Here is a 44,577-nt window from a genome sequence, read left to right as displayed (position 1 = left end):
CTTTACGGGGTCACTTCACTCAGTGCTGGCTTTTTGTTGTCTCGTAAGGTGATTAACTAGTTAGGAATCATTGTTCCGCTGACACCAGTTACCCGAAAGTATTTCTTTATTAGCTGTTAGATCAAGCTGATACAAATATACCCATGCTAATCCAAATATAGTCTCTATTTGCTCGCGACGATACTCAACAGGAACATCTTCTAGCCGATCGAGCGACTCTAAAATTTCGTCGTTAATGATATAGACCTCACCAGCGACACTTTTCTTTCCCAAAATCATCGCCGGATAGGCACCTAAATCAAAAAGTGCGTATTCCTTAGGTGTATCAAACTGCCCTAATAAATCGCAGCCCTGCAAATAATGGTGATTGGACTGACCTTGCCTCAAGGTTCCATAGACAAAAACAAGATGCTGCATATGCCCTCCCATACGGCTCTACTCGAACTCAAATTGATAGAGAAGATCCACAGCACTGTCTAGGCCAGAAACAGCTTCAACATAGAGATCCTGCATCAATCTATAACGAACGGTAAACTCACCTAACGAGTTAAAGATACCCACACCATACTTCACCTGTAAGCCAGGCAGGATGTAACCACTTACCGTCACTTGAGAGTCATCGCCAGAGCCTGCAGTATCCAGTTGCAAGTCCTTTACACCAAAGGCTTCACCGATTTCACCAACAACCTTACCACTCTTCGCTAAACTCAAACCGATTAAAGTCGTTGTCATCGAACCGCTCGACTCACCGTCGATATCTTGGCCACGCAAAATATAAGACAGTGCGTTCGCTTGTGGCATCGCTGGGTCAGAATAAATCTCGATGGTAGGCTCTGTCGCAGGGCCAGTCACTCGAATACCAGCGGTCACGTCATCCTGAGTATTATCAGGATTACGAATCGCGTTGATGGCTACGTATGGCTGATCCGGTGGTCCATTCATTAGGATCTTACCCTCTTCGATCAAGAGGTCTTGCCCGAATGATTGATAAGTACCATCGACGATGTTCACTTCACCTGTAATAAATGGACCTTGGTCTTTTTGAGCCACGTTGAGCTTACCGACCAAATCACCTTCAAGACCGAAGGCAGACAGTTTAAAGTCATCACCAATGGAGATATTAATATTCGTCATCACATTGAATGGAATCGTATCTTCGTTTTCTGGCTCTAGATCTTTATTCAAAATAACCTGATCAGAAGAGACGCCAACCGCTGACGGTGGTAAATCTTCAACAACAATTCGTCCCCATGGTAATGCAATATCACCGGTGATTTTCGCCAGATCTGGTGTGACATCAATAGTCATATCAGGTACGACCTTCACCTTAACCATCGGTGGGATATCAACCATCAACTCATCAGCGAAAACTCTAACGTTCGAATGCCATGCTTTAAGATCTTGCCAATCTCCGGTTCCCTCAATATCAAGGTGACCATCAGGTGTTTCGACATTCGCATCCAGTTTTGCACTATAACCATCAAAGTCGAGGTCGATGCGGCCATCTTTCACATCAACAGGCGTAACATCGCCTTTGACTTGAATACCATCAACAGAGAATTGACCAAAGACTTGAGGGTGCATCAGAGAGCCTTTAACTTGAAGATCACTCTCAAGGTCGGCTTTCAATAAGCTGTATTCACCTAGAATTGGTTGTAAGAAATCAAGATGGAACGTGGTCAGCTTAATTGCCGCATCGACCATTTTGTCTTCGGCAAGAATATCCGGTAACGACACCGTGCCAGACAGGTCACCATTGTCGGAAACATCCAACTTAAAATCGGCATCCAGTTTGTTGTCTTTCAGTTGGGCATTCAATGCAACGCTTTCCCAACCCAGTGTGATTGGCTCACCCACTTGTTGAACAACCTGACCTTTCGGCATATCAACGCTTACCGTGACTTCAGGCTCATCTTGTTCAGACCACTTTGCATGAGCAGTCGCATTGACTAAGCCCTGTAATTGCGTCTCTTTAGGCGCAAAGGCTTTAATCTGCTCGAAATCGAATTGATTGATGGCCACTTTGGCCTCACCCGATTTTCCGACACGAACGTCTTCATCCAAACACACACTCGAACCCGATTGGTTCCAACAATGCGCTTGAACATCAGCAAACTGCTTATCGACATCCGCCTTTATCGCGACAGGTTGGTCTAATACCCAAGGACCTTGCTGAGTAGTGATTTTGACTCTGTCTAACGATCCATCCCAAATAAGAGAAGGCTTTTGAATCAACTCTCCGGAAATAGCTAAGCTTGTAGACACGATGTCGGATATCACATCAAGTGTCATTGTGTGTTTCTTCTCACCACCACTCACCGTGAGAGCAATGCTTTCTACGCTTTGATCTTGATAGGTTAAGTTCTTAGCTTTTAATTCAAGATCAGCTTGAGCTTCAGGCAATGGCAGAGGAATCACAGAGCCATTAAGCGACAAGGATTCTAGTGTTGCTTCGCTATTCCAATCTACCTTATCCACATTTAGAGCGAGATCGACTTCAGGCTCTTTCGTTAGACCGCTTAGCTGGATGTTACCAATCACTTTACCTTTCAAGTCAGGGACGCTTTTTACAAGCTCAGGGAAGTAAATCTCAACACCCATGTCCCATTTCTTATCAAGCTCACCCTGAGCCTTAATCGAGTTAACACCGTGAGCCAAACTCAAACCACTGGTTTTCAGTTTTGGTTCACCGCTCGCGCTGCGATCCGACGCTGACAACTGACCTTCGATATCCAGAGGGTATTCTCGCAAGATCCCTTCAATATCCAATTTAGGCAGTTCAATCGCCCAGCCGCCCGCTTCCGTCAACCCACCCGAGGTGACGATGCTTCCGCTAATGTTGCCCTCGGCTTCAGGCCACTGCAGACCCGGCTGAATATCTTTGAGTGTCACGTCAGCTTGCCAGTTAACGAGACTCTTCCAGTTCGCTTTAACGACACCGTTAAGCTCACCGCCTAGCGTGTTGAGCTTTAGACGCTCGAGCTCAATTTGTTCCGTCGTGCCTTTACCCTGTAGATCAATGGCTAATTCAGGGATTTCCTTACCATCGGCTTCACCTTTAAGAAGAACATTGAAACCATCTAGTGAGCCATCAGCTTTGAATTGCTCAATTGTCGCTTGGTAATCGCTTTTTCCGGTAAGGGGCCACTGTGCTTGTCCGCCCTCTAAAAGAAGGTCAAATGGCAGAGTCGGTTCTAAGGGTTGAATGTCCCCAGACAACTTTGCCTCAATCAGCTCAGAAAATTGGGAATCTAGGTTTAGCTTAGCCACGCTGCCTTGTGCTTTCAGAGACAACTTCTGACCAGCAAGGTCGGTTTCTTTCACTAACGCATCCAAAGAAAGTTCTAGCGGGTAACCGCCCTTGAGCTCAACCTTCGTGGTTAGATTGGCGCTTGCTTGTGGCATATCGAGTTCGAGAGTTGAAACATCAACCGTGTGTTTGCCCGCGCGAGCTTCTAGCCCAAGGTGGTTAACAACGATTGGTATTTCTTGTTCTAAGGTGAAACGGTTGAGGTCAAAACGCTCCAACACAACCTGCAGAGGAATCCAGACTTCCGGCAATTCGATAGCCGTTTTAACGGCAGCTTTTGGCTCAACCTTTTCTGCTTGCGGTTCTTCTGTCGACTCAGCGAGTTTAACCTTAAGATCATTGAATAAGGTTGGCGATACAGTTAGCTTTTCGCCCTGCATACTCAAAGCCGTAGAGAACAAGCTCCATTCAATTTCATGCCCTAAGATATTCAACTTGATATCAGACAAAGCGATACGGTTGATTACGATTGGCAACGGTGTTTTTACCGATGTTACGGGCGGAGTAGGTTCTGTTTCTTCTGTAGAGGCCGGAGGCAGTTCAGTAAATGCGAAGTCCAATCCTTGAATCGCTAAACGATCGACACACAACTTAGGGTCGAGCAGACAGCGAGGATTAATCGCCAAGTTCAGCTTTTGAACTTTGGTGTCTATATGCAGGCTGTCATCTTTAAACTGAACATTATTAAGCGTAAAGCTCGGGAACAGAGCCCCTTTAGTGCTTTCCACTTTAAGCTGTGGCAACGCTTTTTCAGCGCCCCACAACACAGTGTTCAACCCTGGATTGGTGAACAAAACAAAACCTAGCAAGGCTATCAACAACAGCAAAATAGACGTCAATGAGATCGACGTCCACTTGATGCACTTGCCCATCACTTTGATCATAATTCTGGCCCTAAACTAAAGTGTAACTGGAACTCATCACCTTTTGCTGCATCTAGACCCCAAGCAAAATCTAAGCTCACAGGGCCGACGGGCGACGCCCAACGAACCCCGACGCCGGTACCATGTTTCCATTCAGGTTTATCATTGAAGGCATCACCAATGTCGTAGAATGCTGCGCCCCACCAGTTTCCAACCAAGCGGTATTGGTATTCAAACGAGCTGGTTGCAATGAATTTGGCACCCGTTAGTGCGCCACTTTCATCTCGAGGAGAGATCGACTCATAACCATAACCACGAATGCTATTGTCACCACCAGCAAAGAATCTTAGGGAGGGAGATAGCTTATCAAACTCGTCGGCAAAGTTGCCGCCAAATTGAAGTCGAGTTAAGCCTCGGTGATTGTCGCCAATGCTTCGAATCCAAGCGGTTTGACCTTGAAAACGAACAACCTTAGTTTCAGATAACAAGGTATCATCACCCGCTTCAACCATAATGGTTTGTTTATCGCCCCACATCGGCATCGAACCGCCTCGCGTTCGAGTGCGTGAGAAAGAGATACCCGGCAGCACAAATTGCGCTAAATCATCCTGCAAACCTTGCTCATAGTTTTCGACCAAGTATCGAATGAAGACCGTGCGTTGCCAACCGTTATCCAGTCGCCAATATCTTTCTAGCGCTAAGTTTGACTCCAAACTCTTGGTATCACGATTATCCAAGTTTTTCATACCGTACTTAACTTGATAGTAGTCGTTCAGCACGTCATCCAGAGGGATTTTATAGGTAGCGGTAATCGTCTGTTCAGGTTTAGAAATCGACAGGCTACTATTGAAGCTATGGCCTTGTTCATTAACCCAAGGTTTTTTCCACTTCAGAGTGCCTTTTACGCCAAGGTCGGTGGATACACCGATACCCGTTTCGATTTGGTTACGAGCTTGCGGAGCAAGGCTAACCTTCATCGGGATCTCTCGGCCTTCGCCTAACTGGCTTAAATCTGGTTCAACAAATACCGAGGAGAACCAATCCGTATTGGACAGGTTTTGGTTGTACTCACCGACTTTGGTGATTGAGTAAGGTTCGCCATCCTCAAATGGTTTAAGTGACTGCACCTTATCTTCTTCTATCTGGCTACCAGTAACCTGAGTAGTACCAAAGTGATAGCGGATACCACTGTTATAATGAAGACGAACATAAGCGCGGTTCAATTCAGGAGCGACTTCTAGCTTACTAAGATCATAAGCACCATCGAAGTAGCCTTTCGCTAAGCCAAGGTTGCGGATCGACGATTTCAAAGAGTCATAATTACCATGATTCAGAGTCGAACCTTTAGACAAGCTACTCTTCGCTATCAAGGCTAAAAAGTCTGGGTCATCCTTGGCTTCACCAGTTAGAACGATATCTGAAGTATAAATAACAACAGGCTCTCCCGGCTCAACCGTAACGGTCATTTCGGTATCATCTTCGGAGTGAGTAAATGTGATTTTAAGGTGGTAGTAGCCTAACGCATTCAGGGCTTCTTTAATCATAGATTCCAAGCGGGATTGGAATCTTAGTGAAACCGAATACTCTTCTTCAGGGATCGCACTCAGATAAGCATCAACATTATCCTCAAGCGCTCCATCTAGCCCTTTGATTTCAAGGGAAACGTCAGCGAAAGCGAGCGTCGATGACAATAGAGTGCCAATCAGAACTGGTAAAGTTTTTCTTATCATGTTTAATTGGTGAAGAAGTTATCAATACGTTAATAAGTGAAAAGAAATAATACCGCTAAATAGGCATTGAGTCTGTAATAAATCCTGGAATAACACGGTCTAATTTAAAGACTTATTCAATATTGACCAACAGTTAATATGAACCCACGTTAAATAAAAGCCAGCGCGGTAAACGTATGCGAAAAGGAATATAACATGCTAAACAAACAACAACTGGTTTCTGCAGCAACCGCACTACCGGGAAATGCTGACCCAATTCGAATCACTGAGCGCCATTTCGTCAATCAAACCGACCTGCTCGATGCACCCACGGGCTCTCAACAAGAAGTCCTGTTTGGTATGGGGTGCTTCTGGGGAGCTGAGCGTTTGTTTTGGCAATTGGATGGCGTTATTTCAACATCCGTTGGTTACGCTGGCGGATACACAGTTAATCCCACTTATGAACAAGTATGTACTGGGCAAACCGGCCATACCGAGGTCGTTCGTGTCATATTTGATAGTGAACAAACCTCTCTAGCTCGAATACTTGAAACCTTTTGGGAGCGTCATGACCCAACTCAAGGGATGCGCCAAGGCAACGATTTAGGGACTCAGTACCGTTCTGCGATTTACACCTTCAGTGAAGAACAACAATCTATCGCTGAGCACTCTAAACGTGAATATCAACGAGCAATGACTGAATCTTTAGGCAACGAGATCACGACGGAAGTTCTGCCTGCTGGAAAATATTTTTTCGCAGAAACCTACCACCAGCAATACCTAGCTAAAAATCCGAATGGGTATTGCGGGTTGGGTGGAACAGGTGTGTGCTTCCCTCCACAATAAAGTGCCGTTCGACATACCATCGTGAACGACACGCATTAAAAAAGGGCTTCCATCAGGAAGCCCTTTTCATTGTTAATCTATTCGGTGCAAGACAAATCGATAAAGCTCAGTTACACCGGCAACGCTGCAATGGTGCCGTTAACTTCTTTAAAAATAGTGAGCTTTTGTTTGTCTGAAACTTCAGGAAGTAGCACCTTGCCTTGGTCGAAGCGAAACTCTCCAACACCTTCAATAGCAAATTGGCCTTTGAACAGGACTTTAACGAAACGCGCCACCTGACGTGGACGGTAAGTAGAAAATTTTCTTAACATAATACAACCTCAATTCCATTTGAGTACTACAGTCACATACCTGAACAGCGTCGCTGTTCAAAGCACATTTAATCGCTAATTCCTTTAGCAAACAGCAAGATAATCTATTGTTCATCTTGATATTGATGCATTATACCTTTTGGTAACAAGCCTGCAACTTCTTTCTACGTCGTACGATAAAAAAGTTAAAGAGGCATTTTTCAAATTTCATATTATACTTCCTGTGCAAACCAATAAGCGGAACAAAAATATAATGAAAAACAAAACTCTACTGGCTTTTCTAGCCGCAGCCTCTCCACTCTTCGCCAATGCTCACAACCTATCAGTAGGCGCTACCCTGCCTGCCGTCGATGTGAGTAACTATGGTGAGATTGTTCTAAACGACGGAAATACTGGATATCAAGCTTGGGCAACCAATGATCTTCTAGGTAAAGTTCGCGTCGTTCAAGCTATCGCTGGCCGCAGCAGCTCTAAAGAGCTCAACGCACCACTGATGGCAGCCATTACCGCATCGAAATTCTCAGAAGACAGCTACCAAACCACCACTATCATCAACCAAGATGATGCGATTTGGGGTACTGGGTCTTTTGTTAAGTCGTCTGCCGAAAGCAGCAAAGAAGAATTTCCATGGTCTTCTATGGTCCTAGATGAAGACGGCGCCGTTGCGTCAACATGGGCTCTAAAAGAAGAAAGCTCAGCGATTATCGTTCAAGACAATCAAGGTAAAATCTTGTTTGTAAAAGAAGGTGCATTAAACGAATCAGAAGTCACTCAAGTCATTGAGTTGATTAAAGCGAGCCTTTAATAAGATATTCGCGTCTTTTTCGAGACCTAACCAAAGGATATTGTTATATTATAACAGTATCCTTTTTTTAATTCTGTGGTTAATCATCCTGATGTGGCAAAACACACCCAACAATGTGAAACGCAAAACAGGCTTCTTGCTTGGGCTTATGCTCATGTTAAGCGTGTTAGCCGCAACACACATTGTGGATATCGCACCAGAGCACCACACCTCACACCATTGTGAGCTGTTTTCGCTTAATCAGTTCATCACAGCGCACTCACTACCACAGATTCCAGAGTTCCATTCGGAATTTACTGTCGCTATTACAGAGTCAGTAACTTCACTACAGCGGCTATATTTCGCTTATTTGGCACGCTCACCTCCTGTAAATATCGCTTAATTACCACTACTTTTTAATTAACCTTTATTCAGGAAAAAACATGAAACCTACTTTTTTAGCCGTTGTTATCGGCATGACTGTCTCTACAAATGTTCTAGCTAACGAAGAATTCCGCTCTCATGATGCACACGTACATGGCCAAGTTGAAGTAAACATCGCGCAAGATGGGCAAGAATTGCTTGTTGAAGTGACAGCTCCCGGCGCTGATGTGGTTGGGTTTGAACATGCTCCAGAAACTGCAGAACAGAAGAAAGTGTTTGAACAGGCTATCGCACAATTAAACAAGCCAGAAGAGCTGTTTAGTTTTAACAATGCGAGTTGTACTCTGAAGTTCAAGTCAGTAGCAAACACCTTAGAAGGCGGTCATGACGACCATGAAGGCCATGACCATGCGGAACACGGTCATGGCGACCACAAAGACCATGATCACGCTGAACACGATCATGACGACCACAAAGACCATGACCACGCTGAACACGATCATGATGACCACAAAGACCATGACCACGCTGAGCACGCTGAGCACGCTGAGCACGCTGAGCACGATCATGATGACCACGAAGGTCACGACCACCACGATCATGAAGGCCACGATCACTCAGAAGGTGGCCACGGTGAGTTCACTGTTGAGTACCACTATGAATGTTCAGATGTTGCTAAGCTAGACACAGTTAGCACTCAGTGGTTCTCTAAGTTCAGCAACACTGAAAAAATGACGGTGAACCTACTAACAGACACAGCTCAAGTACAAGAAGTGCTTAACGCAGAGCGTATTAGTTTCCGATTCTAATCACTCCTAGATCGGATTAAACGTAAAATAAACAGCCAGGTAAGTCATCGCTTACTTGGCTGTTCAAATCGGTGTGTTCCTGGGAATTTATGTTTCAAATTACTGTCCAGTAGATACACCGCTTTAATTATTGGAGCTAGCATGTCTTCTGACAGTTCATCACTTGTGGTCAAACTCGAAAATATCAGCTTTCGTTGGAAGCCTGAATTACCACCAACGCTAGAGATCCCCTCTCTTCACATCCAAGCCCAAGAGCACCTTTTTATTAAAGGGCCAAGTGGTTGTGGAAAATCAACTTTGTTAGGGCTACTGACCGGAATCAACCAAGCTGAGCAAGGAGAAGTCTCTATCCTTGATCAAGACCTCACTCAGCTTACACCTCGTCAAAGAGATAAATTCAGAGCCGATCATATTGGTTATATTTTCCAACAATTTAACCTGCTTCCTTATCTATCAGTTATCGATAACGTGACGCTTCCTTGCCAGTTTTCACAGATACGTAAACGGCAAGTCGCTGAAAGCCAGACAAGCTTACAAGAGACGGCTCGAGAGTTGTTACTCAGATTAAAACTACCTCAAGCTTTAATGGACAAGCCCGTTACCGAGTTAAGCATCGGTCAACAACAACGTGTTGCTGCCGCTCGTGCTTTGATCGGCCAACCCAAAATCATTATTGCCGACGAGCCAACCTCGGCTTTGGATCATGACAACCGAGAAGCTTTTATCGAACTGTTGTTAGAACAAGCCAACCAGGCAGGTTCTACTCTTATCTTTGTTAGCCATGATCCAACACTAGAAAAATTATTTACTCGAACCATAGATTTAAAAACCGTTAACCAAGCTAAGGTTGTCGTATGAAAGTAATTACTCACTTAGCCTTAAAAAGCGTACTCAACCGTAAAGCCACGGCTATTCTCACCATTCTCACGGTGGCGGTATCTGTCATTCTCTTGCTCGGCGTAGAACGCGTTAGAACCGAAGCTAAGAGCAGCTTCGCCAATACGATTTCAGGTACTGACCTTATCGTCGGTGGCCGCTCTGGTCAGGTAAACCTGCTGCTTTATTCCGTATTTAGAATCGGTAATGCGACCAACAACATCGACTGGAAAAGCTATGAAGAATTTAGCCAGCACAACGCTGTAAAGTGGGCGATCCCAATCTCATTGGGTGATTCACATAAAGGCTTCCGCGTAATGGGCACGAACCATAGCTACTTCGAGAATTATCGCTATGGAAGTAAGCAACCACTTACTTTTCAGCAAGGCAAAGAGTTTAATCAGCTATTTGACGTAGTGATTGGTGCCGACGTCGCGAAGAAGCTAGATTACAAAATAGGTGATCAAATCATTCTTGCGCACGGTATCAGTGATGTTGCGTTTAGCCGTCACGATAATCTGCCCTTCAAGATTGTGGGAATACTCGCGCCAACAGGAACACCAGTAGACAAAACCGTACACGTATCGCTAGAGGCAATCGAAGCAATTCATGTTGGCTGGGAATCAGGTGCCAACCTCGGGCACACACCGAATGCTGAAGCGCTAAAGCAACGTGACTTCCAACCGAAGCAGATTACCGCGATGATGGTTGGCCTTAAATCGAAGATCCAAACCTTCGCACTGCAACGAGAAATCAATAACTACCGCCAAGAACCTTTAAGCGCCATTATGCCGGGCATTGCGCTTCACGAATTGTGGGGAATGATGGCTGTAGCAGAACAAGCATTACTGATTGTTTCAGGGTTTGTTGTTGTCGCCGGTTTATTGGGCATGCTCAGTAGCCTACTCACTAGCTTGCAAGAAAGGCGTCGAGAGATGGCTATCCTACGTGCGATGGGCGCAAGACCTCGTCATGTGTTTGGTTTACTGATCAGTGAAGCCAGTGCGCTAACCTTCCTTGGCATTACATTAGGTGTTGCAGTGCTGTTTGCGCTGATCGCAGTGGTTGCTCCTATTGTGCAACAAAGTTATGGTATCAACATATCGATATCCGCAATCACACCGCATGAGTGGAAACTGCTTATGCTGGTACAAGTTGCCGGAATCATTATCGGCTTTATTCCCGCTTTCAGGGCTTACCGCCAGTCATTGTCTGATGGCATGACGATTCGAATCTAAAATAGGAACCTACGATGCAACGCAAATTCCTACTGATACTCGGGCTACTTCTGTTCCCATTTATCAGTACAGCTCACGCTGAAACCACTCAGAATGACGAATCGGTATTAACACTTGAATGGATTGATTTGATTCCGGAATCAGAGCGCGCTCAGCTAGATTCATTTGGTATGCCGATGGTTGACCACAATAGTATGGACAAACCTCAACAATCGACACTTGGTGCTGTTCGCCCAGAATTGAATGGCAGCACAGTGAAGATTCCTGGCTTTGTGATTCCATTGGAAGGTGATGAGAATATGATCACTGAGTTTCTGCTGGTACCGTACTTTGGCGCATGTATCCACGTGCCACCGCCGCCACCGAACCAAATCATCTACGTGAAGTTCCCGAAAGGTGCACCAATACAGCAGTTATGGGATGTGATCTATTTGGTCGGAACGCTGAAAACTGAGTCAATCAGCCATGACTTAGCGCAAACCGGTTATCTTATTGAAGGTACTGCGATTGAAGAATATGACGACATGTAGTCATTAGAAGGGTGGCTCAAGGATGAGCTGCCGTCACTGAACGAGTGTGATCATTCAATAACAGTTTAATAACGATAATTTTCTTCTGAATTACGCGATGTAATTAGATAAGTAAGCTAGAACAGCGACATAAGTCGCGAGTAATAACCCTATACTAAGCTGTTTCTTCAGCTTGTTATCATTGGCTTGATTCATAACTCCTCCTTGAGAATTACAACAAATTTAACATTTTATTATCATTAACAAAAGTAAAATTTTGTTGAAACCTTCAACTATGCTCGCAAAATCTAGCCACCAATAAGATAAAGAGTTACATTTTAGACAGTTATACCAATCACAATAAGTAAGTGTTCAGAAATAGCGTAGGAAAAAGCCTTGAGAACAAGGCGGAGCTTTTTGATAAGTAGTTATTCTACAATCAAAAATTGTAGCTCAGTTATCAAGCGTTTTAACAAGCTAGGCTGAGCAATTATTTACTACGATTGGTTTTGAGTCGTCTCCTAACGGTACTCTTATGTCAAAAACCAAACAGCCAGTGATCATTGAGCATGCTAGCGACACACAGCATAAGCATGAGAAAAAGCCTCATATTGCCGACAGTGCCAGCAGAATGCTGCACATCGCACAAAGCTTCGGCCTCGATTCCTTAATTAGTCATAGTGCCAAGCCAAAGGATAAAGCTGAGAGTACGCTTATCGAACGGGCACTATTGCGAGAGAAAAAACGTAGAGAGCTTCGCCAAAAGAACCTAGAACAGATTCTAAAGTTGGCGCACTCTTCATGTAAGGATGAAGCGGCTGGAGACCCGGATCAGGACTGGTTATACCGTTTCTTCGACATGGCACAAGAGATCCACAATACATCGATGCAGAGGCTATGGGCTCAAGTACTGAAACGAGAAGTCACCAACCCAGGCTCGACGTCGATGAAGGCACTGCAAATCTTAAAAGACATGACACCAAAAGAAGCGTTAACCCTACAAAGGGCAGCATCACTGGGTTGTAGCTTTGGTAGCGATAACAGCAGAAAGCTCTTACTCGGCTTTAAATCTCATGCTGGGCTATTCAACTTTGGCAAAAGGGACACCACCAACACCATCAACCTTGGTGGGCACAACCTGCCCTACTCCAGCTTGCTCCACTTGATAGAGCTCGGGATTATTCTGGGCACAGAATTAGAATCCGGAGAGATTGATTTCGATCCAGCCCTGCACCTAACCTATCAAGGCAAGAGCATGTCACTGGCACCATTATCAAAAGGCGTGAAGCTGGTTTACTACCGATTCAGCCCTACAGGCAATGAGCTTTGTACCTTGCTCGGTAACAAGCCAAACACGCAGTATTACGATCAACTGATTGCACTATTGAGCCAGAAATTCACAGTACAGACAGAAGTGAAAAGCAGCGTAAATTACACCGTCTAGACACTCGACGGAGCTAAAATTGACGGTGTAAAAAGTGAAGTATAGAGAGGAATAAAGAGAATCTAGAGGATAGGTTTCTTGTCTCGGTAAACTAAGGCTGCACTATTTATCGGTCGTGAATAAACAGATAAACAGCTGAGTAGCCTTAGTCATACCAACGATCTCAGTTGGCTAAGATATTTCGCTTCTCCAACGCATCAATACACAGTTCGACCAATTCATCGAGTGTCTTCTCACCTGCAGGTAGATCAATCTCAGGGTTCAGAGGCGCTTCGTACACTGAACTAATACCTGTGAAGTTCGGGATTTCTCCGGCACGTGCTTTCTTATACAGACCTTTAGGATCACGCTGTTCGCAAACCTCTAATGGCGTATTGACGAACACCTCAAGAAACTCACCTTCCGGCAATAAATCTCTCACGAGTTGCCTTTCAGCTTGATGCGGAGAAATAAAGGCTGACAACACGATCAAGCCTGCATCTGCCATCAATTTAGCAAGCTCACCAATACGACGGATGTTCTCTCGACGATCTTGCTCAGAGAAGCCAAGGTCACTACATAATCCATGACGCACATTGTCGCCATCCAATAAATAAGTATGGTAACCAAGCTGTGCCAAGCGATTTTCTAATGCTCCAGCGACTGTCGATTTACCAGAACCAGACAACCCCGTGAACCAGAGCACGGCTGGCTTTTGTGATTTCAGATCCGCGCGAAATGTTTTATCAATCGAGTGTTGATGCCACACAACATTCTCATCTTTGGATTTGAGTACTGCGGTCATAATTAGTCCTTTAAATAAACAGCATTAAAATGGGAAAAAATAAGGAATTAGGGTCAGCACCAAGCCCGAATATACAATCGAGATTGGAATGCCGATGCGCAGATAATCCGTTAAATGGTAATTACCTACGCTATAAACAAGTAAGTTGGTTTGGTAGCCGTATGGAGAGATAAAACTGGCACTGGCACCAAACAGTACCGCCATGATGAACGGCATAGGGTCAACGCCATAACCTACTGCCATACTGTAGCCAATCGGAAATGAGAGTGCTGCAGCCGCATTATTGGTCACCAGCTCTGTCAAAACCAAAGTCATAAAGTAGGTAGCAACTAACGCACCGAATACGCCCCAGCCATTAAACGCCTCCATAAACATCAGCCCCATCCGCTCAGATAAACCCGATGAAATCATCAGTTGAGCAATAGAAAGTGCAGAGCCCACGATCACCACAATATCAACTGGGAAACGGCGGCGGAGCTCACCCAGTTGCACCACGCCAAATGCCACCAGCAACAGTAGAAAACCAGCTAAGCCTTTGATAATAGGTACTGCATCGATAAGGGCTAAACCAATCACGCTAGCAAAGCCGAGCAACACGAACGTCGATTTGTCGGCATCAAGCTTGGCACTCGAATCTAAGTCATTCATCAACACAAACTCTTTGTTGTGTTGTTGGCGCTGTTCTTCAAAGCGTTTACCTGGAACCAAAATCAAGGTATCACCAGCGGTCAATGTGATATTCCCTAGCCCACCTTCTAGGCGTTCATGGCCACGACGAATAGCAACCACAACCGCATCGAAACGATCTCTAAACTGGCTAGTTTTCAGGGTTTTGTTACAAAAACTTGCTGATGAACTCACCACCACTTCAACAAAGCTCTGGCCATTCAAATGATGCTGACCAAACAGAGTCAGTCCTTGAATTTCTTGCAGTGTCGCCACGCTCTCAACATCACCACAAAACAGCAATCGGTCACGAGCTTGAAGAATAAAATCAGGGTCAATCGACGCGGTGGTTTTACCGTCTCGAATCACTTCGGCTAAGAACAGTTTTCTAAGAGCTCTAAGATTATTTTCACTGACGCTACGGCCAACTAATGGAGAACCTGGCTCAACTCGCGCCTCGAGAAAGTAAGGCAGATCATCTTGAGAACCATCATCGTAGCTGGGTAGAAAATAGCTAAGAGGAATAAGGATCAATACCCCACCGACCAAAACCGCTAAACCGATCAAGGTAGGTGTGAAAAAGTTTAAGCTCGGTAAACCTGCATCTTCAACAAAACTATTGATGATCAAATTGGTAGAGGTGCCGATCAATGTCAGGGTGCCACCTAAGATGGCAGCGTATGACAAAGGGATAAGTAACTTAGACGGCGCGTGCTGTTGATTACGTTTGATCGCCCCGATCAAAGAAACAACCACCGCGGTGTTATTAGTAAAAGAAGAAAGTAACGCTGTAGAAATACCCAACTTCGCAACCACGGTACCTAGCCTACCTTCAGAGATATTGCGGCTAACCCAGCTGATTAAGCGAGTTTTCTCCAACGCACTTGATGCGAGGATCAGAAGAATTAAAGTCAGTAACGAGGAGTTAGTGAAGTTATTAGCCAAGCTCGACAAGTCGATCATGCCAGCCATAAAAGCAATAAACGCCGCGCCAGCAAAGATAAAGCTTGGCTTAATACGGGTAACGAGCAGGCAAGTAATAATGCCGAGCAAAATCGCTAATACAAATCCTTGTTGCCACATATACCCGTCCTTTATGGCGGAAACGATCGGTTTCCGCCTGATTCAATAAGCTGTTACTTGGTCGTTTATGACTTCAGTAGTTGGCTTAGATCTTTGGCATCCCAATGAGGGAAATGTTTGCGAACCAATGCGTTGAACTCAAGTTCAAATGCAGAGAAGTTACCGACTTGCTGTTCAACAGAGTCCAAACGGTCTCGAATCAAACCCGCGCCAACCGTCACGTTGGTTAGTCGGTCGATAACGATGAAGCCACCGGTATCGGCACTTTCACGGTATTTATCCAGCGCGACAGTCTCGTTCAATGACCATTCACACAAACCAATACCATTCAATGGCAACTCATCGACAGCGTGAGTCGACAGGTTGTTGATGTCGTATTGGTGACGAACGGTTTCAACCTGACCGACGGTTTTCTTGCCTGCGATCTTGATGTCATAAGCTTTGCCCGGTTGTAGTGGTTGCTCTGTCATCCACACGATGTCAGCCAATACGTGGTTAGTAGATTCAATCTGAGCGTTTTCCAACACAATCAAATCACCACGGCTGATGTCGATCTCATCTTCAAGGGTCAGCGTTACCGCCAAGCCCGCTTGTGCAGATTCCAAATCACCATCAAAGGTCACGATACGTGCAACCTTAGACGTTTTGCCTGACGGCAGTGCTTTGATTTCGTCACCAACACTTACACGGCCAGAGGCCACTGTGCCTGCAAAGCCACGGAAATCTAAGTTCGGACGATTCACATACTGCACAGGGAAACGGAATTCTCCCGCAGAACGCTTTTGATCAATATCGACGTTCTCTAACACTTCCAGTAGAGATGGACCTTCGAACCATGCTAGCTCTTTACTTGGTGCAGCAACGTTGATGCCTTCAAGCGCCGAAACTGGCAGGATCTGAATGTTAGTTTCGCCTTCTAGGTTTTCAGCAAACTCTAGGTATTCATCGCGAATCTCTTCAAAACGATCTTGTGAATATTCCACGAGATCCATCTTGTTGACTGCAACGATGAAATGCTTCAAACCAAGCAAGTTAGAAATAAACGAGTGACGACGTGTTTGATCCAGAACGCCCTTACGAGCATCAATCAAGATCACCGCCAGATCACACGTTGAAGCGCCTGTTGCCATGTTGCGCGTATACTGCTCATGCCCAGGAGTATCAGCAATAATGAACTTACGTTTTTGAGTCGAGAAGTAGCGGTAAGCCACATCGATCGTGATCCCTTGCTCACGCTCAGCCTGCAGACCATCAACAAGCAGTGCCAAATCAGGTTTCTCACCTGTCGTTCCCACTCGTTGGCTATCCGAGTGAACCGCCGCTAGCTGATCTTCATAAATCTGTTTTGTATCATGGAGTAAGCGACCGATTAGCGTACTTTTACCGTCATCTACCGAGCCACAAGTTAAAAATCTAAGCATAGATTTATGCTGATGCTGACTTAGATAACCTTCAATCCCTAGTTCAGCCAATTCGGCTTCTACTGCACTATTCATTTTTCTTTCCTTAGATTCTTAGAAATAACCTTGGCGCTTTTTCAGCTCCATAGAGCCCGACTGATCATGGTCAATCGCTCGACCTTGACGCTCACTAGACGTCGCCACCAGCATCTCTTCAATAATGCCCGTTAGCGTATTCGCCTCAGATTCAACCGCTCCGGTTAATGGGTAACAGCCTAAAGTACGAAAACGAACGCTTTTCTCTTCAATCACTTCACCTTCTTGCAGCTCCATACGGTCATCATCAACCATGATCAGCATGCCATCACGCTCAACTACAGGGCGTTTGTCTGAAAGGTAAAGTGGAACAATATCGATGCTCTCTAGATAGATGTATTGCCAGATATCGAGCTCAGTCCAATTAGATAGCGGGAAGACACGAATGCTTTCGCCCTTATTAACCTGACCGTTGTAGGTGTGCCAAAGCTCTGGACGCTGGTTTTTTGGATCCCACGTATGGTTCTTATCACGGAAAGAATAAACACGTTCTTTCGCACGAGATTTTTCTTCATCACGACGCGCACCACCAAAAGCCGCATCGAACCCATACTTGTTTAACGCCTGCTTAAGGCCCTGTGTTTTCATGATGTCAGTGTGCTTCGAAGAACCATGTACAAATGGGCTACAACCCATCTCAATACCTTCTGGGTTCTTATGTACTAAAAGGTCGAAGCCGTACTTTTTAGCCGTACGATCACGAAACTCAATCATCTCGCGGAATTTCCAATCCGTATCTACATGCAATAACGGGAATGGAATCTTGCCTGGATAAAACGCTTTGCGAGCTAAATGAAGCATCACAGAAGAATCTTTTCCGATGGAGTACATCATCACTGGGTTATCAAACTCAGCCGCTACTTCACGGATAATATGAATACTTTCCGCTTCGAGCTGTTTTAGGTGGGTTAAACGTTCTTGGTCCATTTCAGTGCTTCCTTTAAGGCTCGCGTTACGAGCAATTCATTACTTGGTCTTGCCAAGCAAGGGATTTAACTCATCCACTTGAGTGAATGGGAGTATTGGCACTAGAAGAAAACAGAAGCTTCGTTTTGAGCTATCCTTGCTATTCATCTGCCTGATACGTCCTTGATATAGGCATTATGACGAGCCTCTCATATTACTGGAAATTCTAAAATTTCATTTTTTATTCGAAAAGCTGATAAGGGATTGAATTTACCGATAAGCAGGTGAAATGAATGGACTAATATTATCGATATCAGTTGCACATCGATTAATCAGGTTTGGGAGGCGTCTTGCAGAACACCATAAAGTAATCGATCTAAGTCACGAATTGACATTCGTTGTAATCATTGTTTCATTCCATTTTGTTACATTACGCAACGAATTTTCTACTATCCACTTTGGAGCTACAAAATGAAAGTTGCAATGAAACCTTTGTCATTGGCTGTACTTGCGGGTCTTGGTTTGACTTTAGCAGGCTGCACAACAACACCAGATACCGATGAAGTGATTAAATTACGTGTCGTAGAAACGACGGATATCCATACCAACCTAATGGATTACGACTACTACAAAGACAAGCCATCGAAAAAAATTGGCTTAGCACGTACTGCAACTCTAGTAAAAGAAGCTCAAAGCGAAGTAACCAACAGCGTATTAGTTGATAACGGTGACTTGCTGCAAGGTAGCCCAATGGGTGACTACATGGCAGACAAAGGCATCGAAGTAGGCGAAGTTCACCCTGCATACAAAGCTATGAACCAGCTAAGCTACGACGCTGCAAACCTAGGTAACCACGAATTCAACTACGGTCTTGATTTCCTAGAAGAGTCAATCAACGACGCTGATTTCCCGTACATCAGTGCTAACGTTTACGACGCAAAAACCAAAGAACACTACTTCACACCTTACATCATCAAGACGCACACGTTTGAAGATACTGCAGGCGTAGAGCATGAAGTAAAAGTCGGCTACATCGGTTTCGTTCCACCACAAATCATGACGTGGGATAAGAAGAACCTTGAAGGTAAAGTAATCGCTCGCGATATCATTGAGACAGCTAACGAGTTAGTGCCTCAAATGAAAGCGGAAGGCGCTGAAGTTATCGTTGCTATCCCTCACTCAGGCGTATCAACGGACCCATACAGAAATGGCGAAGAGAACTCAACGTTCTACCTATCTGAAGTAGACGGCATAGATGCAATCGCATTCGGCCACTCTCACGCAGTGTTCCCAGGTAAAGGTTTTGATGACATTCAAGGCATCGACAACGAAACTGGCACAATGAACGGCGTTGCAGCAGTAATGCCAGGTCGTTGGGGTAGCCACGTTGGTGTTATGGACCTAACACTTGCACAAAAAGACGGTAAGTGGGAAGTAGTAAAAGGCCAATCAGAAGCACGCCCTATCTACGACAAGATCGAGAAGAAATCACTTGCAGATGCTGATGAAGGCATCGTAACAGCACTAGAAAAAGACCACGCAGGTACTCGTGAGTTTGTTAACCAACCAATTGGTAAAGCAGACGACGTGATGTACAGCTTCCTGTCTCTAGTACAAGACGATCCAACAGTGCAGATTGTTAACCTTGCACAGAAAGATTACGTTGAACAGTTCATCCAAGGTGACCCAGACCTAGACGGTACACCAGTACTTTCTGCTGCTGCGCCATTCAAAGCCGGTGGCCGTAAGAATGACCCAGCGAACTTCACTGAGGTTGAATCTGGCCAACTGACATTCCGTAACGCGGCTGACTTATACCTTTACCCGAACACGCTAGTTGCAATGAAGGTAACAGGTCACGAAGTAAAAGAGTGGCTTGAGTGTTCTGCTGGCCAATTCAACCAAATCGATGTGAACTCAACAGCACCACAACAGCTGATTGAGTGGGATAACTTCCGTACTTACAACTTCGATGTTATCGACGGTGTGGATTACCAAATCGACGTAACTCAGCCTGCGAAATACGATGCAAACTGTAAAGTCGTTAACCCTGATTCTCAGCGTATTGTTGGCCTAACTTACCAAGGTAAGCCAATCGACATGAAGCAAGACTTCCTAATCGCAACCAACAACTACCGAGCTTACAGCGCTAAATTCCCAGGCACAGGTGAAGACTTCATCGCATTTGATGCACCAGATGAGAACCGTACTGTACTGGCGAACTACATCTCTCGCGTAAGCAAAGAGCAAGGCCAAGTGAGCCCAACAGCTGACAACAACTGGTCATTCGCACCAATCAAAACGGATAAAAAGCTAGATATCCGCTTTGAAACGTCGCCAAGTGAGAAAGCGGCACAGTTCATTAAAGAGAAGGGTCAATACCCAATGAAACGTGTTGCCACTGACGATGTTGGTTTCGGCGTTTACCAAATTGATCTAACTAAATAGATTACTCTAGTAATCAATAGTTAACCTTCTAAAAGGCTGAGTTTAACGACTCAGCCTTTTTCTTTTCTTATCTAAATTCTTAGTGTAAGGCCTCAGCTTTCGAAGCTTAAACTCCTGCTCATTCTTCGCCTAATATCGCACACCTCAAATCACCTATTGAATCCAATCAACGTAAAAAAGCAGCAATTCGCTGTAAGTTTTTCTCAGCTCCTCCTGTCTATTTAATTTACTACACTCAATGAATGGCCGGTAAGCCATTCATCTATAGGATAGATAAGGACATTTGATGGGCACCGTCGAGAGCATTCAAGCATGGTTACATTCAGGGGAGGAGTCGCTGCTATGGCTGATGCTTGGCATTATCGCGCTTTCTTACCTGCTTGAAGATCTGGCAATCGTGACGGCCGCTGGTTTAGCGACTCAAGCACTCATCCCACCGCAATATGCGTTACTTGCAATTTTCATTGGCATTGCCACTGGTGATCTTGGTCTTTATTACCTTGGTAAATCAGGACGTTACTTCCGAGGCGTTCGATATAAAGCCCTCACCAATAAGTACTTTCGTTCGCTTCGTACCAAATTACGCCAAAACGCATTCAGCAGCCTTTTTGTTATCCGCTTTATTCCTGGGCTACGCACCGTTGGTTTTACTCTGAGTGGCTTTTTCGCCATCCCACTGCCTACTTTCTTATTTGCCGTCATCGGCGCAACTGCGCTCTGGACTGGCATTGTCTTCTCTGCCATCTACTATTTAGGGACATCAGCCTGGCTGCAAGCCTCTGAATATCAATGGATCATCATCCCGTGTGCCATCGTTTTGCTGTTTATCGGCAATCGATTAATGAATAAAACCTACTCTAGAGGGCTATCATGAGTTCACCGCAAGATATTCGCATCATTCCCGCACATCAAATTAATGCAGGTATGCCTCTGCTTGAAAAAGATACCGTGCGAAGTGTCTCTCCTTATGAGTTTCTTCCGACTTGGTTCTTCTACACGCCAGTGGTCATTCAAAGCCTGATGCAAGGGTTACGGCACTTTGACTGGGCGCTGCCGCTCATCGCCAATCCAAGCATTAAGTTAAGCGGCATGGTAGGCGAATCAAAACATGAGATATTGAGCCTTGCCGGATCTTCAAGTCAGCGTTGGATCTCACCGTTTATAACCCTAACCAAAACGGATCTCGGCAGTAAAAAACAAGCCGAAGACGCACGCAGCGCACTCATACAAACGGATCTTGATTTCCCTATCGTGGCTAAGCCGGATCTTGGCTGTCGAGGTGTTGGCGTTAAGCTGATCAACAACCAAGTTCAACTTGAGCAATATGTCGAATCTTTCCCAAATAATGCTCGCTTTCTACTGCAAAAAAAGGCGCCTTATCAAGCCGAAGCGGGTGTTTTCTACGTTCGTTACCCAAATAAAAAGCAAGGTGAGATCATCTCGATCACACTCAAATATGCGCCAATGGTGATGGGTGATGGCAAGTCGACACTCAAGCAGTTAATTGAAAACAGCCCGCGCGCTGGGCAACTCAGCCACCTGTATCTACCAAGGCATGAAGATAAATTGGATCAAGTGCTCGCAGAGGGTGAAGAGTTCCAACTCGCGTTTGCAGGCAGCCATAGCCGTGGCTGTATCTTCCGAGACGGTAATCAATACATCACTCAGGCTCTAACAGAACGCTTAGACGAGATATTCGACGACTTCGATGGCTTTCACTTTGGTCGACTCGACGTCAAGTTTAAAGACATGTACAGCCTAATGAACGGTGAGGATTTCACGATTCTTGAGGTCAATGGCGCAAGCAGTGAGGCTGGACATATCTGGGATCGCAACACCCCATTACGAGAGATATTTTCTACGCTACTCCTGCAATATCGCATTCTTTTTGATATTGGTGCTCAGCAAAAACAACGAGGCCACCAATCCCCTTCTTTCAAGAGCTTATTTGCGGCGTGGCAAGAAGAGCGACGTCTTGTTCAACAATATCCGACTACCGACTAACTTTGCACGAGGATCATGAATGAACCCCATAGCCCAACCGAGCGCCCTTACTTCTTTCTCTCCTAGTATCAAGGGAGCGGTAGAGATATTGAATCAGGGTCTAGAGTTTTTGTTAGCGATTTCTGACAGAGATTACCTGACACGAGCAAAGCCACACGTTACAAGCTCTATCGGTGAACATACTCGTCACACACTGGATCTTTTTCACGCCTTGATTTTAAAAGAGGATGAGGCCGTTGATTACAACACTCGTCGTCGTGGTCATCCTGTCGAATACGACCGCTCTATTGCAGTCAAAGAGATCCACTATGTGATCAACTGGCTTGAACGATTAGACCGTCGAGATCTCGAAGCGCCTATCATGATCCAAACCGAGGTTTCGATGGATGCTCAAGTGTTCGCAAGCCTGCCTTCAACGCTCGAAAGAGAGGTCACCTTTGCCGCACTGCATGCCAATCATCATTACGCGATGATCAAGGTGATCACCACCTTCCTAGACGTCGAGACCTGCAACACCTTTGGTTATGCCCCAACCACCAACAGCTATCTGAGGGAGCAATAATAATGTGTTCAGTATCTTGGCTGCTTGAAGAGAATGGTTATCAGGTCTTTTTTAATCGTGATGAACAAAAGACGCGAGCACTGGCAATGCCACCCAGACAATATCGAGTCAACGGTGTCGATATCATTATGCCACTCGACCCAACTGGCGGCGGTAGCTGGATAAGTATTAATGAGTTCGGGCTTTCGCTATGCCTACTTAATAACTATCAAGGCACAGTGCCCGTTGGTCCTTTAGTAAGCCGCGGTTTGCTACTTAAAAACCTATCATCGAGTCGTAATATCAGTCAGCTATCTGAAGCGTTTCACAAGCTAGACCTACACTCTTTTGCCCCATTTACCTTGCTAGCTTTCGCGCCCAATCTAACCCAACACAATGGTCTGGTTATCGCCTACATGTGGGATGGTATTCAACAGAAAATAGTCGACACTGATTCTCCACTCTTCTCATCCGGTGTTGATTTAGAGCGAGTGCAAGCCTACCGACAAGCAAAATATGATCAGCTCATGGCGGCAGGTAAGAATCAACAGAACTTACTGATGTTCCACTCTCACCATCACAATGAGCAACCTCATTTAGCGACCTGTATGCATCGCGAAGACGCACATACCGTGAGCTTTACACACTTACGTAACCTGCATGGTCAAGCCTCTATGTTTTATGCACCCGGCTCACCATGCGAACCCATTAAACCATGTCAGATAAATCAGCAGCGCTTTACCTTTGATTTATCACCCGCAATCAATCTATAGATGGAGTCCATCATGAGAAAACTATTCACCATGGTTCTGCTACTTGTTAGCCCGTACGTATTTGCCGCCGATGAAATCTACACTGGTTTCTTTAGCAGTAAGGCGCTCGATGGCTACGATACCGTCGCATATTTCACTTCCGGTAAGCCCATTGAAGGCAGTAAAAAATTCAGCACTGAGTACAAAGGGGCGGATTGGTATTTCTCTTCTGAAAAGAATCTGACTTTATTTGTTAATAATCCTGAAAAATATGCCCCTCAATATGGTGGCTATTGCGCTTGGGCAGTATCAGCGAAGAGCGACTTTGCACCGAGTGACCCACATCAATGGACGATTGTTGATAACAAGCTTTACCTCAACTACGACCAAGAGATTAAGCAGCGCTGGGAACAAGACCAAGCACAGCATATTCAACAAGCCGATAAAGTTTGGCCGCAACTGATTAAGTAAGGTAATTTCATTATGATTGATAGTCCTTTTCGTTTACCACGTTACACGCCTTTTGGTTTAGGTGAGTCTGTTGTCGAGTGGGCAACTGGGCTATCTAAGCTAGACCGACTCTACCAAGATCGTAAAAACGAGTTATCTAGCTTCGAATTCATGAATTACACTCTGTCGGCGCTCAATATCGACTACTCGGTTGCATCGGGAAGCACGGAAAACATCCCGGAAGAAGGGCCTGTCGTGATTGTGGCGAACCACCCGCTTGGCGCCATCGAAGGCGTGATCCTTGCCGATCTCGTAGGATCAGTAAGAAAGGATGTGAAGGTGCTGGCCAATGAGTTACTTAAGCGCCTGCCTGAACTGGATGATCTTTTCATCGGTGTCGATGTCTTTAACAGTAAAGAATCGAAACGCACCAATGCCAAAGCGATTCGAGATGCCAATCGTCATTTGGCTGATGGTGGACTATTGATTGTATTCCCAGCAGGTGAAGTATCAAGCTACCGTAAAGGGGCAAAAACACTGACAGACATCGAGTGGAGCAAGTCGGTAGCGAAATTCGTCAAACGTCACCAAGCCACCACGGTACCTATCTTTATCAATGGCAAGAACAGTGAGCTTTTCTATCAAGCGGGTCGTGTTCATCCACTGTTGAGAACCGCTCTACTCGGGCGTGAACTTCTTAATAAACAAGCGACAACTATCTCTATCTCGATTGGCTCATCGATTCCATATTCAGAGATAAAATCGTTTGAAAAAGAGATGGATATCGTCAACTACCTACGACTTAATACCTATCTAATGAGTCAACAAGACAGCCCGAGCACGCCCATCCACGCACCTTCTTTTGATACCCAAGTGATTGCGCCTATTCCGCCAGAAGTGTTGGCAATAGAGGTCGATTCTCTTCCGGAAGATATGAAGTTACTTGAGCAAGGGGACTTCGAGGTCTACTGCACGCCTAGCCAATCTATTCCTAACTTAATGCGCGAGATTGGTCGAGTAAGAGAAGAAAGCTTTAGAGAAGTCGGAGAAGGCAGTGGGCTGGCCTGTGATTTAGATGAGTATGACCTTTACTACCATCAACTGTTTGTGTGGAATAAAACCAAGGCAGAACTGGTCGGGGCGTATCGACTCGGTATGGTCGACAAACTCATCGCAGAGCACGGGCTTGATCAGCTTTACTCTCGTAGCCTGTTTAACTACAACCAAGAATTCATTGATACGTTAGAAAACAGCATTGAGCTTGGGCGATCGGTAGTAAGTAAACCTTACCAAAAGAGCCTGAACTCACTGTTACTATTGTGGAAAGGCATTGCGACCTTTGTGTCTCGTCACCCTCAATATACCCATCTGTTCGGCCCAGTCAGTATCAGCAATGATTACAGCCACAATGCGCGTCTGTTGATCGCGACCACGTTATCAATCCACCATTATGATGAGGAAAAGGCGAATTTGGTTTCACCTTCGTCACCACTCAATACCAGCAGTCATGTGTTCTGGCAAAATCACCTGCTCTCTTCACTGGCGAGTGTGCCTCTGCTCTCTAAAGTGTTAGCACGCATGGAGCAAGGTAAAGGCCTGCCGGTACTGCTGCGCCAATATCTAGGGATGAACGGTAAACTGGTGTGTTTTAATGTCGACCCATCGTTTAATGATGCCTTGGATGGCTTGATTGTCGTGAACCTTAAAAAGGTACCACTGAAGACTCTGGGTAAATACATGGGCAGAGAGCTTGCTCAAGATTACCTAGAGCAACACGCACGCCGCTGATTTATCCCGCTCTGTACCTCTCTCCAAATAAGTGCGATGATTTCGGCACTTATTTGGGATAGGTTATTTTCATGCACACCTCTTTTATCGAACAACTGCAAAGCTTCGACTTCTCTGAAAGCCAGATTGAATCTCTACTCGCTGTCGCCAAGCCACTTGAGCTGCCAACCAGACACATCTTGATCAATCAAGGTGAGATGGCGAGTTCAATCTACTTTGTACTTGAAGGCTTGTGCCATGCCTGCTACCTCACTGATGATGGTAAGCAATACAGCAAAGAGTTCTATTGGGAACAAGATTGGATCATCGGCTTTGAGAGTCTGATAAAGAACCAAGCCTCTCCTTACCTATTAGAAACGCTGACACCCATCACCATGTTAGAGCTGCCAATGAATGCGGTTATCGAGTGGCGTGCATCAAATAATCCTTTGTATTTAAAGCTGTTAGAAACACAACTGATGCATAAGGAAAACAAAGAACGCTTCATGCTGCTCTATACACCAGAGCAACGCTATCAGCTGTTCTGCGAGCACTATCCCGACCTTGAGCAGCGCTTGAACGACAATCAAATTGCAGCCTACCTAGGAATAACCGCAATCAGCCTGAGCAGAATTAAAGGTCGAATTAACAATAGTTAATGCCAACAATCATCGCGCATAGTACATTCAGAGCATCGATAATCTCTGGATGTAAACATGATCACTTGGCACTCAATTCCTTTTTCTGAACTCTCAACACAACAGCTTTATCAACTACTTAAATTAAGAGTCGATGTATTTGTGGTCGAGCAGACTTGTCCTTATCCAGAGCTGGACGGTAAAGATACACTCGCGGGTGTTGAGCACCTGCTTGGCTATGCTGATGAAGAGTTGGTAGCGTGTGCACGTTTATTACCACCAGGTACCTCTTACGACAACACCAGCATCGGTCGAGTCGCAACCAAGCAATCGGCAAGAGGTGGTGGCTTGGGGCATCAATTAATCAAAGAAGCATTAACACGCTGCGAGGCTCTTTGGCCAAATACGGCCATTGATATTGGCGCGCAGCAACACCTAGAAAACTTCTATGCGAGCCACGGCTTCAACACCATCTCGGATATGTACCTCGAAGATGACATTCCTCATATAGACATGAGATTAGAAAAATAATGACGAATATCACTGCCGGTATTCTATTGTTGGTTGCAGGTAACTTGTTTGCCTCGCTTTCCGACGTAGCGGTAAAGCTGTTAAATGGCGAAGTACCGCCCTTACAGTATATTTTTTTCCGACAGTTGATATCTCTGCTCATCATCACCCCTTTGTGGCTACAGCAGAAAAAAGAACAACGGCGCTTACAGCAGGCTAAGGTAACCTTCATTCGAGGTCAGTTAATTCTGATCGGCAGTGGGTGCATGGTGGTCGCGATCACTCACTTGTCTTTGGCAACCGCCAACGCAGTATTTTATGTCGCGCCTTTACTGATGTTGCCGCTCTCAATGTTGCTATTGAAAGAGCAACCGGCACTCGGCAAGGTTATCGGCACAACCATAGGTTTTATTGGTGCATTGATTGTCTTGAGGCCATCACAATTTCATTGGGCGGCACTGTTTGCTTTGGGGACAGCACTCACCCTAGCACTATTTAATGTACTCGTAAGAAAGCTTCCTAGTGAGCAAACGGTGGTCACTACGCTGTGGTGGACAACCTTATTCTCTATTCCAGCCTCATTAGTACTGTGCTTCTTATACTGGCAGCCAGTGTCTGTGGAGCATTTGGGATACATAGCCCTGAGTGCGACGCTAATCTTAAGTTACAACGGCCTTGCAGTTGCTGCCTATCAAAAAGCACACTCTAGCCAAATTGCCTTGGCTGAGTATTCAGGATTGGTGTTTGTCGCGCTAATAGGTGCAATATGGTTCGATGAGATTCCGGATACATTAACCTTTATCGGAATCATGCTTATCATCTTGCCACTCGCCCCTTTCAAGCGACCAAAAAAAAGAGCTAATGCTTAGCTCTTTTCTATCGTTTATCTGTGTCTGGTGAAGCGCTTTAACTCAGGCTCACTATTCATCTACTTACTGCGACCAAAGCCACCATCGGATAAGCGGAAGAACATCACCGAAGTGTCGCCTTTCTCTAGCTGAAGAATGTCCAACTGCCCAGTTTCAGCAAGTTTGAAACGAACCAGCTGGCCTTTACGAATCTGACTGAGCGGCTTATCTGCACCTTCAATTCGCACTAACGCATTCAAGTCAGACAATGGCAAATCGTTGTTTCGAAAAACCTGCGCTAACGTATCCCCTTGCTTAACAAGGTACTCCTGCCAATTTTTGTTACTCGGTTCTAATGAGCTGTTCTTGGCATTTTGCTGTTCGCTTAAGCCGACGGTGTTTATTTCAAGCTCAACGCGCGATGTTGTTGGAGCTGTGTCTACTTTAGGTTCTGGTAGCGGCACAAAAAGTAATATCAGTACGATCGGAGAAATCACCATCAACAGTCTTTGGTGTAACTTCGGCAATAAACCCCAAGTTTGCGCTGTCGAGGTTTTCATTTTCTTCACATCGATCGAACTCAATTTCTCTTTGACCTGATTCAGTCGATCCTTGAATTCTGCTAAGTGGTCAACTTTCTGTTTTTTCTTTTGACGACGATTCATACCACTGCGTCCTATACATTGAATAACTACAGTATAAAAACCAAAGTACCAACAGTATAGATCTTTCCGTCACAACAAGGCCCAAAGCGAGAAAATTGACATGGCTGTGATTTGGGCACGGTAAAGCGCAAGTGATCAGGGACTAGCCGTTTCTTCACGCTGCTAATACTGGTATTCTTACCCTTTTCGTACTGACAAAAAGAGTGACTTTTCATGTCTGAAGTAAAATTTGAAACTGTAGAGCAAAAAGCTAGCTACGGTATCGGTCTACAAATGGGCCAACAACTTGCTGGTTCTGGTCTTGAAGGCCTAAACGTTGACGCAATCGCTGCTGGTATCGCAACAGCTCTAGTTGGTGACATGCCAGCTATCGAAGTTGACGAAATCAACAACGCACTACAAGAGCTACACACTCGTGGTGAAGCTGCACGTCAAGAACTAGCTAAAGCAGCAGCAGCTGACGGCGAAGCTTTCCTAACTGACAACGCTCTTCGTTCAGAAGTAACAGTTCTTGAGTCTGGTCTTCAGTACGAAGTACTAACTGAAGGTACTGGCGAAATCCCTACTGCAGACAAGCAAGTACGTGTTCACTACCACGGTGAACTAACTGACGGTACTGTTTTCGACAGCTCTGTATCTCGCGGTCAACCTGCTGAATTCCCAGTAACTGGCGTAATTCAAGGTTGGGTACAAGCTCTACAAATGATGCCTGTTGGCTCTAAGTGGAAGCTATACATCCCTCAAGATCTAGCATACGGTGAGCGTGGCGCAGGTGCTGCAATCCCACCATTTGCTGCTCTAGTATTTGAAGTAGAACTTCTAGCTATTCTTTAATTTTTATAAAAACCTTTAGTAAAACAAAATACTATTGGCAAATAAAATTGAAATAATCCAACGGCGATGTGACTACATCGCCGTTTTTCGTTTATAGTGAAAGAGTAAATTACTTTATTACTTAAGGACGAATAATGAAGAAAGTACTCATCACAGTTTTAAGCAGCCTTGCTGTTGTCTCTTGCGCTAGCACTAGCGACTCTGAACAAACCAGTTCATCATCAGATACCAACTATTCCCAACTATCACAAACTGCACTAATGGCAGCAGTGAATATGTGGTCTCAGCAGAACGAAACAACACCACTTGTGGATACGGTAGCTGACCAAGCTTCTGTTACCAGCGACCAAGCAGTTGGCGGTATTGGTTCAATGTTGGCCCTTGCACAAAACTCACTTGGCACAGCCGACAACAAAGAACTCGCGACACTTATTCCAGGCATGTCGAGCCTTGAGTCTACGGGGCTATCATCGCTACTAAGCTCACAAGGTGCCGTTGAAAGTGCGTTTTCTGGATTAGGTATGGATCCATCAATGGTTACAACATTTGCACCCATCATTCTTCAAGCACTGCAGTCACAAGGTGCAACGAGCGGCCTGATGGATTCACTTTCAGCTATATGGCAATAATCGTTAGTTATTAATAGCTAGCTTAAAAACTAATAAGGGCACTTCGGTGCTCTTTTTTGTGCGTGGAAGAAAAGATATTTGAGATACGAGATACGAGATACGAGATACGAGACACGAGACACGAGACACGAGATACGAGATACGAGATACGAGATACGAGATACGAGATACGAGATACGAGATACGAGATACGAGATACGAGATACGAGACATTTTTGAAAATTGGAGCAGATAAGACAAGCAAAAAGTGCCAAACATCATGGTGCAATTTCTATTATCTTTTCCTTGTTCTACAGACACAAAAAAGCCGAGCTAATGCTCGGCTTTTGTATTAAGAATCTAGTATAGATTACTCAGCAGCTTCTTCAGCAGCTGGGCGGTCTACGAGCTCAATGTAAGCCATTGGAGCTTTATCACCAGTACGGAAACCACATTTAAGAATGCGAGTGTAACCACCTTGGCGAGCCGCGAAACGCGGGCCTAGTTCATTAAATAGTTTTGCCACAACTTCGTTATCACGAGTGCGAGCAAATGCAAGACGACGGTTAGCAACACTGTCTGTCTTAGCTAGGGTAATCAATGGCTCAATTACGCGACGTAGTTCTTTTGCTTTAGGCACGGTAGTTTTAATAACTTCGTGACGAACAAGAGAGCTAGCCATGTTGCTGAACATCGCTTTGCGATGACTGCTGTTGCGGTTGAGTTGACGACCACTTTTACGATGGCGCATGACCTAATCCTTCTAACTTTTCGATTAATCTTCAGCGATTGACGCTGGTGGCCAGTTTTCTAGACGCATGCCTAGAGAAAGACCACGTGAAGCAAGCACATCTTTAATCTCTGTAAGAGATTTCTTACCAAGGTTTGGCGTTTTAAGTAGCTCAACCTCAGTGCGCTGTACAAGATCACCGATGTAGTGAATCGCTTCTGCTTTCAAACAGTTAGCAGAGCGAACTGTTAGTTCAAGATCGTCTACAGGACGTAGTAGGATAGGATCGAATTCTGGCTTCTCTTCCTTCTCCTCAGGTACACGTACATCACGAAGATCTACGAACGCATCCAATTGTTCAGCTAAAATAGTAGCTGCACGACGGATTGCTTCCTCAGGTTCTAGAGTACCGTTCGTTTCCATATCGATAACAAGCTTGTCTAAATCAGTACGTTGTTCTACACGTGCCGCTTCTACAGCGTAAGCGATTTTATCAACCGGGCTGTAAGTAGCGTCAACTAGTAGACGACCGATAGGACGCTCATCTTCTTCAGTATGGATACGAGCTGAAGCTGGAACGTAACCACGACCACGTTCTACTTTGATACGCATAGCGATCTCAGCGTTGTCATCCGTTAGGTGACAAATTACGTGCTCAGGGTTAGCGATCTCTACATCACCATCGTGGGTGATGTCACCTGCAACAACAGGGCCTGAGCCTGATTTGTTCAGTGTAATAAACACTTCATCTTTGCCTTCAGCAACGCGTACAGCCAAACCTTTAAGGTTTAGAAGGATTTCCAGGATATCTTCCTGAACGCCTTCTTTAGTGCTGTATTCGTGTAGCACACCTTCAATTTCAACTTCTGTTACGGCACAACCCGGCATAGAAGATAGAAGAATGCGGCGAAGAGCATTACCTAGAGTGTGGCCGAAACCGCGCTCTAATGGCTCAAGAGTTACTTTCGCGTGTGTCGTATTGATCTGTTCAATGTCAACAAGACGCGGCTTAAGAAATTCTGTTACAGAACCCTGCATTGTGTCCTCTCTTTTTTTAACCTTACTTAGAGTAAAGTTCGACGATCAAGTGTTCATTGATGTCAGCTGATAGGTCAGAACGCTCAGGCATACGCTTGAATGTACCTTCCATTTTGCCAGCATCTACTTCAATCCAAGTTGGCTTTTCACGTTGTTCAGCAACTTCTAGAGCCGCTTTAATACGAGATTGCTGTTTAGCTTTCTCGCGGATAGAAACAACGTCGTTTGCCGCTACTTTGAAAGAAGGAACGTTTACAACTTTACCGTTAACTAGAATAGACTTGTGGCTAACTAGTTGACGAGATTCAGCACGAGTGGCGCCAAAGCCCATACGGTAAACTACGTTATCAAGACGACCTTCAAGAAGCTGAAGCAGGTTTGCACCTGTGTTGCCTTTAAGACGTGCAGCTTCTTTGTAGTAGTTGCGGAATTGTTTTTCTAGAACGCCGTAGATACGACGAACTTTTTGCTTCTCACGAAGCTGAACGCCATACTCAGATAGACGACCGCGACGAGCGCCGTGTACACCTGGTGCGTTATCAATTTTACACTTGGTATCGATCGCACGGACACCAGACTTAAGGAATAAGTCAGTACCTTCGCGACGGCTAAGCTTAAGCTTAGGACCCAAATATCTTGCCATGATCTTTCTCCAATATTCCTAGAAACGAAACTTAAACGCGACGTTTCTTAGGTGGACGACAACCGTTATGAGGGATTGGTGTCGCATCAACAATGTTAGTGATACGGAAACCAGCAGCGTTCAGTGCACGAACAGTAGATTCGCGACCTGGACCTGGACCCTTAACCATAACTTCCAAGTTCTTTAGGCCATATTCTTTAGCCATTTCACCACAACGCTCAGCTGCAACTTGTGCTGCGAACGGAGTAGATTTACGAGAACCACGGAAACCTGAACCACCTGCTGTAGCCCATGCAAGAGCGTTGCCTTGACGGTCAGTGATAGTTACGATTGTGTTGTTGAAAGAAGCATGAATGTGCGCTACGCCATCAGCTACTTGCTTGCGTACGCGCTTACGCGCGCGAGTTGGTTGTTTTGCCATTGTACTCTACCTTATCCGACTATTTCTTGATCGGCTTGCGCGGACCCTTACGGGTGCGAGCGTTGGTTTTAGTACGCTGTCCACGTAGTGGTAGACTGCGACGATGACGAAGACCGCGGTAACAGCCAAGGTCCATAAGACGCTTGATGTTCATCGATACTTCACGACGTAGATCACCTTCTACAGTGTACTTAGCTACACCATCACGCAGTTGATCGATCTGCTCTTCAGTTAGTTCACTGATCTTAGCATCTTCAGCAATACCCACTTCAGCTAGAATAGCTTGAGAGCGAGTTTTACCGATACCGTAGATTGCAGTAAGTGCAATTACAGAATGCTTATGATCAGGAATGTTAATGCCGGCTATACGGGCCATTATTCACTCCTAAGGGGTTCATAAAAGAATTATCCGCAGCAAAGCCCGTTATGGATACGCTGCGGCATACTACTTCTTTTGCACGCAAAAGGTAGGCCGAGGAATATACTCGACTCTACCTTGTATTTCAAGTAAAAATTTCTGCTAATTAGCCTTGGCGTTGCTTATGCTTTGGCTCACTGCAAATCACGCGAACGACACCGTTACGCTTGATAACTTTACAGTTACGGCAGATTTTTTTAACGGAAGCACGAACTTTCATTGCTAAACTCCGTAAATGGAATCGAAATTGTTACCACCGAATTAACGGCCGTAACCCTTCAGATTCGCTTTCTTTAACACAGAATCATACTGTTGTGACATCAGATGAGTCTGTACCTGTGCCATGAAATCCATGATAACTACCACTACGATTAGTAGTGATGTGCCGCCAAAGTAGAAACGAACGTTCCACGCGACCATCATGAACTCAGGAATCAGACATATAAAAGTAATGTATAGAGCGCCCGCAAGGGTTAGTCTAGTCATCACTTTATCGATATATTTCGCTGTCTGCTCACCTGGGCGGATACCGGGTACGAATGCACCAGACTTCTTCAAGTTATCAGCTGTTTCACGTGGGTTAAACACCAACGCTGTATAGAAGAAACAGAAGAAGATTATAGCTGCTGCATAAAGCATTACATACAAAGGTTGACCTGGGCTAAGAGCTAATGACACGTCAGTTAACCAACCGAACGCGCTGCTTTCACCATTTTGACCAAACCACTGCGCTAATGTTCCTGGGAACAAAATAATACTTGATGCGAAAATCGCTGGAATAACACCTGCCATATTAATCTTAAGAGGCAAGTGAGAGCTTTGTGCTGCAAAAACTTTACGACCTTGTTGACGTTTCGCATAGTTAACGACGATACGACGTTGACCACGTTCCATGAAAACTACGAAGTAAATAACAGCAAAAGACAATACAGCAATCAACAGCAGAAGAAGCACATGCAATTCACCTTGACGCGCTTGCTCGATTGTTTGACCGATTGCAGAAGGCAATCCAGCAACAATACCTGCAAAAATCAGAATGGAAATACCATTACCGATTCCTCGCTCAGTGATTTGTTCACCTAACCACATTAAGAACATGGTACCAGTTACTAAACTCACGGTAGCAATAAGCGTAAACATGGTTTGGTTGATAACAACCAGATTGTCGACCATGTTTGGTAAGCCTGTTGCGATACCAATAGCTTGGAATGTTGCAAGTACAAGCGTGCCGTAGCGTGTATATTGGCTTATCTTACGACGGCCTGCTTCACCCTCTTTCTTGAGTTCCGCTAACGCTGGATGAACTACAGTTAGCAATTGGACTACGATCGATGCCGAAATGTACGGCATGATACCCAATGCTAATATAGATGCACGCTCAAGAGCACCACCGGAGAACATGTTAAACATTTCTACGATGGTACCTTTTTGCTGATCGAACAAATCGGCAAGTACAGCTGCGTCAATACCAGGGATCGGCACAAAAGAGCCGGCTCGGAATACTAAAAGTGCACCAATTACGAATAATAAGCGCGACTTTAGTTCACTTAAGCCGCTCTGAGCACTACGAAAATCTTGTCCTGGTTTCTTAGCCATCTGTACCTCGTTCCTCGAGATTATTCCTCGATTTTACCGCCTGCAGCTTCGATTGCAGCTTTAGCGCCTTTAGTCACGCGTAGACCTTTAACAGTCACAGCTTTGCTTAGGTCACCAGAAAGAACGATCTTAACAAACTCGATGTTCTTAGTGATAACGTTAGCAGCTTTAAGGCTGTTAAGATCAACTACGTCACCTGTTACTTTCGCTAGCTCAGCTAGACGAACTTCAGCAGACACTAGGCTCTTACGAGAAGTGAAACCGAATTTAGGTAGACGTTGTTTTAGAGGCATTTGACCGCCTTCAAAACCTGGACGAACAGAGCCGCCAGAACGTGACTTTTGACCTTTGTGACCACGGCCACCTGTTTTACCAAGGCCAGAACCGATACCACGACCTACACGCTTCTTAGAAGGTTTAGAGCCAGCAGCCGGTGATAGAGTATTCAAACGCATTCTGATTACTCCTCAATCTTAACCATGTAGTAAACCTTGTTGATCATACCGCGTACGCACGGTGTATCTTCAAGTTCTACTGTATGGTTGATGCGACGAAGACCTAGACCTTTAAGACACGCTTTGTGCTTAGGTAGGCGACCAATTGAGCTTTTAGTTTGAGTTACTTTAATAGTTGCCATCGTGTGCTTACTCCGAAATAGATTCAACAGTTAGACCACGTTTAGCAGCAACCATTTCTGGTGACTTAACGTCTACTAGAGCACCAATCGTTGCACGAACGATGTTGATCGGGTTCGTTGAACCGTATGCTTTAGAAAGTACGTTATGTACGCCCGCAACTTCAAGTACAGCACGCATTGCACCGCCGGCAATAACACCTGTACCTTCTGCAGCTGGCTGCATGTAAACTTTAGAGCCCGAATGACGACCTTTCACCGGGTGGTGAAGAGTGCCTTCGTTAAGCGATACTGTAACCATGTTACGGCGCGCTTTTTCCATTGCTTTTTGAATCGCAGCAGGTACTTCACGAGCTTTGCCGTAACCGAAACCTACGCGACCGTTACCGTCACCAACTACTGTTAGTGCAGTAAAGCTCATGATTCGACCACCTTTAACCGTCTTAGATACACGGTTAACTGCGATCAGCTTTTCTTGCAAATCATTAGCTTGTTGTTGTTCTTTAGCCATCTTCCAACCCTACCTTAGAATTTCAGACCAGCTTCGCGAGCAGATTCTGCTAGCGCCGCTACTCGACCGTGGTATTGGAAACCAGAACGATCAAATGCAACTGAAGCTACGCCTTTTTCAAGAGCGCGCTCAGCAACAGCTTTACCAACTGCTTTAGCTGCATCAACGTTACCAGTGTTCTTAACTTGCTCACGGATCGCTTTTTCTACAGTAGAAGCAGCTGCGATAACCTCAGAGCCGTTTGCCGCGATAACTTGTGCGTAAACATGGCGAGGAGTACGGTGTACTACCAGGCGAGTTGCACCAAGTTCTGCAATCTTACGACGTGCACGTGTAGCACGACGGATGCGAGATGCTTTCTTATCCATAGTGATACCTTACTTCTTCTTAGCTTCTTTAGTACGCACATTTTCATCTGCGTAACGAACACCTTTGCCTTTGTAAGGCTCAGGAGCACGGTAAGAACGAATGTCAGCCGCAACTTGACCTACTACTTGCTTATCGCAACCAGTAATGATGATCTCAGTTTGGCTAGGGCACTCAGCTTTAATACCTTCAGGTAGAGCGTGCTCTACTGGGTGAGAAAAACCAAGAGTTAGAGCTACAGAGTTGCCTTTCATAGCAGCACGGTAACCAACACCCTTAAGAGTTAGCTTCTTAGTGAAGCCCTCAGTAACACCCACAACCATGTTATTAACTAGAGCGCGAGCTGTACCAGCTTGTGCCCATGCGTTAGTAACACCTTCTTTCGGACCGAAAGTTAGGTTGGTTTCTTCCTGTGCAATAACTACGGCGCTGTTAAGAACGCGAGTAAGCTCACCTTTGCTACCTTTTACAGTAACTTCTTGGCCGTTTAGTTTCACCTCTACGCCAGCTGGAATAGCGACAGGTGCTTTAGCAACACGAGACATAATCTACTCCTTAAGCTACGTAACAGATGATTTCACCGCCAAGACCTGCTTTACGAGCAGCACGGTCAGACATCAGACCCTTGGAAGTAGAAACAACTGCAATACCAAGACCACCCATCACTGTAGGTAAAGAGTCTTTATTTTTATAAACTCTTAGACCAGGACGTGATACACGCTTGATTTGCTCGATTACAGGTTTAGCTTGGAAGTACTTAAGAGTAACTTCTAGCTCAGGTTTTGCTTCGCTGTTAACAGCGAAGTCTACGATGTAACCTTCAGCTTTAAGTAATGCAGCAATTGCAACTTTAAGCTTTGAAGAAGGCATTTTTACAGCAACTTTGTTTGCTGCCTGACCGTTACGAACTCGGGTCAGCATATCCGAAATCGGATCTTGCATGCTCATAAGATTTACTCCAAATGATTAAGTGGCAATTACCAGCTAGCCTTACGAAGACCCGGAATCTCGCCTTTCATGCAAGCTTCACGAACCTTAATGCGGCTTAGACCGAATTTACGTAGGTAACCGTGTGGACGACCAGTTTGGTTGCAACGGTTGCGCTGACGTGATGCACTTGAATCACGTGGAAGAGATTGCAGTTTAAGAACCGCATTCCAACGATCTTCTTCAGATGCGTTTACATCGCTAATGATAACTTTTAGCGCAGAACGCTTTTCAGCGAACTTAGCTACTAGTTTTGCACGTTTAGCTTCACGTGCTTTCATTGATTGTTTAGCCATAACAGTAACCCTACCCTTACTTACGGAATGGGAAGTTAAAGGCAGCCAGCAGAGCTCGGCCTTCCTCATCGGAACCCGCAGAAGTCGTGATAGTGATATCAAGACCGCGGACACGATCGACTTTATCGTAGTCGATTTCCGGAAAGATGATTTGCTCGCGAACGCCCATGCTGTAGTTACCGCGACCGTCAAAAGACTTAGCGCTAACACCACGGAAATCACGTACACGTGGAAGTGCGATAGAGATTAAACGCTCTAAAAATTCCCACATGCGCTCACCACGCAAGGTTACTTTACAACCAATTGGGTAGCCTTCACGAATTTTGAAACCAGCTACAGATTTACGCGCTTTAGTGATAAGTGGCTTTTGACCAGAGATCGTTGCCATATCAGCTGCTGCGTTTTCTAGCAGTTTCTTATCGTTGATTGCTTCACCAACGCCCATATTTAGGGTGATTTTCTCAATCCTAGGGACTTGCATGACGCTTGTGTAGCTGAACTCTTTGGTAAGCTCAGCGACTACAGACGACTTGTAGTAATCATGCAGTTTCGCCATAGTAGAACTCCAAATTACTTCTAATTAGTTAGAAACAGTTTCGCCGTTAGATTTGAAGAAACGAACTTTCTTGCCATCTTCGATACGGAAACCGATACGGTCTGCTTTACCAGTAGCCGCGTTAAAAACAGCAACGTTAGAAGCATCAATAGCTGCTTCTTGTTCAACGATGCCACCTTGTTGACCTAGAGCCGGAACCGGCTTTTGGTGTTTCTTAACAAGGTTGATGCCTTCAACGATAACTTTACCAGTTGTCAGAACCTTAGTTACTTTACCTTTCTTGCCTTTATCTTTACCAGCAAGAATGATTACTTCGTCATTACGACGGATTTTAGCTGCCATATTGCCGCTCCTTACAGAACTTCAGGTGCTAGTGATACAATCTTCATGAATTTCGCGTTACGAAGTTCACGAGTCACAGGACCAAAGATACGTGTGCCGACTGGTTGCTCAGTAGTGTCATTTAACAATACACAAGCATTACTGTCGAAGCGAATGACAGAACCGTCTGGGCGACGAACGCCTTTACGGGTGCGCACTACTACCGCCTTCAGAACATCACCTTTCTTTACTTTACCGCGAGGAATCGCTTCCTTCACTGTAACCTTGATGACGTCACCGATATGTGCATAACGGCGGTGAGAGCCACCCAGAACCTTAATACACATTACCTTGCGCGCGCCAGAGTTATCTGCTGCGTCAAGTGTACTTTGCATCTGGATCATTGTTAGTGCTCCGCTAAATATTAAAACTAGACCCTCTCGGGTCGGGCTGCCTCTTTAAAAGGGACGCGAATTGTACCACCCTTTTTTTAAATTGGGTAGACAAAAAACAAGCGGCTCCAAAAAATAATTTGGAGCCGCTTATAAGTTATAGAATTACAAAGATTAAATCTTCGCTTTTTCTAGAACTTTAACCAATGTCCAAGACTTAGTCTTAGACAGAGGACGACACTCAGCGATTTCAACTTTGTCGCCTAGGCCACAAGTGTTGTCTTCGTCGTGTGCGTGTACTTTAGTCGTGCGTTTGATGAACTTACCGTAAATTGGGTGTTTTACAGTGCGTTCAATAGCAACAACGATAGACTTGTCCATCTTGTCACTTACTACACGGCCTTGCTGGATGCGGTTAGTTTCGCTCATTATGCGCCTGCCTTTTCAGTCAAAACAGTTTTCACACGTGCGATGTCACGGCGTACAGCTTTTAGAGTATGAGTTTGCTGAAGTTGACCAGTTGCAGCTTGCATGCGCAAGTTGAACTGTTCACGTAGCAAATTCAATAGCTCAGCGTTAAGCTCTTCAACGTTCTTTTCGCGTAGATCTTGTGCTTTCATCACATCACCTGCTTAGTTACAAAAGTAGTTTTAACAGGCAGTTTACGTGCCGCTAGGCGGAACGCTTCACGTGCCAACTCTTCAGGTACGCCATTCATCTCGTACATAACTTTGCCTGGTTGGATTTGAGCAACCCAGTACGCAACTGAACCTTTACCTTTACCTTGACGAACTTCAAGAGGCTTTTCAGTAATTGGCTTGTCTGGGAATACACGAATCCAGATTTGACCTTGACGCTTAATGTGACGTGTCATAGCACGACGTGCCGCTTCGATTTGACGTGCAGTCAGACGACCACGGCCAACAGCTTTAAGACCGAATTCGCCGAAGCTTACTTCAGTACCTTTAGCTAGACCACGGTTACGACCAGTCATAACCTTGCGGAACTTAGTACGTTTTGGTTGTAGCATCGTTCGACTCCTTACTTACGGCCTTTACGCTGCTTCTTAGGCTTATCGCCTTTTGGCTCTACTGCGTTAGCAGCTGGCATACCGCCTAGAATCTCACCTTTGAAGATCCAAACTTTAATGCCGATCACACCGTATTGAGTGTGAGCCGAAGAAGTTGCGTAATCAATGTCTGCACGTAGAGTGTGTAGAGGCACACGGCCTTCACGGTACCACTCAGAACGTGCGATTTCAGCACCGCCAAGACGGCCGCCTACTTGTACTTTGATGCCTTTAGCGCCTAGACGCATAGCATTTTGTACCGCACGCTTCATTGCACGACGGAACATAACACGACGCTCTAGTTGAGACGCGATGCTATCAGCTACAAGCTGACCATCTAGCTCAGGCTTACGTACTTCAGCGATGTTAATTTGCGCTGGTACACCTGCGATTTTAGCTACAGCTGCGCGTAGCTTCTCTACGTCTTCACCTTTCTTACCGATAACAACGCCAGGACGAGCAGTGTGAATAGTCACACGGATGCTCTTAGCTGGACGCTCGATAACGATACGAGATAATGATGCTTTTTGTAGTTCCTTTGTAAGGAACTGACGTACCTTGAAGTCGCCGTCTAGGTTGTCAGCGAATTCGTTGGTATTAGCAAACCATGTAGCATTCCAAGGCTTAACGATGCCAAGACGAATACCATTAGGATGTACTTTCTGACCCATTGCTTACTCTCCTAGTCTTTAGCGATCTGCTACAACAATAGTGATGTGGCTTGAACGCTTCAAGATACGATCCGCACGACCTTTAGCACGAGGCATAATACGCTTCATGATAGGGCCCTCATCTACGAAGATTTTAGCGACATTTAGATCGTCGATATCTGCACCTTCGTTATGTTCCGCGTTAGCGATAGCTGACTCAAGAACCTTCTTAACTAATACAGCAGCTTTTTTGTTGCTGAAAGTTAGAATTTCTAGAGCTTGGTCTACCGACTTACCGCGAATTTGGTCTGCAACTAAGCGAGCTTTCTGTGGAGAAATACGAGCAAAGTTATGTTTAGCTAAAGCTTCCATCATCTACTCCTTATTTCTTCTTAGCTTTCTTATCTGCAGCATGACCGCGATAAGTACGAGTTGGTGCAAATTCGCCCAGTTTGTGACCGATCATTTCTTCGGTAACGAAAACTGGAACGTGCTGACGACCATTATGGACAGCGATGGTCAAACCAATCATTGTTGGGATGATCATTGAGCGACGGGACCAAGTCTTAATAGGCTTTTTGTCTCCGCTTTCCACCGCTTTCTCTACCTTCTTCAGCAAGTGTAGGTCAATAAAAGGACCTTTCTTGAGAGAACGTGGCATGGCGATTCCTCTTTATAAATTATTTAGTGCGACGACGTACGATGTACTTGTCAGTGCGCTTGTTCTTACGAGTCTTGAAGCCCTTAGTAGGAACGCCCCAAGGAGAAACTGGGTGACGACCACCAGATGTGCGGCCTTCACCACCACCATGTGGGTGATCCACCGGGTTCATTACTACACCACGTACGGTTGGACGTACGCCGCGCCAGCGTGAAGCACCAGCTTTACCAAGTTCACGTAGCATATGCTCAGAGTTACCAACTTCACCGATCGTTGCACGACCTTCAGAAAGAACTTTGCGCATCTCACCAGAACGTAGACGGATAGTTACGTATGCACCATCGCGAGCGATGATTTGAGCATAAGCACCAGCCGAACGAGCTAGTTGAGCACCTTTACCAGGCTTAAGTTCAACACAGTGTACAGTAGAACCTACTGGGATGTTGCGCATCGGCAGAGTGTTACCTGCTTTGATTGCAGCATCTACGCCAGATTGAATCTGGTCGCCTGCGTTAACACCTTTAGGTGCAATGATGTAACGACGCTCACCGTCTGCGTACAGAACTAGAGCGATGTTAGCACTACGGTTTGGATCGTATTCTAGACGCTCAACTTTCGCTGGGATGCCATCTTTAGTACGTTTGAAGTCAATTACACGGTAATGGTGCTTATGACCACCACCGATGTGACGTACTGTAATACGACCGTTGTTGTTACGACCACCGTTCTTAGAGTTTTTCTCTAGAAGTGGTGCGTATGGCTTACCCTTGTGTAGGTCAGCGTTAACAACTTTAACGACGTGACGACGACCAGGGGAAGTCGGCTTACATTTAACAATAGCCATTTTTACTACTCCTGTTATTCCGCGCCGCCAACGAAGTCAAGATCTTGACCTTCTTTCAAAGTAACGTAGGCTTTCTTAACGTCTGAACGACGGCCTTCACGCATACCTTGACGTTTGGTCTTACCCTTTAATACAAGAGTATTTACAGACTTAACTTCAACTTCAAATAGCTTTTCTACAGCTGCTTTGATCTCTTTCTTAGTTGCATCTTTAGCTACTTTGAAAACGATAGTGTTCGCTTTCTCAGCTGCCATAGTTGCTTTTTCAGAGATGTGCGGAGCACGTAGAACTTTTAAGATACGCTCTTCAGTGATCATGCTAGCATCTCCTCAACTTGCTTAACTGCGTCAGCAGTCATTAGAACCTTGTCGAAAGCGATTAGTGATACTGGATCAACACCAGCAACATCACGTGCATCTACTTTGTATAGGTTACGAGCAGCTAAGAATAGATTTTCATCTACTTCGCCAGTCACAATCAGAACGTCGCTTAGCTCAAGCTCTTTAAGCTTAGCTACAAGTTCTTTTGTTTTTGGTGCTTCTACAGAGAAGTTATCAACAACGATTAAACGCTCTTGACGAACTAGCTCAGAAAGAATGCTCTTCATAGCACCGCGGTACATTTTTTTGTTTACTTTTTGGCTGTGATCTTGTGGTTTCGCAGCAAAAGTAACACCACCTGTACGCCAGATTGGGCTACGAATTGTACCAGCACGTGCGCGGCCAGTACCTTTTTGACGCCATGGCTTAGCGCCACCGCCAGATACTTCAGAACGAGTCTTTTGAGCACGAGTACCTTGACGAGCACCTGCTGCATATGCAACAACTACTTGGTGTACAAGAGCTTCGTTGAAGTCACGTCCGAAAGTAGTCTCGGAAACAGTTAGTGCATCAGCACCTTTAACCATCAATTCCATTACTTACTCCTAGACGTTATGCTTTAACAGCAGGTTTTACGATCACGTTTCCGCCTGTTGAGCCCGGTACTGCACCTTTAATAAGGAGTAGATTGCGCTCAGCGTCAACACGTACGATCTCTAGGTTTTGAGTCGTTACACGCTCAGCACCCATGTGACCTGCCATTTTCTTGCCTTTAAACACGCGGCCTGGAGTTTGACATTGGCCAATTGAACCCGGTGCGCGGTGAGACAAAGAGTTACCGTGAGTCATATCTTGAGTAGAGAAGTTCCAACGCTTGATAGCGCCTTGGAAGCCTTTACCTTTAGATGTACCAGTAACGTCTACTTTTTTAATTTCGTTGAAAAGTTCTACGTTTAGCTCAGCGCCAACTTCAAACTCTTCGCCGTTTTCTAAACGGAATTCCCAAAGACCGCGACCTGCTTCTACACCCGCTTTCGCGAAGTGACCAGCTTCAGGTTTAGTTACACGGTTAGCTTTCTTAGCACCAGTAGTTACTTGGATTGCTGCGTAGCCGTCTGTCTCAAGAGTTTTAACTTGAGAAATACGGTTCGCTTCAACCTCAACAACAGTTACTGGGATAGAAACGCCTTCTTCAGTAAATACGCGGGTCATACCCACTTTACGTCCGACTAGACCAATCATTATTCTTATCTCCCTTAACCTAGGCTGATTTGAACATCAACGCCAGCTGCAAGATCAAGACGCATTAGAGCATCAACAGTTTTATCTGTTGGCTCAACGATGTCGATCAAACGCTTGTGAGTACGGATTTCGTACTGATCACGTGCATCTTTGTTGACGTGTGGAGAGGTAAGAACAGTGAAACGCTCTTTACGAGTAGGAAGTGGAATAGGACCACGAACCTGTGCGCCAGTACGTTTTGCTGTTTCAACGATTTCCGCAGTTGAAGCATCGATTAGCTTGTAATCAAACGCTTTAAGGCGGATACGAATACGTTGGTTCTGCATGAGACAGAGCTCCAATTATTAAAAATTACACAAACAATATCGCCACTCAAACCCGATAAAACGAGAGAATGCCGATTGATTTATGTGAAACCGTAGCACCCAAAATTAGGACGCATTGTCAGTTAACTTTTGAAGTAAACAAGAAGTTTACTATTTTTATTAACCGCGAACATAAGCTGAGTATACATTACTAGGTAAGACCTACTCCTCAGTGCTCATTGGTTCACAACCAGCGTTAGCCAGTGCGATGCATTATACAGATCACACTTTAGTATGCAAGTAGTGTTGGAAAAATAATCGCAATTTATTGGAAGTTGGTTTTGTATCGAGAGGGAAGAAGATAGATGGAAGGTAATATTTCTTTTGAGAAAACAAAAGGGAAGCCGAAGCTCCCCTTTTCAGATGCGTGCTCTTCTAATGAAGAGAGTGCAAAAATCTAAATGCTATTAAGCGAAGATTTTAGCTACAACACC

57 protein-coding genes are annotated in these 44,577 nt (G+C 45.2%); 20 read left to right on the top strand and 37 right to left on the bottom strand.

Annotation, left to right across the window (positions count from 1 at the left end):
- Positions 1 to 60: 60 nt before the first annotated feature.
- Genes AB4274_RS05010 through AB4274_RS05000 form a run of 3 tightly spaced genes read right to left on the bottom strand, consistent with a single transcriptional unit; the run spans position 61 to position 5,903 of the window.
- Entirely contained in the window at positions 61 to 417 is a 357-nt protein-coding gene (locus AB4274_RS05010; protein ID WP_017069403.1) for a gamma-glutamylcyclotransferase, read from the bottom strand.
- A gap of 18 nt (positions 418 to 435) precedes the next feature.
- Positions 436 to 4,194 carry a translocation/assembly module TamB domain-containing protein gene (locus tag AB4274_RS05005; protein WP_372111200.1) on the bottom strand — a complete coding sequence of 1,253 codons (3,759 nt, stop codon included), beginning with the start codon at positions 4,192 to 4,194 and terminating at the stop codon, positions 436 to 438.
- Entirely contained in the window at positions 4,191 to 5,903 is a 1,713-nt protein-coding gene (locus AB4274_RS05000) for an autotransporter assembly complex family protein (RefSeq protein ID WP_017058900.1), read from the bottom strand. The genes AB4274_RS05005 and AB4274_RS05000 overlap by 4 nt, the downstream gene beginning before the upstream one ends.
- 195 nt (positions 5,904 to 6,098) lie before the next feature.
- Between AB4274_RS05000 and msrA the strand changes: the two genes are divergently transcribed.
- Complete coding sequence (msrA, locus tag AB4274_RS04995) at positions 6,099 to 6,728, top strand: peptide-methionine (S)-S-oxide reductase MsrA (protein WP_017058899.1); 630 nt, start codon at positions 6,099 to 6,101, stop codon at positions 6,726 to 6,728.
- A gap of 110 nt (positions 6,729 to 6,838) precedes the next feature.
- On the opposite strand, the gene AB4274_RS04990 is transcribed toward msrA, so the two are convergent.
- Complete coding sequence (locus tag AB4274_RS04990; protein ID WP_017058898.1) at positions 6,839 to 7,039, bottom strand: DUF1107 family protein; 201 nt, start codon at positions 7,037 to 7,039, stop codon at positions 6,839 to 6,841.
- A gap of 253 nt (positions 7,040 to 7,292) precedes the next feature.
- Here AB4274_RS04990 and AB4274_RS04985 point away from each other — a divergent pair, with 253 nt between their 5' ends.
- From AB4274_RS04985 to AB4274_RS04955, 7 genes are all read left to right on the top strand, one after another.
- Positions 7,293 to 7,844, top strand: a complete 552-nt coding sequence (locus AB4274_RS04985; protein ID WP_017058897.1) for a YtfJ family protein — start codon at positions 7,293 to 7,295, stop codon at positions 7,842 to 7,844.
- 91 nt (positions 7,845 to 7,935) lie between these two features.
- Positions 7,936 to 8,226, top strand: coding sequence for a DUF2607 family protein (locus AB4274_RS04980; RefSeq protein WP_017063722.1), 291 nt, complete (start codon positions 7,936 to 7,938; stop codon positions 8,224 to 8,226).
- Between the two features lie 40 nt (positions 8,227 to 8,266).
- Positions 8,267 to 9,016, top strand: a complete 750-nt coding sequence (locus tag AB4274_RS04975) for a DUF2796 domain-containing protein (protein ID WP_372111196.1) — start codon at positions 8,267 to 8,269, stop codon at positions 9,014 to 9,016.
- A gap of 141 nt (positions 9,017 to 9,157) precedes the next feature.
- Positions 9,158 to 9,874: an ABC transporter ATP-binding protein gene (locus AB4274_RS04970; protein WP_372111194.1), complete on the top strand. Its 717-nt coding sequence runs from the start codon at positions 9,158 to 9,160 to the stop codon at positions 9,872 to 9,874.
- Complete coding sequence (locus AB4274_RS04965) at positions 9,871 to 11,130, top strand: ABC transporter permease (RefSeq protein ID WP_017058893.1); 1,260 nt, start codon at positions 9,871 to 9,873, stop codon at positions 11,128 to 11,130. Before AB4274_RS04970 ends, AB4274_RS04965 begins: the two co-directional genes overlap by 4 nt.
- Before the next feature lie 14 nt (positions 11,131 to 11,144).
- On the top strand, positions 11,145 to 11,660 hold the full coding sequence (locus tag AB4274_RS04960; protein ID WP_017058892.1) for a DUF3299 domain-containing protein: 516 nt from the start codon (positions 11,145 to 11,147) through the stop codon (positions 11,658 to 11,660).
- Between the two features lie 514 nt (positions 11,661 to 12,174).
- Positions 12,175 to 13,083, top strand: coding sequence for a TIGR03899 family protein (locus tag AB4274_RS04955; protein WP_017069397.1), 909 nt, complete (start codon positions 12,175 to 12,177; stop codon positions 13,081 to 13,083).
- 163 nt (positions 13,084 to 13,246) lie between these two features.
- On the opposite strand, the gene cysC is transcribed toward AB4274_RS04955, so the two are convergent.
- From cysC to cysD, 4 genes are all read right to left on the bottom strand, one after another.
- Positions 13,247 to 13,867, bottom strand: coding sequence for an adenylyl-sulfate kinase (gene cysC, locus AB4274_RS04950; protein ID WP_017069396.1), 621 nt, complete (start codon positions 13,865 to 13,867; stop codon positions 13,247 to 13,249).
- A gap of 24 nt (positions 13,868 to 13,891) precedes the next feature.
- Complete coding sequence (locus AB4274_RS04945; protein WP_017067554.1) at positions 13,892 to 15,616, bottom strand: SLC13 family permease; 1,725 nt, start codon at positions 15,614 to 15,616, stop codon at positions 13,892 to 13,894.
- A 65-nt stretch (positions 15,617 to 15,681) separates the two neighbouring features.
- Positions 15,682 to 17,112: a sulfate adenylyltransferase subunit CysN gene (gene cysN, locus AB4274_RS04940; RefSeq protein ID WP_048662155.1), complete on the bottom strand. Its 1,431-nt coding sequence runs from the start codon at positions 17,110 to 17,112 to the stop codon at positions 15,682 to 15,684.
- An 18-nt stretch (positions 17,113 to 17,130) separates the two neighbouring features.
- Positions 17,131 to 18,075, bottom strand: coding sequence for a sulfate adenylyltransferase subunit CysD (gene cysD / locus AB4274_RS04935; RefSeq protein WP_226088532.1), 945 nt, complete (start codon positions 18,073 to 18,075; stop codon positions 17,131 to 17,133).
- A 414-nt stretch (positions 18,076 to 18,489) separates the two neighbouring features.
- Here cysD and AB4274_RS04930 point away from each other — a divergent pair, with 414 nt between their 5' ends.
- The 10 genes from AB4274_RS04930 to AB4274_RS04885 all read left to right on the top strand — a co-directional run bounded on the left by AB4274_RS04930 (position 18,490) and on the right by AB4274_RS04885 (position 27,997).
- On the top strand, positions 18,490 to 20,466 hold the full coding sequence (locus tag AB4274_RS04930; RefSeq protein WP_372074950.1) for a bifunctional 2',3'-cyclic-nucleotide 2'-phosphodiesterase/3'-nucleotidase: 1,977 nt from the start codon (positions 18,490 to 18,492) through the stop codon (positions 20,464 to 20,466).
- Between the two features lie 286 nt (positions 20,467 to 20,752).
- Positions 20,753 to 21,340 carry a DedA family protein gene (locus AB4274_RS04925; protein WP_372056148.1) on the top strand — a complete coding sequence of 196 codons (588 nt, stop codon included), beginning with the start codon at positions 20,753 to 20,755 and terminating at the stop codon, positions 21,338 to 21,340.
- A complete protein-coding gene (locus tag AB4274_RS04920; protein ID WP_017058884.1) occupies positions 21,337 to 22,470 on the top strand; it encodes an ATP-grasp domain-containing protein in 1,134 nt (377 codons plus the stop codon). The genes AB4274_RS04925 and AB4274_RS04920 overlap by 4 nt, the downstream gene beginning before the upstream one ends.
- Before the next feature lie 19 nt (positions 22,471 to 22,489).
- Complete coding sequence (locus tag AB4274_RS04915; RefSeq protein WP_372111192.1) at positions 22,490 to 23,032, top strand: hypothetical protein; 543 nt, start codon at positions 22,490 to 22,492, stop codon at positions 23,030 to 23,032.
- Between the two features lie 2 nt (positions 23,033 to 23,034).
- Positions 23,035 to 23,784, top strand: a complete 750-nt coding sequence (locus AB4274_RS04910) for an NRDE family protein (protein WP_017058882.1) — start codon at positions 23,035 to 23,037, stop codon at positions 23,782 to 23,784.
- Positions 23,785 to 23,796: 12 nt separating this feature from the next.
- Positions 23,797 to 24,234, top strand: coding sequence for a YHS domain-containing (seleno)protein (locus tag AB4274_RS04905; RefSeq protein ID WP_102333018.1), 438 nt, complete (start codon positions 23,797 to 23,799; stop codon positions 24,232 to 24,234).
- A gap of 12 nt (positions 24,235 to 24,246) precedes the next feature.
- On the top strand, positions 24,247 to 26,001 hold the full coding sequence (locus tag AB4274_RS04900; protein WP_372111190.1) for a lysophospholipid acyltransferase family protein: 1,755 nt from the start codon (positions 24,247 to 24,249) through the stop codon (positions 25,999 to 26,001).
- Between the two features lie 71 nt (positions 26,002 to 26,072).
- A complete protein-coding gene (locus tag AB4274_RS04895; RefSeq protein ID WP_017067547.1) occupies positions 26,073 to 26,639 on the top strand; it encodes a Crp/Fnr family transcriptional regulator in 567 nt (188 codons plus the stop codon).
- A gap of 57 nt (positions 26,640 to 26,696) precedes the next feature.
- On the top strand, positions 26,697 to 27,149 hold the full coding sequence (locus tag AB4274_RS04890) for a GNAT family N-acetyltransferase (protein WP_017058878.1): 453 nt from the start codon (positions 26,697 to 26,699) through the stop codon (positions 27,147 to 27,149).
- Positions 27,149 to 27,997 carry a DMT family transporter gene (locus AB4274_RS04885; RefSeq protein ID WP_017058877.1) on the top strand — a complete coding sequence of 283 codons (849 nt, stop codon included), beginning with the start codon at positions 27,149 to 27,151 and terminating at the stop codon, positions 27,995 to 27,997. The genes AB4274_RS04890 and AB4274_RS04885 overlap by 1 nt, the downstream gene beginning before the upstream one ends.
- Before the next feature lie 59 nt (positions 27,998 to 28,056).
- Here the strand turns inward: AB4274_RS04885 and AB4274_RS04880 are convergent, their stop codons facing one another.
- Entirely contained in the window at positions 28,057 to 28,641 is a 585-nt protein-coding gene (locus AB4274_RS04880; RefSeq protein ID WP_372111188.1) for a LysM-like peptidoglycan-binding domain-containing protein, read from the bottom strand.
- A gap of 213 nt (positions 28,642 to 28,854) precedes the next feature.
- On the opposite strand from AB4274_RS04880, the gene AB4274_RS04875 reads away from it, so the two are divergent.
- Positions 28,855 to 29,475 (top strand): FKBP-type peptidyl-prolyl cis-trans isomerase, encoded by a 621-nt coding sequence (locus tag AB4274_RS04875; RefSeq protein WP_017078817.1) that lies wholly within the window; start codon positions 28,855 to 28,857, stop codon positions 29,473 to 29,475.
- Positions 29,476 to 29,609: 134 nt separating this feature from the next.
- Positions 29,610 to 30,104 carry a DUF2780 domain-containing protein gene (locus AB4274_RS04870; protein WP_017058875.1) on the top strand — a complete coding sequence of 165 codons (495 nt, stop codon included), beginning with the start codon at positions 29,610 to 29,612 and terminating at the stop codon, positions 30,102 to 30,104.
- Positions 30,105 to 30,453: 349 nt separating this feature from the next.
- Here AB4274_RS04870 and rplQ read toward each other — a convergent pair whose 3' ends face one another.
- From rplQ to rpsJ, 28 genes are all read right to left on the bottom strand, one after another.
- Positions 30,454 to 30,834 carry a 50S ribosomal protein L17 gene (rplQ, locus tag AB4274_RS04865; protein WP_004729812.1) on the bottom strand — a complete coding sequence of 127 codons (381 nt, stop codon included), beginning with the start codon at positions 30,832 to 30,834 and terminating at the stop codon, positions 30,454 to 30,456.
- 24 nt (positions 30,835 to 30,858) lie between these two features.
- Positions 30,859 to 31,851, bottom strand: coding sequence for a DNA-directed RNA polymerase subunit alpha (locus AB4274_RS04860; RefSeq protein ID WP_004729813.1), 993 nt, complete (start codon positions 31,849 to 31,851; stop codon positions 30,859 to 30,861).
- Positions 31,852 to 31,873: 22 nt separating this feature from the next.
- The gene (gene rpsD / locus AB4274_RS04855; RefSeq protein ID WP_004738777.1) at positions 31,874 to 32,494 is read right to left on the bottom strand and encodes a 30S ribosomal protein S4; all 621 of its coding nucleotides are present in this window, start codon (positions 32,492 to 32,494) and stop codon (positions 31,874 to 31,876) included.
- Between the two features lie 31 nt (positions 32,495 to 32,525).
- Complete coding sequence (rpsK, locus tag AB4274_RS04850) at positions 32,526 to 32,915, bottom strand: 30S ribosomal protein S11 (protein ID WP_004738778.1); 390 nt, start codon at positions 32,913 to 32,915, stop codon at positions 32,526 to 32,528.
- A gap of 19 nt (positions 32,916 to 32,934) precedes the next feature.
- A complete protein-coding gene (rpsM, locus tag AB4274_RS04845) occupies positions 32,935 to 33,291 on the bottom strand; it encodes a 30S ribosomal protein S13 (RefSeq protein ID WP_004738779.1) in 357 nt (118 codons plus the stop codon).
- A 148-nt stretch (positions 33,292 to 33,439) separates the two neighbouring features.
- Positions 33,440 to 33,553: a 50S ribosomal protein L36 gene (rpmJ, locus tag AB4274_RS04840; RefSeq protein WP_000868186.1), complete on the bottom strand. Its 114-nt coding sequence runs from the start codon at positions 33,551 to 33,553 to the stop codon at positions 33,440 to 33,442.
- A gap of 41 nt (positions 33,554 to 33,594) precedes the next feature.
- Positions 33,595 to 34,929: a preprotein translocase subunit SecY gene (gene secY / locus AB4274_RS04835; protein ID WP_004738781.1), complete on the bottom strand. Its 1,335-nt coding sequence runs from the start codon at positions 34,927 to 34,929 to the stop codon at positions 33,595 to 33,597.
- Between the two features lie 20 nt (positions 34,930 to 34,949).
- Positions 34,950 to 35,384, bottom strand: coding sequence for a 50S ribosomal protein L15 (gene rplO / locus AB4274_RS04830; protein ID WP_004736758.1), 435 nt, complete (start codon positions 35,382 to 35,384; stop codon positions 34,950 to 34,952).
- 5 nt (positions 35,385 to 35,389) lie between these two features.
- Positions 35,390 to 35,566 (bottom strand): 50S ribosomal protein L30, encoded by a 177-nt coding sequence (gene rpmD, locus AB4274_RS04825; protein ID WP_004736756.1) that lies wholly within the window; start codon positions 35,564 to 35,566, stop codon positions 35,390 to 35,392.
- Between the two features lie 7 nt (positions 35,567 to 35,573).
- Complete coding sequence (gene rpsE, locus AB4274_RS04820) at positions 35,574 to 36,074, bottom strand: 30S ribosomal protein S5 (protein WP_017061307.1); 501 nt, start codon at positions 36,072 to 36,074, stop codon at positions 35,574 to 35,576.
- Between the two features lie 14 nt (positions 36,075 to 36,088).
- Positions 36,089 to 36,442 (bottom strand): 50S ribosomal protein L18, encoded by a 354-nt coding sequence (gene rplR, locus AB4274_RS04815; protein ID WP_004738784.1) that lies wholly within the window; start codon positions 36,440 to 36,442, stop codon positions 36,089 to 36,091.
- A 9-nt stretch (positions 36,443 to 36,451) separates the two neighbouring features.
- A complete protein-coding gene (gene rplF / locus AB4274_RS04810; RefSeq protein ID WP_017063712.1) occupies positions 36,452 to 36,985 on the bottom strand; it encodes a 50S ribosomal protein L6 in 534 nt (177 codons plus the stop codon).
- 10 nt (positions 36,986 to 36,995) lie between these two features.
- A complete protein-coding gene (gene rpsH / locus AB4274_RS04805; protein WP_017061309.1) occupies positions 36,996 to 37,388 on the bottom strand; it encodes a 30S ribosomal protein S8 in 393 nt (130 codons plus the stop codon).
- 29 nt (positions 37,389 to 37,417) lie between these two features.
- Entirely contained in the window at positions 37,418 to 37,723 is a 306-nt protein-coding gene (gene rpsN, locus AB4274_RS04800; RefSeq protein WP_004738789.1) for a 30S ribosomal protein S14, read from the bottom strand.
- Between the two features lie 16 nt (positions 37,724 to 37,739).
- Positions 37,740 to 38,279, bottom strand: coding sequence for a 50S ribosomal protein L5 (rplE, locus tag AB4274_RS04795; RefSeq protein ID WP_004738790.1), 540 nt, complete (start codon positions 38,277 to 38,279; stop codon positions 37,740 to 37,742).
- A gap of 24 nt (positions 38,280 to 38,303) precedes the next feature.
- A complete protein-coding gene (rplX, locus tag AB4274_RS04790) occupies positions 38,304 to 38,621 on the bottom strand; it encodes a 50S ribosomal protein L24 (protein WP_004738792.1) in 318 nt (105 codons plus the stop codon).
- Between the two features lie 11 nt (positions 38,622 to 38,632).
- Positions 38,633 to 39,004, bottom strand: coding sequence for a 50S ribosomal protein L14 (rplN, locus tag AB4274_RS04785; protein WP_004736740.1), 372 nt, complete (start codon positions 39,002 to 39,004; stop codon positions 38,633 to 38,635).
- A gap of 162 nt (positions 39,005 to 39,166) precedes the next feature.
- On the bottom strand, positions 39,167 to 39,421 hold the full coding sequence (gene rpsQ / locus AB4274_RS04780; RefSeq protein ID WP_004736739.1) for a 30S ribosomal protein S17: 255 nt from the start codon (positions 39,419 to 39,421) through the stop codon (positions 39,167 to 39,169).
- Positions 39,421 to 39,612: a 50S ribosomal protein L29 gene (gene rpmC / locus AB4274_RS04775; RefSeq protein ID WP_004736737.1), complete on the bottom strand. Its 192-nt coding sequence runs from the start codon at positions 39,610 to 39,612 to the stop codon at positions 39,421 to 39,423. Before rpmC ends, rpsQ begins: the two co-directional genes overlap by 1 nt.
- A complete protein-coding gene (gene rplP, locus AB4274_RS04770) occupies positions 39,612 to 40,022 on the bottom strand; it encodes a 50S ribosomal protein L16 (RefSeq protein ID WP_004736736.1) in 411 nt (136 codons plus the stop codon). Before rplP ends, rpmC begins: the two co-directional genes overlap by 1 nt.
- 11 nt (positions 40,023 to 40,033) lie before the next feature.
- The gene (gene rpsC / locus AB4274_RS04765; RefSeq protein WP_004736734.1) at positions 40,034 to 40,732 is read right to left on the bottom strand and encodes a 30S ribosomal protein S3; all 699 of its coding nucleotides are present in this window, start codon (positions 40,730 to 40,732) and stop codon (positions 40,034 to 40,036) included.
- 18 nt (positions 40,733 to 40,750) lie between these two features.
- The gene (gene rplV / locus AB4274_RS04760) at positions 40,751 to 41,083 is read right to left on the bottom strand and encodes a 50S ribosomal protein L22 (RefSeq protein WP_004736732.1); all 333 of its coding nucleotides are present in this window, start codon (positions 41,081 to 41,083) and stop codon (positions 40,751 to 40,753) included.
- Positions 41,084 to 41,093: 10 nt separating this feature from the next.
- On the bottom strand, positions 41,094 to 41,372 hold the full coding sequence (gene rpsS, locus AB4274_RS04755; protein WP_004736729.1) for a 30S ribosomal protein S19: 279 nt from the start codon (positions 41,370 to 41,372) through the stop codon (positions 41,094 to 41,096).
- 19 nt (positions 41,373 to 41,391) lie between these two features.
- On the bottom strand, positions 41,392 to 42,216 hold the full coding sequence (rplB, locus tag AB4274_RS04750) for a 50S ribosomal protein L2 (RefSeq protein ID WP_010435149.1): 825 nt from the start codon (positions 42,214 to 42,216) through the stop codon (positions 41,392 to 41,394).
- Between the two features lie 14 nt (positions 42,217 to 42,230).
- A complete protein-coding gene (gene rplW / locus AB4274_RS04745; protein WP_004736765.1) occupies positions 42,231 to 42,533 on the bottom strand; it encodes a 50S ribosomal protein L23 in 303 nt (100 codons plus the stop codon).
- A complete protein-coding gene (gene rplD, locus AB4274_RS04740; protein WP_004738803.1) occupies positions 42,530 to 43,132 on the bottom strand; it encodes a 50S ribosomal protein L4 in 603 nt (200 codons plus the stop codon). The genes rplW and rplD overlap by 4 nt, the downstream gene beginning before the upstream one ends.
- Before the next feature lie 16 nt (positions 43,133 to 43,148).
- Positions 43,149 to 43,778: a 50S ribosomal protein L3 gene (rplC, locus tag AB4274_RS04735; protein ID WP_004736763.1), complete on the bottom strand. Its 630-nt coding sequence runs from the start codon at positions 43,776 to 43,778 to the stop codon at positions 43,149 to 43,151.
- Between the two features lie 14 nt (positions 43,779 to 43,792).
- Positions 43,793 to 44,104, bottom strand: coding sequence for a 30S ribosomal protein S10 (gene rpsJ, locus AB4274_RS04730; protein ID WP_004736761.1), 312 nt, complete (start codon positions 44,102 to 44,104; stop codon positions 43,793 to 43,795).
- Between the last annotated feature and the right edge of the window lie 473 nt (positions 44,105 to 44,577).

This window comes from Vibrio sp. 10N.261.55.A10 (genome assembly GCF_041470825.1).
GTDB lineage: Bacteria > Pseudomonadota > Gammaproteobacteria > Enterobacterales > Vibrionaceae > Vibrio > Vibrio crassostreae_C.
The sequence above is the reverse complement of the archived record's forward strand: the minus strand, read 5'-3'. Positions and strand labels throughout refer to the sequence as shown.

Excerpts from the sequence above, each read along its gene's own strand:
- AB4274_RS05010 (WP_017069403.1), bottom strand. The coding sequence starts at position 417 with ATGCAGCATCTTGTTTTTGTCTATGGAACCTTGAGGCAAGGTCAGTCC.
- AB4274_RS05005 (WP_372111200.1), bottom strand. The coding sequence starts at position 4,194 with ATGATCAAAGTGATGGGCAAGTGCATCAAGTGGACGTCGATCTCATTG.
- AB4274_RS05000 (WP_017058900.1), bottom strand. The coding sequence starts at position 5,903 with ATGATAAGAAAAACTTTACCAGTTCTGATTGGCACTCTATTGTCATCG.
- msrA (WP_017058899.1), top strand. The coding sequence starts at position 6,099 with ATGCTAAACAAACAACAACTGGTTTCTGCAGCAACCGCACTACCGGGA.
- AB4274_RS04990 (WP_017058898.1), bottom strand. The coding sequence starts at position 7,039 with ATGTTAAGAAAATTTTCTACTTACCGTCCACGTCAGGTGGCGCGTTTC.
- AB4274_RS04985 (WP_017058897.1), top strand. The coding sequence starts at position 7,293 with ATGAAAAACAAAACTCTACTGGCTTTTCTAGCCGCAGCCTCTCCACTC.
- AB4274_RS04980 (WP_017063722.1), top strand. The coding sequence starts at position 7,936 with ATGTGGCAAAACACACCCAACAATGTGAAACGCAAAACAGGCTTCTTG.
- AB4274_RS04975 (WP_372111196.1), top strand. The coding sequence starts at position 8,267 with ATGAAACCTACTTTTTTAGCCGTTGTTATCGGCATGACTGTCTCTACA.
- AB4274_RS04970 (WP_372111194.1), top strand. The coding sequence starts at position 9,158 with ATGTCTTCTGACAGTTCATCACTTGTGGTCAAACTCGAAAATATCAGC.
- AB4274_RS04965 (WP_017058893.1), top strand. The coding sequence starts at position 9,871 with ATGAAAGTAATTACTCACTTAGCCTTAAAAAGCGTACTCAACCGTAAA.
- AB4274_RS04960 (WP_017058892.1), top strand. The coding sequence starts at position 11,145 with ATGCAACGCAAATTCCTACTGATACTCGGGCTACTTCTGTTCCCATTT.
- AB4274_RS04955 (WP_017069397.1), top strand. The coding sequence starts at position 12,175 with ATGTCAAAAACCAAACAGCCAGTGATCATTGAGCATGCTAGCGACACA.
- cysC (WP_017069396.1), bottom strand. The coding sequence starts at position 13,867 with ATGACCGCAGTACTCAAATCCAAAGATGAGAATGTTGTGTGGCATCAA.
- AB4274_RS04945 (WP_017067554.1), bottom strand. The coding sequence starts at position 15,616 with ATGTGGCAACAAGGATTTGTATTAGCGATTTTGCTCGGCATTATTACT.
- cysN (WP_048662155.1), bottom strand. The coding sequence starts at position 17,112 with ATGAATAGTGCAGTAGAAGCCGAATTGGCTGAACTAGGGATTGAAGGT.
- AB4274_RS04930 (WP_372074950.1), top strand. The coding sequence starts at position 18,490 with ATGAAAGTTGCAATGAAACCTTTGTCATTGGCTGTACTTGCGGGTCTT.
- AB4274_RS04925 (WP_372056148.1), top strand. The coding sequence starts at position 20,753 with ATGGGCACCGTCGAGAGCATTCAAGCATGGTTACATTCAGGGGAGGAG.
- AB4274_RS04920 (WP_017058884.1), top strand. The coding sequence starts at position 21,337 with ATGAGTTCACCGCAAGATATTCGCATCATTCCCGCACATCAAATTAAT.
- AB4274_RS04915 (WP_372111192.1), top strand. The coding sequence starts at position 22,490 with ATGAACCCCATAGCCCAACCGAGCGCCCTTACTTCTTTCTCTCCTAGT.
- AB4274_RS04910 (WP_017058882.1), top strand. The coding sequence starts at position 23,035 with ATGTGTTCAGTATCTTGGCTGCTTGAAGAGAATGGTTATCAGGTCTTT.
- AB4274_RS04905 (WP_102333018.1), top strand. The coding sequence starts at position 23,797 with ATGAGAAAACTATTCACCATGGTTCTGCTACTTGTTAGCCCGTACGTA.
- AB4274_RS04900 (WP_372111190.1), top strand. The coding sequence starts at position 24,247 with ATGATTGATAGTCCTTTTCGTTTACCACGTTACACGCCTTTTGGTTTA.
- AB4274_RS04895 (WP_017067547.1), top strand. The coding sequence starts at position 26,073 with ATGCACACCTCTTTTATCGAACAACTGCAAAGCTTCGACTTCTCTGAA.
- AB4274_RS04890 (WP_017058878.1), top strand. The coding sequence starts at position 26,697 with ATGATCACTTGGCACTCAATTCCTTTTTCTGAACTCTCAACACAACAG.
- AB4274_RS04885 (WP_017058877.1), top strand. The coding sequence starts at position 27,149 with ATGACGAATATCACTGCCGGTATTCTATTGTTGGTTGCAGGTAACTTG.
- AB4274_RS04880 (WP_372111188.1), bottom strand. The coding sequence starts at position 28,641 with ATGAATCGTCGTCAAAAGAAAAAACAGAAAGTTGACCACTTAGCAGAA.
- AB4274_RS04875 (WP_017078817.1), top strand. The coding sequence starts at position 28,855 with ATGTCTGAAGTAAAATTTGAAACTGTAGAGCAAAAAGCTAGCTACGGT.
- AB4274_RS04870 (WP_017058875.1), top strand. The coding sequence starts at position 29,610 with ATGAAGAAAGTACTCATCACAGTTTTAAGCAGCCTTGCTGTTGTCTCT.
- rplQ (WP_004729812.1), bottom strand. The coding sequence starts at position 30,834 with ATGCGCCATCGTAAAAGTGGTCGTCAACTCAACCGCAACAGCAGTCAT.
- AB4274_RS04860 (WP_004729813.1), bottom strand. The coding sequence starts at position 31,851 with ATGCAGGGTTCTGTAACAGAATTTCTTAAGCCGCGTCTTGTTGACATT.
- rpsD (WP_004738777.1), bottom strand. The coding sequence starts at position 32,494 with ATGGCAAGATATTTGGGTCCTAAGCTTAAGCTTAGCCGTCGCGAAGGT.
- rpsK (WP_004738778.1), bottom strand. The coding sequence starts at position 32,915 with ATGGCAAAACAACCAACTCGCGCGCGTAAGCGCGTACGCAAGCAAGTA.
- rpsM (WP_004738779.1), bottom strand. The coding sequence starts at position 33,291 with ATGGCCCGTATAGCCGGCATTAACATTCCTGATCATAAGCATTCTGTA.
- rpmJ (WP_000868186.1), bottom strand. The coding sequence starts at position 33,553 with ATGAAAGTTCGTGCTTCCGTTAAAAAAATCTGCCGTAACTGTAAAGTT.
- secY (WP_004738781.1), bottom strand. The coding sequence starts at position 34,929 with ATGGCTAAGAAACCAGGACAAGATTTTCGTAGTGCTCAGAGCGGCTTA.
- rplO (WP_004736758.1), bottom strand. The coding sequence starts at position 35,384 with ATGCGTTTGAATACTCTATCACCGGCTGCTGGCTCTAAACCTTCTAAG.
- rpmD (WP_004736756.1), bottom strand. The coding sequence starts at position 35,566 with ATGGCAACTATTAAAGTAACTCAAACTAAAAGCTCAATTGGTCGCCTA.
- rpsE (WP_017061307.1), bottom strand. The coding sequence starts at position 36,074 with ATGGCTAAAGAACAACAACAAGCTAATGATTTGCAAGAAAAGCTGATC.
- rplR (WP_004738784.1), bottom strand. The coding sequence starts at position 36,442 with ATGGATAAGAAAGCATCTCGCATCCGTCGTGCTACACGTGCACGTCGT.
- rplF (WP_017063712.1), bottom strand. The coding sequence starts at position 36,985 with ATGTCTCGTGTTGCTAAAGCACCTGTCGCTATTCCAGCTGGCGTAGAG.
- rpsH (WP_017061309.1), bottom strand. The coding sequence starts at position 37,388 with ATGAGCATGCAAGATCCGATTTCGGATATGCTGACCCGAGTTCGTAAC.
- rpsN (WP_004738789.1), bottom strand. The coding sequence starts at position 37,723 with ATGGCTAAACAATCAATGAAAGCACGTGAAGCTAAACGTGCAAAACTA.
- rplE (WP_004738790.1), bottom strand. The coding sequence starts at position 38,279 with ATGGCGAAACTGCATGATTACTACAAGTCGTCTGTAGTCGCTGAGCTT.
- rplX (WP_004738792.1), bottom strand. The coding sequence starts at position 38,621 with ATGGCAGCTAAAATCCGTCGTAATGACGAAGTAATCATTCTTGCTGGT.
- rplN (WP_004736740.1), bottom strand. The coding sequence starts at position 39,004 with ATGATCCAGATGCAAAGTACACTTGACGCAGCAGATAACTCTGGCGCG.
- rpsQ (WP_004736739.1), bottom strand. The coding sequence starts at position 39,421 with ATGAGCGAAACTAACCGCATCCAGCAAGGCCGTGTAGTAAGTGACAAG.
- rpmC (WP_004736737.1), bottom strand. The coding sequence starts at position 39,612 with ATGAAAGCACAAGATCTACGCGAAAAGAACGTTGAAGAGCTTAACGCT.
- rplP (WP_004736736.1), bottom strand. The coding sequence starts at position 40,022 with ATGCTACAACCAAAACGTACTAAGTTCCGCAAGGTTATGACTGGTCGT.
- rpsC (WP_004736734.1), bottom strand. The coding sequence starts at position 40,732 with ATGGGTCAGAAAGTACATCCTAATGGTATTCGTCTTGGCATCGTTAAG.
- rplV (WP_004736732.1), bottom strand. The coding sequence starts at position 41,083 with ATGGAAGCTTTAGCTAAACATAACTTTGCTCGTATTTCTCCACAGAAA.
- rpsS (WP_004736729.1), bottom strand. The coding sequence starts at position 41,372 with ATGCCACGTTCTCTCAAGAAAGGTCCTTTTATTGACCTACACTTGCTG.
- rplB (WP_010435149.1), bottom strand. The coding sequence starts at position 42,216 with ATGGCTATTGTTAAATGTAAGCCGACTTCCCCTGGTCGTCGTCACGTC.
- rplW (WP_004736765.1), bottom strand. The coding sequence starts at position 42,533 with ATGATCACTGAAGAGCGTATCTTAAAAGTTCTACGTGCTCCGCACATC.
- rplD (WP_004738803.1), bottom strand. The coding sequence starts at position 43,132 with ATGGAATTGATGGTTAAAGGTGCTGATGCACTAACTGTTTCCGAGACT.
- rplC (WP_004736763.1), bottom strand. The coding sequence starts at position 43,778 with ATGATTGGTCTAGTCGGACGTAAAGTGGGTATGACCCGCGTATTTACT.
- rpsJ (WP_004736761.1), bottom strand. The coding sequence starts at position 44,104 with ATGCAGAACCAACGTATTCGTATCCGCCTTAAAGCGTTTGATTACAAG.